The 54812-nt window shown below is 49.2% G+C and carries 67 protein-coding genes and 1 pseudogene (1 of these 68 running past the window's edge); 16 read left to right on the top strand and 52 right to left on the bottom strand.

From position 1 onward, the window contains the following. The 3 genes from NT073_RS04950 to NT073_RS04940 form a co-directional block, all read right to left on the bottom strand. Positions 1-143, bottom strand: partial view of a hypothetical protein gene (locus NT073_RS04950; protein ID WP_297369656.1) — the beginning only. 355 nt of this gene lie to the left of the window's left edge; 143 of the gene's 498 nt are visible here — the first part of the coding sequence; it begins with the start codon at positions 141-143; its stop codon lies beyond the left edge, outside the window. A 306-nt stretch (positions 144-449) separates the two neighbouring features. Then, positions 450-1151 carry a hypothetical protein gene (locus NT073_RS04945; protein WP_297369654.1) on the bottom strand — a complete coding sequence of 234 codons (702 nt, stop codon included), beginning with the start codon at positions 1149-1151 and terminating at the stop codon, positions 450-452. A 329-nt stretch (positions 1152-1480) separates the two neighbouring features. Then, on the bottom strand, positions 1481-1858 hold the full coding sequence (locus tag NT073_RS04940; protein ID WP_297369651.1) for a single-stranded DNA-binding protein: 378 nt from the start codon (positions 1856-1858) through the stop codon (positions 1481-1483). 383 nt (positions 1859-2241) lie between these two features. Here NT073_RS04940 and NT073_RS04935 point away from each other — a divergent pair, with 383 nt between their 5' ends. Then, positions 2242-3234 (top strand): pentapeptide repeat-containing protein, encoded by a 993-nt coding sequence (locus NT073_RS04935; RefSeq protein WP_297369647.1) that lies wholly within the window; start codon positions 2242-2244, stop codon positions 3232-3234. A gap of 114 nt (positions 3235-3348) precedes the next feature. Here NT073_RS04935 and NT073_RS04930 read toward each other — a convergent pair whose 3' ends face one another. The 23 genes from NT073_RS04930 to NT073_RS04820 form a co-directional block, all read right to left on the bottom strand. Further along, complete coding sequence (locus NT073_RS04930; protein ID WP_297369644.1) at positions 3349-3687, bottom strand: hypothetical protein; 339 nt, start codon at positions 3685-3687, stop codon at positions 3349-3351. A gap of 210 nt (positions 3688-3897) precedes the next feature. Continuing rightward, complete coding sequence (locus NT073_RS04925; RefSeq protein WP_297369641.1) at positions 3898-4398, bottom strand: hypothetical protein; 501 nt, start codon at positions 4396-4398, stop codon at positions 3898-3900. A gap of 193 nt (positions 4399-4591) precedes the next feature. Next, positions 4592-5479: a hypothetical protein gene (locus tag NT073_RS04920; RefSeq protein ID WP_297369638.1), complete on the bottom strand. Its 888-nt coding sequence runs from the start codon at positions 5477-5479 to the stop codon at positions 4592-4594. Positions 5480-5684: 205 nt separating this feature from the next. Then, on the bottom strand, positions 5685-6704 hold the full coding sequence (locus NT073_RS04915) for a zincin-like metallopeptidase domain-containing protein (RefSeq protein ID WP_297369635.1): 1020 nt from the start codon (positions 6702-6704) through the stop codon (positions 5685-5687). A gap of 253 nt (positions 6705-6957) precedes the next feature. Further along, positions 6958-8244, bottom strand: a complete 1287-nt coding sequence (locus NT073_RS04910; protein WP_297369632.1) for a hypothetical protein — start codon at positions 8242-8244, stop codon at positions 6958-6960. Positions 8245-8253: 9 nt separating this feature from the next. Continuing rightward, the gene (locus tag NT073_RS04905; RefSeq protein WP_297369629.1) at positions 8254-9042 is read right to left on the bottom strand and encodes a ParA family protein; all 789 of its coding nucleotides are present in this window, start codon (positions 9040-9042) and stop codon (positions 8254-8256) included. Between the two features lie 132 nt (positions 9043-9174). After that, on the bottom strand, positions 9175-9999 hold the full coding sequence (locus NT073_RS04900) for a hypothetical protein (RefSeq protein WP_297369626.1): 825 nt from the start codon (positions 9997-9999) through the stop codon (positions 9175-9177). Positions 10000-10794: 795 nt separating this feature from the next. Next, complete coding sequence (locus tag NT073_RS04895) at positions 10795-11049, bottom strand: hypothetical protein (protein ID WP_297369623.1); 255 nt, start codon at positions 11047-11049, stop codon at positions 10795-10797. A 35-nt stretch (positions 11050-11084) separates the two neighbouring features. Then, complete coding sequence (locus NT073_RS04890; RefSeq protein WP_297369620.1) at positions 11085-11426, bottom strand: hypothetical protein; 342 nt, start codon at positions 11424-11426, stop codon at positions 11085-11087. 255 nt (positions 11427-11681) lie between these two features. Further along, positions 11682-11918: a hypothetical protein gene (locus NT073_RS04885; protein WP_297369617.1), complete on the bottom strand. Its 237-nt coding sequence runs from the start codon at positions 11916-11918 to the stop codon at positions 11682-11684. Positions 11919-11999: 81 nt separating this feature from the next. After that, positions 12000-12302 carry a hypothetical protein gene (locus NT073_RS04880; RefSeq protein ID WP_297369614.1) on the bottom strand — a complete coding sequence of 101 codons (303 nt, stop codon included), beginning with the start codon at positions 12300-12302 and terminating at the stop codon, positions 12000-12002. Between the two features lie 154 nt (positions 12303-12456). Beyond that, a complete protein-coding gene (locus NT073_RS04875; protein ID WP_297369611.1) occupies positions 12457-13425 on the bottom strand; it encodes a hypothetical protein in 969 nt (322 codons plus the stop codon). Positions 13426-13604: 179 nt separating this feature from the next. Further along, positions 13605-14033 carry a hypothetical protein gene (locus tag NT073_RS04870; protein ID WP_297369607.1) on the bottom strand — a complete coding sequence of 143 codons (429 nt, stop codon included), beginning with the start codon at positions 14031-14033 and terminating at the stop codon, positions 13605-13607. A gap of 196 nt (positions 14034-14229) precedes the next feature. Next, the gene (locus tag NT073_RS04865; RefSeq protein ID WP_297369604.1) at positions 14230-15072 is read right to left on the bottom strand and encodes a PRTRC system ThiF family protein; all 843 of its coding nucleotides are present in this window, start codon (positions 15070-15072) and stop codon (positions 14230-14232) included. Continuing rightward, positions 15059-15793 carry a PRTRC system protein B gene (locus NT073_RS04860; RefSeq protein WP_297369602.1) on the bottom strand — a complete coding sequence of 245 codons (735 nt, stop codon included), beginning with the start codon at positions 15791-15793 and terminating at the stop codon, positions 15059-15061. Before NT073_RS04860 ends, NT073_RS04865 begins: the two co-directional genes overlap by 14 nt. Further along, entirely contained in the window at positions 15714-16892 is a 1179-nt protein-coding gene (locus NT073_RS04855) for a hypothetical protein (RefSeq protein WP_297369599.1), read from the bottom strand. Before NT073_RS04855 ends, NT073_RS04860 begins: the two co-directional genes overlap by 80 nt. Positions 16893-16954: 62 nt before the next feature. Beyond that, a complete protein-coding gene (locus NT073_RS04850) occupies positions 16955-17176 on the bottom strand; it encodes a PRTRC system protein C (RefSeq protein WP_100990059.1) in 222 nt (73 codons plus the stop codon). 9 nt (positions 17177-17185) lie between these two features. Beyond that, entirely contained in the window at positions 17186-17707 is a 522-nt protein-coding gene (locus NT073_RS04845) for a prtrc system protein e (protein WP_297369593.1), read from the bottom strand. Between the two features lie 332 nt (positions 17708-18039). Next, positions 18040-18423 carry a hypothetical protein gene (locus NT073_RS04840; RefSeq protein WP_297369590.1) on the bottom strand — a complete coding sequence of 128 codons (384 nt, stop codon included), beginning with the start codon at positions 18421-18423 and terminating at the stop codon, positions 18040-18042. A gap of 187 nt (positions 18424-18610) precedes the next feature. After that, the gene (locus NT073_RS04835) at positions 18611-19150 is read right to left on the bottom strand and encodes a hypothetical protein (RefSeq protein ID WP_297369587.1); all 540 of its coding nucleotides are present in this window, start codon (positions 19148-19150) and stop codon (positions 18611-18613) included. An 8-nt stretch (positions 19151-19158) separates the two neighbouring features. After that, positions 19159-19413 carry a hypothetical protein gene (locus NT073_RS04830; RefSeq protein ID WP_297369584.1) on the bottom strand — a complete coding sequence of 85 codons (255 nt, stop codon included), beginning with the start codon at positions 19411-19413 and terminating at the stop codon, positions 19159-19161. A gap of 210 nt (positions 19414-19623) precedes the next feature. Further along, positions 19624-20808, bottom strand: coding sequence for a phosphoadenosine phosphosulfate reductase family protein (locus NT073_RS04825; protein WP_297369581.1), 1185 nt, complete (start codon positions 20806-20808; stop codon positions 19624-19626). A 29-nt stretch (positions 20809-20837) separates the two neighbouring features. Then, complete coding sequence (locus NT073_RS04820) at positions 20838-21224, bottom strand: LytTR family transcriptional regulator DNA-binding domain-containing protein (RefSeq protein WP_297369578.1); 387 nt, start codon at positions 21222-21224, stop codon at positions 20838-20840. Between the two features lie 363 nt (positions 21225-21587). On the opposite strand from NT073_RS04820, the gene NT073_RS04815 reads away from it, so the two are divergent. Further along, complete coding sequence (locus tag NT073_RS04815; protein WP_297369575.1) at positions 21588-22205, top strand: hypothetical protein; 618 nt, start codon at positions 21588-21590, stop codon at positions 22203-22205. A gap of 23 nt (positions 22206-22228) precedes the next feature. Here the strand turns inward: NT073_RS04815 and NT073_RS04810 are convergent, their stop codons facing one another. From NT073_RS04810 to NT073_RS04795, 4 genes are all read right to left on the bottom strand, one after another. Next, complete coding sequence (locus tag NT073_RS04810) at positions 22229-22669, bottom strand: DUF4326 domain-containing protein (RefSeq protein WP_297369572.1); 441 nt, start codon at positions 22667-22669, stop codon at positions 22229-22231. Positions 22670-22733: 64 nt separating this feature from the next. After that, positions 22734-23360 carry a PD-(D/E)XK nuclease-like domain-containing protein gene (locus NT073_RS04805; protein WP_297369569.1) on the bottom strand — a complete coding sequence of 209 codons (627 nt, stop codon included), beginning with the start codon at positions 23358-23360 and terminating at the stop codon, positions 22734-22736. A 238-nt stretch (positions 23361-23598) separates the two neighbouring features. After that, entirely contained in the window at positions 23599-24684 is a 1086-nt protein-coding gene (gene dinB, locus NT073_RS04800) for a DNA polymerase IV (RefSeq protein WP_297369565.1), read from the bottom strand. Between the two features lie 365 nt (positions 24685-25049). Continuing rightward, complete coding sequence (locus NT073_RS04795; protein WP_297369563.1) at positions 25050-25310, bottom strand: hypothetical protein; 261 nt, start codon at positions 25308-25310, stop codon at positions 25050-25052. Between the two features lie 103 nt (positions 25311-25413). On the opposite strand from NT073_RS04795, the gene NT073_RS04790 reads away from it, so the two are divergent. From NT073_RS04790 to NT073_RS04765, 6 genes and pseudogenes are all read left to right on the top strand, one after another. Next, entirely contained in the window at positions 25414-25899 is a 486-nt protein-coding gene (locus NT073_RS04790; RefSeq protein WP_366107224.1) for a S24 family peptidase, read from the top strand. A gap of 11 nt (positions 25900-25910) precedes the next feature. Beyond that, on the top strand, positions 25911-26072 hold the full coding sequence (locus tag NT073_RS04785; RefSeq protein ID WP_297369557.1) for a hypothetical protein: 162 nt from the start codon (positions 25911-25913) through the stop codon (positions 26070-26072). Positions 26073-26415: 343 nt separating this feature from the next. Continuing rightward, positions 26416-26556, top strand: coding sequence for a hypothetical protein (locus NT073_RS04780; protein WP_297369554.1), 141 nt, complete (start codon positions 26416-26418; stop codon positions 26554-26556). Positions 26557-26582: 26 nt separating this feature from the next. Beyond that, a complete protein-coding gene (gene ltrA / locus NT073_RS04775) occupies positions 26583-28307 on the top strand; it encodes a group II intron reverse transcriptase/maturase (protein ID WP_297369551.1) in 1725 nt (574 codons plus the stop codon). Between the two features lie 109 nt (positions 28308-28416). Then, a pseudogene (locus tag NT073_RS04770) lies at positions 28417-28695 on the top strand (DNA polymerase V subunit UmuC); the annotation flags it as partial. 138 nt (positions 28696-28833) lie between these two features. Beyond that, entirely contained in the window at positions 28834-29523 is a 690-nt protein-coding gene (locus tag NT073_RS04765; RefSeq protein ID WP_297370126.1) for a DUF4113 domain-containing protein, read from the top strand. An 85-nt stretch (positions 29524-29608) separates the two neighbouring features. On the opposite strand, the gene NT073_RS04760 is transcribed toward NT073_RS04765, so the two are convergent. Next, on the bottom strand, positions 29609-30088 hold the full coding sequence (locus NT073_RS04760) for a hypothetical protein (RefSeq protein ID WP_297369548.1): 480 nt from the start codon (positions 30086-30088) through the stop codon (positions 29609-29611). Positions 30089-30383: 295 nt separating this feature from the next. Here NT073_RS04760 and NT073_RS04755 point away from each other — a divergent pair, with 295 nt between their 5' ends. Continuing rightward, positions 30384-30581 carry a hypothetical protein gene (locus NT073_RS04755; RefSeq protein ID WP_297369545.1) on the top strand — a complete coding sequence of 66 codons (198 nt, stop codon included), beginning with the start codon at positions 30384-30386 and terminating at the stop codon, positions 30579-30581. A gap of 163 nt (positions 30582-30744) precedes the next feature. After that, positions 30745-31008, top strand: a complete 264-nt coding sequence (locus tag NT073_RS04750) for a redox-active disulfide protein 2 (protein ID WP_297369542.1) — start codon at positions 30745-30747, stop codon at positions 31006-31008. A gap of 132 nt (positions 31009-31140) precedes the next feature. Here NT073_RS04750 and NT073_RS04745 read toward each other — a convergent pair whose 3' ends face one another. Together NT073_RS04745 and NT073_RS04740 are read right to left on the bottom strand one after the other, a co-directional pair. Further along, positions 31141-31725, bottom strand: coding sequence for a DUF1572 family protein (locus NT073_RS04745; RefSeq protein ID WP_297369539.1), 585 nt, complete (start codon positions 31723-31725; stop codon positions 31141-31143). A gap of 275 nt (positions 31726-32000) precedes the next feature. Further along, the gene (locus NT073_RS04740; protein WP_297369536.1) at positions 32001-33251 is read right to left on the bottom strand and encodes a hypothetical protein; all 1251 of its coding nucleotides are present in this window, start codon (positions 33249-33251) and stop codon (positions 32001-32003) included. Positions 33252-33444: 193 nt separating this feature from the next. Between NT073_RS04740 and NT073_RS04735 the strand changes: the two genes are divergently transcribed. Next, positions 33445-34074, top strand: a complete 630-nt coding sequence (locus NT073_RS04735) for a DUF305 domain-containing protein (RefSeq protein WP_293691132.1) — start codon at positions 33445-33447, stop codon at positions 34072-34074. 41 nt (positions 34075-34115) lie between these two features. Next, the gene (locus NT073_RS04730) at positions 34116-34694 is read left to right on the top strand and encodes a DUF305 domain-containing protein (RefSeq protein WP_293871684.1); all 579 of its coding nucleotides are present in this window, start codon (positions 34116-34118) and stop codon (positions 34692-34694) included. A gap of 161 nt (positions 34695-34855) precedes the next feature. Here the strand turns inward: NT073_RS04730 and NT073_RS04725 are convergent, their stop codons facing one another. The 6 genes from NT073_RS04725 to NT073_RS04700 form a co-directional block, all read right to left on the bottom strand. Beyond that, positions 34856-36184, bottom strand: a complete 1329-nt coding sequence (locus NT073_RS04725; RefSeq protein ID WP_297369529.1) for a multicopper oxidase domain-containing protein — start codon at positions 36182-36184, stop codon at positions 34856-34858. After that, a complete protein-coding gene (locus NT073_RS04720) occupies positions 36157-37695 on the bottom strand; it encodes a multicopper oxidase domain-containing protein (protein WP_297369525.1) in 1539 nt (512 codons plus the stop codon). The genes NT073_RS04725 and NT073_RS04720 overlap by 28 nt, the downstream gene beginning before the upstream one ends. Before the next feature lie 94 nt (positions 37696-37789). Next, a complete protein-coding gene (locus tag NT073_RS04715) occupies positions 37790-38302 on the bottom strand; it encodes a DUF305 domain-containing protein (RefSeq protein WP_293691126.1) in 513 nt (170 codons plus the stop codon). 99 nt (positions 38303-38401) lie between these two features. After that, the gene (locus NT073_RS04710) at positions 38402-38623 is read right to left on the bottom strand and encodes a heavy-metal-associated domain-containing protein (RefSeq protein ID WP_293691124.1); all 222 of its coding nucleotides are present in this window, start codon (positions 38621-38623) and stop codon (positions 38402-38404) included. A 51-nt stretch (positions 38624-38674) separates the two neighbouring features. Further along, positions 38675-40966, bottom strand: coding sequence for a heavy metal translocating P-type ATPase (locus NT073_RS04705; protein WP_297369522.1), 2292 nt, complete (start codon positions 40964-40966; stop codon positions 38675-38677). Positions 40967-41094: 128 nt separating this feature from the next. Continuing rightward, positions 41095-41691: a helix-turn-helix transcriptional regulator gene (locus NT073_RS04700; protein WP_293691168.1), complete on the bottom strand. Its 597-nt coding sequence runs from the start codon at positions 41689-41691 to the stop codon at positions 41095-41097. Positions 41692-42509: 818 nt separating this feature from the next. On the opposite strand from NT073_RS04700, the gene NT073_RS04695 reads away from it, so the two are divergent. Next, positions 42510-44498 (top strand): heavy metal translocating P-type ATPase, encoded by a 1989-nt coding sequence (locus NT073_RS04695; protein ID WP_297370123.1) that lies wholly within the window; start codon positions 42510-42512, stop codon positions 44496-44498. 130 nt (positions 44499-44628) lie between these two features. Here the strand turns inward: NT073_RS04695 and NT073_RS04690 are convergent, their stop codons facing one another. Next, positions 44629-45075 (bottom strand): 5-fold beta-flower protein, encoded by a 447-nt coding sequence (locus tag NT073_RS04690; protein WP_293691118.1) that lies wholly within the window; start codon positions 45073-45075, stop codon positions 44629-44631. Between the two features lie 378 nt (positions 45076-45453). Between NT073_RS04690 and NT073_RS04685 the strand changes: the two genes are divergently transcribed. Beyond that, entirely contained in the window at positions 45454-46977 is a 1524-nt protein-coding gene (locus tag NT073_RS04685) for an IS1182 family transposase (protein WP_297369519.1), read from the top strand. 221 nt (positions 46978-47198) lie between these two features. Continuing rightward, positions 47199-47846 carry a cation transporter gene (locus tag NT073_RS04680; RefSeq protein ID WP_293691116.1) on the top strand — a complete coding sequence of 216 codons (648 nt, stop codon included), beginning with the start codon at positions 47199-47201 and terminating at the stop codon, positions 47844-47846. Between the two features lie 7 nt (positions 47847-47853). Here NT073_RS04680 and NT073_RS04675 read toward each other — a convergent pair whose 3' ends face one another. Continuing rightward, positions 47854-48249 (bottom strand): MerR family transcriptional regulator, encoded by a 396-nt coding sequence (locus NT073_RS04675; protein ID WP_293691114.1) that lies wholly within the window; start codon positions 48247-48249, stop codon positions 47854-47856. A 64-nt stretch (positions 48250-48313) separates the two neighbouring features. Here NT073_RS04675 and NT073_RS04670 point away from each other — a divergent pair, with 64 nt between their 5' ends. Next, on the top strand, positions 48314-48748 hold the full coding sequence (locus NT073_RS04670; RefSeq protein ID WP_293691112.1) for a hypothetical protein: 435 nt from the start codon (positions 48314-48316) through the stop codon (positions 48746-48748). Between the two features lie 10 nt (positions 48749-48758). On the opposite strand, the gene NT073_RS04665 is transcribed toward NT073_RS04670, so the two are convergent. From NT073_RS04665 to NT073_RS04615, 11 genes are all read right to left on the bottom strand, one after another. Beyond that, positions 48759-49088 (bottom strand): YnfA family protein, encoded by a 330-nt coding sequence (locus tag NT073_RS04665; RefSeq protein WP_293691110.1) that lies wholly within the window; start codon positions 49086-49088, stop codon positions 48759-48761. Between the two features lies 1 nt (position 49089). Further along, positions 49090-49299 carry a GDCCVxC domain-containing (seleno)protein gene (locus NT073_RS04660; RefSeq protein WP_293691108.1) on the bottom strand — a complete coding sequence of 70 codons (210 nt, stop codon included), beginning with the start codon at positions 49297-49299 and terminating at the stop codon, positions 49090-49092. A 3-nt stretch (positions 49300-49302) separates the two neighbouring features. Further along, positions 49303-49893, bottom strand: a complete 591-nt coding sequence (gene merTP, locus NT073_RS04655) for a mercuric transport protein MerTP (RefSeq protein WP_293691106.1) — start codon at positions 49891-49893, stop codon at positions 49303-49305. Between the two features lie 34 nt (positions 49894-49927). Next, positions 49928-50302, bottom strand: a complete 375-nt coding sequence (locus tag NT073_RS04650) for a metalloregulator ArsR/SmtB family transcription factor (RefSeq protein ID WP_293691104.1) — start codon at positions 50300-50302, stop codon at positions 49928-49930. A gap of 166 nt (positions 50303-50468) precedes the next feature. Beyond that, complete coding sequence (locus tag NT073_RS04645) at positions 50469-50690, bottom strand: hypothetical protein (protein ID WP_293691102.1); 222 nt, start codon at positions 50688-50690, stop codon at positions 50469-50471. A 30-nt stretch (positions 50691-50720) separates the two neighbouring features. Next, complete coding sequence (locus NT073_RS04640; protein WP_293691100.1) at positions 50721-51113, bottom strand: metal-sensing transcriptional repressor; 393 nt, start codon at positions 51111-51113, stop codon at positions 50721-50723. Between the two features lie 88 nt (positions 51114-51201). Continuing rightward, positions 51202-51816 carry a hypothetical protein gene (locus tag NT073_RS04635; protein ID WP_297369512.1) on the bottom strand — a complete coding sequence of 205 codons (615 nt, stop codon included), beginning with the start codon at positions 51814-51816 and terminating at the stop codon, positions 51202-51204. A gap of 35 nt (positions 51817-51851) precedes the next feature. Beyond that, positions 51852-52655 (bottom strand): metallophosphoesterase family protein, encoded by an 804-nt coding sequence (locus NT073_RS04630; RefSeq protein ID WP_293691096.1) that lies wholly within the window; start codon positions 52653-52655, stop codon positions 51852-51854. Beyond that, positions 52652-53716 (bottom strand): ACR3 family arsenite efflux transporter, encoded by a 1065-nt coding sequence (gene arsB, locus NT073_RS04625; RefSeq protein WP_297369505.1) that lies wholly within the window; start codon positions 53714-53716, stop codon positions 52652-52654. The genes NT073_RS04630 and arsB overlap by 4 nt, the downstream gene beginning before the upstream one ends. Beyond that, positions 53713-54156, bottom strand: coding sequence for an arsenic resistance N-acetyltransferase ArsN2 (gene arsN2, locus NT073_RS04620; protein ID WP_297369502.1), 444 nt, complete (start codon positions 54154-54156; stop codon positions 53713-53715). Before arsN2 ends, arsB begins: the two co-directional genes overlap by 4 nt. A 9-nt stretch (positions 54157-54165) precedes the next feature. Continuing rightward, complete coding sequence (locus tag NT073_RS04615; protein WP_297369499.1) at positions 54166-54621, bottom strand: arsenate reductase ArsC; 456 nt, start codon at positions 54619-54621, stop codon at positions 54166-54168. Between the last annotated feature and the right edge of the window lie 191 nt (positions 54622-54812).

Here is a 54812-nt window from a genome sequence, read left to right as displayed (position 1 = left end):
TGTTCTAGTGTACAGGGCAGAATGTGCTTACCGACTTGCTGAGTAAGCATGTTGATGCGCTGAACCGTAATTCCTTCCGGACAGGGCCAATACGTTCCTTCGGGCAAAAAACCGGGTCGAATACCAATTGATGTCGTCTCCATAATTGACTAATGGGTTGTCGTGCTGACTTCATTTATCGGGTCAAACTTTAAGGCCAATACGCTTAGTAAGCCAGTGAGAACGATGACTATTTGTCGGATTCATTCGACTTAGAATACTAATAACTAATTGATTATTAACCCTGTACTAAGATACCCATTCCACTTTTCAATTAAGAAATAGGCCCGTATAGTTGCCGTATGTCCCGGTGACCTTCTCCCCGGTTATGGCCCCTGCGGGATGAAGTAGTAAAGTGAGGTGAAACCCAAATACCCAGACCGGCCTTTAGAGCGGGTTTGGGTATTGACTCAAAAAAAGTAGGTCGCTCCTATCCCGATCCCGCTCCCGCTCAACAGATTCACGGATACCCACACGTGCCGTAATTCGGCTGAGACCTGAACACCATACAGTAATACAGGCTTGAGTTTACCCGCTTGCAGAAGCTGCGCGTAGCGGGTTGGCTGGTTATCCGCAATGGTCACTTCCTGATAGAAGGAAGCTCCGGCCAGGCCACCGATGAAAATATGGGGTCGGGCGACAAATCCGATCCCGGCTAATAGAGAGGGGTTAGCTTTGTACTGGCCCTGCGCCCCTACGTACAGTTCGTTCTTTCGACGGCCAGCGAGCAGTGTTACATAGCCGCCCCATTTGGTTTTAGCGGTCGCATTAACGAACAGGGTACCATTCGTTTGCACAGCCAGTCCAAGACCAACTTTGCCAACTGCCTTTTCTGTGAGGCAGCTATCCGGCTTATTAATGCGCTCGACGGCATCGAAGAATGCTTTTAAACCCATTGACTGCGTATTCATGCCCAGCGCGTAGGGATTCAAGTAAGAACTCTTAAGCCCTGACGGCTTAGCCAGTGTGGTAGCCGGTGTGGCCTGCCCATAACAAGTAGGGCAAAACAGCAGGGTAGCAATCCAGTACAATAAGAATGTGGCAAATACCAGACCCATTCCTTTCAAAAAATTTACGACCTGCGAGCGTTGGGGTTCTACAAGTTTAAACATGGTTTTTGGGGCGGTACGCCGCCGCGTTTGTGCCTACCGGCGATGGATGATTTATTTTACTTAATTAAAGATACCACCCCCACCCCTTAAATTGCTGTTTAACAGATAGTTAGACCATAAGCTATCCGTCGCCCTTTTCCCTGTTATGATCCCCCCGTAGGGGGTTAGGGGGGCCACACTATCGAATCCAATACCACCGTAGGTGATGCGATGGTGAAGTGCTATGCAGTGGTCGTTAACCTTGTCTCCTACAACCTCCAGAATGTATATCCCAAAAAAAACGGTTCGTGTGTGGGACACGAACCGTTCAAACTTCATCAGCTTTTTGCTCAAGACGAATACTCGTCATCAACAAATTCTTCTTCAGACTCCTGGCTAACCGATTTTTTATCCAGCACCTTTACGCGTGCATTCTTAATTTTAATGCTGGCGGCTGGCTTACCGTCTTTATCGGTGTAGGCTTCCGCCGTTACTTTACCTTCCACCAGCATCAATCGCCCCTTGCTATAGGTTTCCGTGCGATCACCTTTGACTACGCATTCAACCCAGATGGTTTTAGATACTAGTTCCTGCGTATCTTTTGTCTTGTAGCTGTCATCCAACCCAATAGATATTGCCGTTAATGGCTGACTCAACGAGTCATTAAAAACCCTCGTTGATCCAACGTGACCAATTCCTACAAATTTGTTCAACCCGAACATAGACATGGCTTTACCGGTTTGTGCCTGATTAGGCGATGATTAATTGATTTAACACTATAAAGATAACCTCTATTTATTTTAGTCATTAACCTGAATGTCAGCAACTTAACTACAAACTAAACACTTTCTTCCCTGTTATGTGCCGCCCTTTACGGGGGTTCTAATTTTATTTATTGGTAAGCTGACGCGTTAATCTTTTTCCAGTAGCCCAGCCCTCAACGCTATAGGCTATATCACTGCGATATCCCCTTCATTTTCCGTCAGTTATTCTCTGACATAAAGTTAAATAATTCATCAGAAGATGCTTGAAAAGTTCTTTTTGTTTTTTTTTCGGTCAACTCAATTGATAGGATGTTATCTTGTCACTACTGCTACCAATCCTAGTTCAAATGACGCTTGTTAGCCAATTAGACTTGTTTGCACAACAGCCACAACTCATTCGATATGACTTGTCAGGCACGAATTATAGTCGGTTTACCGTCGATGATGCTGACCGGCCCGATCAAGAATCGGGTCAGATAGACTTACGAAATGACCGGGGTGAGGTATTGGTTTCTTTGCAAAGCCGGCGTAATCGATCTGTATCGGAACAGGCACGTCGTCGCTTACTACTGGAGACGGCTTTTTCTCAAGGCCGGGTGCTGGCAGGCCTGCAGCTGCCTGGGCTCAAACTTGTCCAAGTTCACCTGGTTGGCACCAGGCGTATGGATTTAACGGGTGCCAGCTTGACGAAGGCACTTGTCACGGCTGGTCGAATGTGGGCTGATCTACGGGGATCGACGCTGACGGATCTGGCAGCATCGGGGGTAGATTGGCACGGCAGCCAGCTGGCTGACTGTCAGTTAACGGGGGCCAGGGTTACGGGGTCTAATTTCCAATCCGTCAGCTTTTGTAGATCGAACCTGGAGAAAGCCCATTTTCTGGATTGTCAACTACAGATGAGCTACTTATCCTGGTGCCATTTACATCAGGCCAGTTTAAAAGGGTCTGATCTTTCGGGCTGTGACCTGCGGTATACTGATCTTACCGGTTGCGATGTCCGGGGGACATACCTGCGGGGAATTTCTATTTCGGTTGCTGCACTGGAAAAGGCAAATTTAAAACCGATACGTCAGCGGATACAGCACCTGGTTTTGGCTTATCCGCTGCTAAAACCCGTATGGGTTGCGGCTCTTGAGGCGGGTCACTGGCAGGCAGGATCGGCCGAAAGCTTAAGCGATTTCCTATCCCGGTGCCTTGGCTACCGGGTTGGTGCCGGCTGGCAAAATGTACCCGGAAGTACCGAATGGATTATCTGGCAATTTCTGCGCTCAATTCAAACCGGTGAGCGGCCCACTTCTCATTCCCTGGCTAACCTGCTCTATAAATGGGTCTCGCTTTAGTGATCGGCAGGTATGACCGAGGGACTTGGCTGTAAGGAGGTGAAGTAGTAAAGACCAACAAAACAGGGCAAACGCACTGCGATTGCCCTGATCTACCCCTTTACAACCATTCCTCTACAACCGAAGGTAAAACCCGGTTTCCCGTTCAATTACCCCTATTACATCCTCCCCATAAACCCGGTCCATCCGAACAGTTCTTGCCGAATCGCTATGTGATTTAATAAAGTCAAGCGTATAGAGATCCAATCCGGGTCGGTAAAACATATTTATGGCTACACACTTAGCCCCTGACCCCATTGACCAGGCTAATAGATACTGCTGATTACTGAATCGGATGTGGGTTGCCCCCATCATAATAAATCCCATTTTTGTAATCAGTGAATGCATCTCCATAATTTCAGGACTTGCTACTCTCAGATTTGCCGTTACATCAGTGGCTTGCGCAGTATGCATCGTTTTAAGCTCGTTTGCCGAATTAATCTTATATAAAAATACACCTTTGCGGCCACGTCTCTCCAGGTAATAACGAATTGATGAACGGCTGACGGCTGACTTTTCCCCTGTTATACTGAGCCAGCTTACGGCTCTGATTAAGTGAAGTGTTTAATCTGCCCATTGGGCGCATGTTGGCCCAATAGGGCGGTTTTAGTCTTCTGGCATTCGTTACGAAACCAGGTAAAAAATAGCCGTCATGGGGTTAATTATTAACCAGACATTTCCATTACAGGTACCCGGCCAGTACTGATGGACCCATCCCTTATAAAAGCCCTCCTGTTGCTTCAGGGTAATGGTATAGTCGTATTCTTTGGTTGACCAATCAATCGAGTGTTCAGCCTGAAGCTTGATAGCCCGTTTTAAGGTATCCAGATGAAAACTCCGCAGTTCAGGGGGCAATATGGATTCCAGTTCTAAAGTCTTAAAGTTTAATTCTGTCAGCAGATTTGGTTGACTAGCCAGTACGTCATAAACACCCCCAAACTGATGGCTTTTTTGCTCGAAACCCGCTTTAAGCATGGGTAAATTTGCTTCCTTATAGCCACGGTATAAGTTTACCCATAAATGAGGATGCCGTTGCTCAACGAAAGCCTGACGGTATAATAGAAATTGAAGAAAGTTATGATGCGCCTGGGTTGCGTTCGCAACGGGGGGGTGACCTGAATTCATAGTCGAGGGTGATTTATTGACGCACAAAAAGTAGTTAACTATCTGATTTACTGATAGTAATATAACTATTTTTTGCCGATTTGCCAATAGGGCTGGTTGGTGTCTCGCCTCTTTTTCTCCCCCGTTATTTATGTACACAAACAAAAAAGAGGGCAATGGCCCCCTTTTAGTGTTTATCCATATGTTTACATTGTTAGGTATGACTGGGTTCAGCCTGCGTGGTGGAAGTCGCTGACAAGTCCTCAGCAGATGATTCAACCGAATGGAGATGGGTGTAGGAATCATTGAGCAGGTCGTCCCTGCCATCGGGTTCGGTGCCTACTGGGTTGGGGTTGCGAGTTACCTCAGTCGATTCCAAAGTTGATTCCTGCTCATAAAATACGCTGGTGAGCTTGGTTGTTTTTTTCGATTGGGGCCGTATAACTAGCCAGTAGTACCCGCCAGCTCCAGCAAAAACTAACAGAATAAGTGAAGGTAACCAGGAGGAGCTGCTGGTAGGAGCGGGTTGTTCTTTTATAGAAGCAACCTTTGGCGTCTTGTCCGTGCTTTGCTGGATTTTCGAGCGTTGTTTGGCCAGCGCGGATTCAATCGTTAAGCTATCTTCTATGGCTTTGCGGGGAAAGATCTCATCCGTCAGAATATAAAGCTTACTGGCGTACAGACGAGCCTCCTGGGGCCTACCGTTTATCTGGAGAAGGCCAAAGCGAACAAAACGAACCTGGGTAAAAAAGTCCATCTTTGACACCACTTCGCTGAGTGAAGCGATGGGAAGATCCATGAGTCCCCGCATGGTTATCGAATCTTGTCGGGTGAGCTGAATCTGATCCGAAAACCGTAATACAGACGGTGAACTGATCATGGTCCGCCGGGCCGAGTCCGATAAATCAAAAGAGGCCGATGAGGCACCGATGGGCATCCGTAACTTGAGCTTTTGGGCATCCAGTTCACGCTGAACCAGATCGGGCGTCGTTGCTTGGACAGCGGGGGTGAGGCTTGGAATCGAGGGTGCGGCCGGGTGTGCTGGCTGCCAGGCCATCAGTGGGCTAGCCAACCCAATAAACAGGAATAAGTTTCTGGTCATGAGTTAAACGCAAGCTTTTAGTTGTTTTTTTTCGGTCATTACGCTTCACACAAAGTTAAACGAATATAGCAGACGGCCTAAGGAGCTCTTGGGTAGCGGTTTGGGATTTAGCAAACTATTTTTTTTTCGGTCACTCATTTTTTTAAACATACTACCAATGAAAAGGTGAAGTAAAAACCAGCCCGCTGACCGGCGGGCAGTCTCATTACTCGTCGTCATCGGGCAACGAGTGTTGATTAAGAATGTAGTCGGCTGCGGCCTGCGCTTTAGAAGCGGCCTTCACGATGATCGTTCGATCACTGGACAACAGCTTGCTGTAATAGTCAATGTAAGCCGCAGCATTTTCCAGCAAATCGTCGCGCTGACTAAAATCAACGCCCAAAGCATTCAATAAAAATGACGTACCCAACTCAGCAATCAGTTCTTCAAATGCGTAAGCCAATGGATTCGGCTCGCGGTTTGCCACATAAGCGGCAATAGACTCCCGGTTTAACCGCTTGGGGTGACCCGAAGCGTGAACAAGCTCATGGAACATCGTTTTGTAATAATTTTCGGGTGTCCTGAACTCGCTGATGGTTGGTATGATAATGGAATCTTTGCGGGGTAGATAACAAGGAGTACCGGGGCACGTATGTGAAATCTGAATACCGTCCTGGCTCATCCGGTCGACAATCTCCTGCAATTCATTGATTTGCAGTTGTCGGTTGGTTTCAACCAGCGCGTCCAAATCTGGCAGTTTGACATCAATCCCGTCTGTCTGGTCAATATTCCAGACGTAGTAAAATCGAAATAACGGCGCTGCGCTTCTTCCCTCTGCTAATAAGGCTGCTTTCTTGTCTTCGCTAGGGAATTTCCAGAACGTAACAATATGCCCTTTTTCGCCCTTTCTGACTCGTCCGCCCAGTTGGTTAATTTGCTTTAGGGTTAAGTAATAGGGTTTCTCGTACGGAAGCAGAGCCAGCAGCAACATATTGATGGATGTATAAGGCCGTTTCGAGCAGTAATTTTGCGGAAAACCATACCCATTCTTCTTGTACTGAGCTTTCCAGGGGATGACTCCCTTTTCTAATTGAGTAATTATTGTTTGGGTAATTTTATCATACAAAAAAGCCATCTTACCGCCCTTCATATCGTCCGGGGCGGTGGGTGAAGTAGGTGGGACATAATTTTGAGTACGTTTTCCTATGTTGGATTTTTTGGCCGTTTTTTTTGATAGCGTTGTCATGAAAAAAGGGGTTTTTTGCTGTTTGTTTGTAGCCTAAATTTACCCCCTAAATCCATCTAATAGTATGATAATGAACGGCTTATGGACATTCTGTGTGTTACCTTTTTCCCTGTTATAAAAAATGAATCGGGTGAGGTTTTTCTTAGTCTTGCCCGTATAATTTTCGTGTTGCTCAATTGGTAGCGCACGGGTGGATATAAAAAAAGCAGACACCGTAAGATGTCTGCCAGGATACTTGTCATGTATCGACTTACTACCTTTTCGCCCCGATCAAGTCCCAGAATTCCTGAATCGTCAGGGTGTCGGAATACTGTTCATCAATCGCCCGATCATCCCCCCGAAGCGTTTGCCAGCTTTCGGATAGACCTTCACGAATAAGAAAAGAACCCCGTAGGGTAATCATAATTTCACCAGGTAAGGCCTGAACGATTTTTTCACTCAACGCTTCACTAAGAGCCTGGCGCGAACCCACTGGTGCGACATCCATCACCGCATCGCCCGTTTTTTCCTCGCCCCCCTCAACTGATTCTTCCTCTCCTAAATCGCTGCCCCTCGCGGTTTTGGTTTCCTCTGCTAACCAAGTTGGATTGTTCATCGCCTGACGCGTATGCTCCAGGGCCGCATCGGAAAAATCGTCGTTGGCATCAGGATTATTTCCAACCGCATTTTTAGCGGGTGACCGGTCCCTGGGTGCCTTTTTGTTAAGTGGAACCCCTCCTTTCTCGGCCGTTTTTTTAATGCGGCTGGCCGTAATCGGCTTGCCGTCTTGCTGGCTCTCGGCTACGGTCTTCTTCCAAATAGTAGTTCGTTGATCTTCCGGCAGCTGAGCCAGCGCAGCCGCGTGAGATTCGGTATTGGGCAAGGGAATGGACGTGTTTTTCCCCTTTAATAGTTCACCTTCTCCTTGTTCACCTGTTTCTTCACCCTCTTCGGGTGCTGACCACACGTAGCTTGTGGGGCCCGAAGATTGCCCAGCCGTTTCGGTATCTGCTGGTTCGGCTAAATTTGTACCATCACCGGACTCTTCCGTATAGTCGACGTCCTCGGGTTGTTTCGCCGTTGAGGGTGAGGGCTTTGACCGACGTACTTTCCCGGTAGGAACGGCCTGGTAGCCTTCCGTCGACGAAGCATCCGTTGCTTCAACCGGATCGGATTTAATTTCTTCCGCAATCTGATTAACAACTTTAGCCGCTTCAATAAGTTGATAGCCTCGATTTCGGTTAAGACTGAACCGTTCCAGCATGTACTGCTCAATGGTCAGGTGGGTAGCCCGGTACAGTTTATTTTCCTGAATTTCAATCAATGCCCGGCCGACATCCAGAAAGGTATTCATGCCCCGGTCAATCGTTGCCTCCAATCGGGCCAGTTGAGCGGCTTCGGCCGTTGTTAATGGGGTGAGGGTTTTAACCGAGCTGGAACCAAACCGGCGCGTTGGCAGGGGTACATCATTCACCATCACCTCCGGTTCCGGTTCAGGCGTTAACGCGCTGCTTAGAATGCCACCTACCTGTTGCGAAAAATCTTTTGTTTTCTTAGCCATAATTGACACTTAGTTGGCGGTAGTAAGAATGGCTAGCAGCTCATCCACTAACTGATTAAAATCTTCAGCTCCGTTACTGCCCGGATCATACTCAAATATGGATTTATGCTCGGCTGCGCTTTCCATCAGGCCAATGCTCTGCCGGATGGCGGCGGTAAAGACGGGCAATTTACTTTCCACTAAAGCTTTCTTGATTTCAGAACCAAACTTTGTACGTTCCCCAAACCGATTTTTAAGAATGCCTGCCAGTTCAAGCGATCGGTTAAAATCTTTCTTGATGCGGGTCGCCTGCTTGATAATCTGGGCCAGTCCCTGGAAGGCAAAATTCTCACCCTGCAGCGGAACAATGTAGTAATGAGCAGCACATAAGGCATTCCGGGTAAGGATACCCAGGTTCGGCGGGCAATCGATCACCACGAAGTCATAAAATGCGTCCGGTGCTTTTTCAACCTCTTCTTCGATCAAATTGCGTAGGGCGAAAAATTCCGCGTCGTTACTTAAAATGGCGTCGGAACGCTGCAGATCCAAACTAGCGGGCAGAAAGCCAAAGGGATGCCCGTTAGTCTTAGTCATCTCGATTACGTCTTCCCACTGCGCATCCCCCGTCAGCAAATCACCGACATGCTTGGATTTAGCCGGCAAGCCTACGGCCATGGTCAGGTTATGCTGAGGGTCCAAATCTACCATAAGCACGGAGTGACCGCGCCGGTTTATACCGGCCGCCAGGTTAAAGGTTATCGTTGTTTTGCCCGTGCCGCCTTTGTTGTTGAATACGGCCAGAATAATTGGTTTTGACATGGTAATAAGTAACGGGGAAGAAATGCGTCAACAAAAAAACTAAGGAATATCTACATTCAGCGAAAATGGACCAACTTGTTTCAACCGCCCGGTAGATGCGGCCGGAACAACCGGGCGTAGTAGATCAAAATTTTATACGTGTCCAGCCTGCAAAGACACGACAGTTGGTTCATATACCTGGTCAGGCGGGCCTATCTCAAGTGGATTAAGTAAACTGGCTTGTGGTAAAGTTACCGGTTCCTTGGGGCGGTTCTGAGCAAATTGCCGGGCATGGTCAAGAGAAAAGTCGGGCAACAGATTAATGTAGGTGAACTGTTTGGCTTTATCGCTTGATTTACCACGTTTAATGCTGAGGACAAAGGGTACCATACACAAACTTCCCAGTAATTGCTTCCAGGTGTCTACCATTCTGGTAACCTGGGGAATGGTGGATTGTGCGCCATGCGTCATGATCTGCCAATACCCTACCAGGGGAAAGTCCCGAATCATAAAACGCAAAGATAAGGTTGGCTTCCAAACGATGTGCTTGGCCTTATCGGGCGCAAGTCCTTTTTGTAGGTGTGCTTCGGTCAGTAAGGCAATATCCGGAACCTGTTGCAACGTAACCAGTTTGGTATAGCCTGGACTTCCGTCTTTAGGTCGGAAATAAAACGTTTGGCCGTCCGAATAGGCGTATAAATCGCCCTTCCGATCCCGGATTTCCAGCCGTACATTACAGCTGGCTTCCTCCGCATCGTTGTAAAAACAAATTGGCAACTGGCGTGGCTCCGGTCCGTACAGTTGCGTGAATAAATCCTGAGCCCGGCCACGGGGCACAAAGTAATCCGTGGCGGTTGGGTATGCCTTCCCCCCTTCCGTGTGCACGAGTTTTCCCAGGCCAATTCGCCCTATTTCAGGAATAGCTTCCTGCGGAATGCCGCCAGTAGCCACGGGTTGCATTGACGTTATAATCCGCATAGTTCAATGAAAATAGATAAGTGTAACCATTTCATATTGGCCTAAATATAAAGCAATATGTGTTTTTTTTTCGGTCATTACAACTAAAAAGTCAGGATTTTCTCTTCACTTTTTGATTTAATGTTCTGAATGTCATGCGATAAGCTTCGCTTCTGCCTACGATCACAATAATACCTTTAGCCTTTCATTGTCAGCAACTACAGGCGTATTAGTAAGTCCCGCGTAAGGCGACAGGTACTTACCTCGCTAACCAGGCTATCGGGCTGTTCGTGCTGACAGCAGCCACAAACCAGGCAGAAAGAGGCGAGCTTCGAATGAACAAACCGCTCTGGACAAGCGCAGTTCCAGAAATGGGAATTGGTCAGTAGCGGTGATTCAGGAGCTACCGGGCGTAATCTTTCGGAGAGGAACTGGGATCGAAAAACAGGAGATGTAAGCATAATTTCTTCTTTTTTGATAGTCGTAAGATACGTTCTGACTAGCCGAAAATTTGATTAGTGGAGACTATAAATGAGCAACTTAGCTTAGATCCTTCCCCGTTATATCCCGGTTTTTAGCCGGATTAAGTGAATAAGTGCAGTGAAACGATGCCAGGTGAAGTAGTAGGTTTGGCGCTGGTCATTGGCTCAAGGGCTTTGCCCGATGTGGCCGGTGATGAGCGGTGAACCTACTTTACATGAAACGAGGCAGGGTAGCCCGGTCGATGGGAGAGTAGCGTAGCCCTCGACCGGGCTAAGGTGACTCGGTAAGTGAGGTAAATGCGCCAGACAGACATGCCGATGTTTCGGGCAGTGCTTATTCATCCAGGTTCCATTTGTAACGCAGATAGCGTACATAATGAATCGGACAGCAGTAGTCGATTCCTGCATAACCCACTGCATCGGCCGCATCGTCCTGGTGGGGCGGGGCCAATAAATCCGGCTGCCAGGCATTTATACAGGGGCCATAACGCCGGGTCCTGACGGGCTCGGACGAAAATAAGGTTAATTGGCTGGTCAGTTGCTGGTCAGGCATAGCTAGTAACTGACAGGCTTGAAGGGCATGCTCCATCCTTTTTTCTAGACACGTGACACAAAGCATTTCCTTTAACGTCCTTCGTAGCGGTCATGGAGTTTCAGAAACCCCTTAAAATGCGCAGCGAAATCGGGTTGATCGCTGTAAACCAAATCCCCACTAGCCATAAGTTGTTTTTTCTCATGACCAACTGGCCGCAGATGGGGGGCGTATTCTTCGCCTAACGCACTTGGCTCAAGGTAAACGGCGGGGCATCGCTCCGAGACAAACGCATTCCCGGTGATGCCTTCACCGACAATGACGACGCTATCGACGTGACCCAGCAAATGCTGCTCATTGGGTCCATAATTACGATAGATTTGAGCACGGATGCCGTTTTGTTTTTGGGGAGCGGGGGTAAGAACAGGCTGCATAGCGGAGTAGTGGCTGATTTTCTATACCCTAAAGATCGTCAGAACAGGCCGATGGCTGGGGGTTAAGGGAAACTCGTTAGTACCTGCACCACGTCCCCTTTCCCCTGTTATAATGGGCGTAGCCTTCTTACTCTTACCGATCATCACCACGGATGATTAGTCATGCCCTTTGTCCTTTGAGTAGGTGAAGTGAAGCAAGCATAACCGTTTGGAGCCGCTCATCAACTGAATAGCTAACCCGGAAACCCTTTACTGTTACTCCACAGATAAACCCACCGCGGCGGCCGGTCCGCCGGCGCGGGACCGCTCAAAGACGTCATTTTCCTGCGGATCATTCACCTCAATAGGAAACTTATCCAGTACCCCTTCTCCCAGGCCCGTTAAGGTTACGTCCTCATCCTGGTTAGGATTGTAATTGCCCGATAAGGTTTGGTCAATTTGATATAGTTCATTCAGAAACTGATAAACGGCTTGCTGGGTCAGGGCCTTCATCTCCCTAACAGGGCGTAAGGGTTTAGTGCTGAATCGGTACGGGCTTATAACTTTCTTTTAGGCACTATCCCTAAGTAGATATTACCTGAATAAGTGAGAAGGTAAGTTTTTAGGTGGTACCAGCTTTTTTCTATTCTTACGCCAGCGGGTGAAAAAAGCCGTATTATTTTTAAAAAACCAGAGCTGAATTTGAATAAACTCACAGGCAAACTTCCTCGACACTTTGTTATCCGACCGTAACTTTTTGTAAATCGGCTCATTCGCCTTGACCCGCTCGGCATTGGTGTTAATCTGGTGATTAATTAATAGACGGTACTTTTCTCGCAGTTGAAGTGGCTGTTTATAACGACCAAAGTGTAAGCCTTCAAACGGTATTTTGCTCATAACAATCAGGTGTTTACCTTCCTAAAAATACGATTTATCGTGGGGGCAGCTGATTACAATAGGGGGTAGCTGCGGCTGATAGTCAAGTTTTATTCCCCTGTTTTAGTATTGCCTGAATTCGTCAAGTGAGGTAGCTAAGTCTCTATGGGGTTAGTCAATACTTAGAGACAACACAATGACCATGAGAAAAACGGTATTCTCGCAACTGTTCGACACTCCAGTGACCATATTTCTCCAGTGCCTTCTTCAGGTACTGTGGTAGAGCGAGTTTCCCTTTTACGCCATGGTTTACTTTGGACTGAGCGAATTTAGCCAGCTTAGCTGCTTTGCGCTCTACCCACTGTTGCCAGCGATCCGGGTGGGTTCTGTACAAATAAACGATCTCGACTTCGTTTTGAAAGGGACAGAACATACAATTACTTGGGTAGGGTATGGGATATCCGTATACGGCAATGATGCGTTGGCAAGCGGCCCGGTCGTGGCCCAGTTCCAGGAGCGGATAGCGATGCTCAACGCACAGTTTCCGCCATTTGGGGATATAGGCGGGACCGGTGTCGCCCTCTTGAAACAGAACGTATTCATCCGGCTCGGCTGGCGTTTTGGGGCCTGGATGAGCGACCCGGCTTTCCTCCCCGGCTGCAAAACCGATCCAGCTGACCAGTTTACCGAAATAATGGCGGTACTGGTAAAAAACGGAAGGGTCATTGCCACGATAGCCGTAATGATCTCGTAGCCACTGCGCCAGAAATCGATAGCTGACTTTAATCTTCAGATTATCGGTGCAGGATTTAGCAAAGGTTACGCCCATAATGTTGTTATTGCGCTCCATCTGATCCGTAAGGCTCTGCCAGGTTGCCCCGTGAAAGCCCATGTCCGGCGTCACGAACGTAAAATCAATCCCGACCGTTGGACACCATTGTTTTAGCCACGAAACGTATTCTTCTGTTTCCTGATATTCAATGCCGGTGTCAGTCATTAAGGCACAGAAATTAGATTTACCCAAAAACGTTTCCCGAAAACCTATATCATGCTGGCATAACATCAGTAACGCTACGGAGTCCTGACCACCCCCTACAAAGAGGACACGAGTCGGTAGATGAGGGTCAAATAGTCCAGCCATCATACGTGTTTGGGGTTATATATGAGGAGCGTAAACGGTTTACCGGGTTTGTCAACATTCAGTAAGTGCCCTGCCCAAAGCAGCTATTTTCGCGGCTGTCATACGGATGGGCATAAGCGCTGGATTGGAGAAAGTGCAAAATTCAACTGGTCATCATTCAAGCGAACGGATAAGCTTATACGTCAAGAAAAAACAGACATCTGCTGCGCCGTTTGATCCGTGTCCGTCGCCGTCCTGAGGACCATGAATACGTAGGGATCGGGTTTATCAAATGCCAGGGTGCCTTTCACGGGCATAAGCTCCAACTCAACAAGGCCCGAAATTGATACCCGCCAGCCCTGCCGAGCACCCTGCTCCTGGTCATTGACTTTACCCTTATCTCCACCCTGCCGTAAATACTGACCCAGTGGGTTACTACCCACTTTCATCGGGCTACAACGCGGAAATTGACAGTTGATGTAGTTGATTCGATTGGTGAGCCGTTCAATGAACACGTTCGGCTCGTCGGTCAACTGATTACAATAGGCTGGCATGACATCCAAAATCGCCTTTTGGAGTTTATTGGCGGGACTGCCCGCGTGGGACTTACGAATAAAAAATTGAGTATCCATGACCGTAGGAGAGTTGCCGGGGCGGTGGCGTATGTTGGCTTACTTAAAAATACGGCTTTTATAGGACTCAACTCCCCATAAGGCTACTTTAATAGGCTATCAATCAGTCTACTGATACGCCTTTTCCCCTGTTATGGTCATTGAACATACTGGCTTGAGAAGGTGAAGTAAAGTAACCAGGGTAAAGCCATCCCGGTTAGGCGATGGGCAAAGGAGTGGTGCGACCCGTTTCCAGATTAAGGAAACACCCCCGGTGGGGTGTCATCGCTTTACGAAACAGGGTCCAAAGTAGGGAACAGCCATGATTGGCCAGTGTTGAATTAATAAATAACTCCTGCTTTTGCAACGCTTCGGCCAGTGAACAGCTGGGCGTATTATCGGACTGGTCAGCTTCGAAAAGTAACTGGTCAAATTCGTCCGTAATAAAGGGAAGCTGGCCAACAGCAACATATTCCTGCGTAGGGGGTTGTTCAATTTCGCCAACAGTCGATAAAATGACCTGACCGATTTGTTGACTGTTCCCGTAATCAAGCCAGTAATAGGGTCTGTCGCGGTCATGTTTGGCCTGTACCCTTAGTTCCTGTACTATCAGCGCGATTTCCCGCCGTGCCGATACGGTATCTACGCACGTAATGAACAGATTGGCCGATGCGTGCTGGCGCGAAGTTCCCCGAAGGCGGCTGATACAGTAGGGGGTTGGAACCGCTTTCCAGTTGGTGCCAAAAAAACCGTTGACCCGGTTAATTAAGGCAACTGCTTTGTTGAGTTTCAATTCAGAATGGGCAAATAACTGTCTACCCAGGTTCGCTTGGCTGACGGTATCACCGTCCCATAACCGAACCTGCAAACCGGGATGGCCTAATTCGGTGAAGGCGTGGTTCATTCTGGCCAGCAAGGTCAACACCTGCGAGCCGGTCCCCCCGGCCCCGATTAAATTAACCGTCAGCGGATTGGTCGGATTCAGCAGGTATGAAGCGGTAAAATGAACACTTGGTCGCACCTGATCGGGCGAATCCACGCGGGGTCTAGTTGTTTCCATCTGTATAACCAGTAAGCTGTTTTAACGTGAAGGGGCTGGTAACGAGTACGTCAAGGGGAAAATCTGTATGCTGATCAATCAGTCGTTGCCATAGTTGAATAATGTTACCCTGAACAGGCTGATGTTCATCGAACAGGTGTGAGAAGTACGAATTGAAAAAGCTTTCTTCCCATGCCGCCATAAATTCGTTGAGCGTGGACGACTGACGAATACCAACACTGACAGTTCCCATGCAGACCCCTCCCTGCTTGTTGGTATTGAAAAAGGGAGCATAATACAAGGGGGTATCTATCGTCGGTTTCTCGGCACTCAGCAGGGCAAACAGAAATAAATAATTCTTGGAAGCCAACCATACCAACGGGGGTAGAGGGGCCATCCCGTTCGGTATAGTTAATGACTCGATGAAATATAAGTTACGCTGTTGCGGGGGGGTGTACCACATTACCCGGCCCTGATCGACATCCAGATAAAGTACGTTTTCGGGCAATAGCCCGTTGAGTCGTAAAAAACCTTTTTTCTTTTCTTTTTCCACCGTCAGGATTTTGGCTAACTGCCTTGACTCTTGTTCGGTTAAGGGATGGAAATTAATGGGATGACCAGAAACCGGGTCAACGTCGAAGGCTTGCACATGCCCATGATGACTATTGCTCGCCTGTCGATAGACCAGCAGTCCCTGCGTCGGCAGATACGACTTCCCGTAATTTGCGGTTATGTTGTTCATCAGCAAGGTTTTTTAGTAGGTCGGCTAACTCATCAAGGCTGGTATAGAATACCTCCTCAAAGGCTAAACAAAGCGGTGGTTTGGCGCAAGGCCGGTCAAACAAATGATACGCCAATGGTTCTTCAACGTACCCGCCCCCGTTAAAATCGCAGTCCAACGATTCCAGTATGTTATCATGGACCCAATCCCCCCATTGCCATAAAAAACCAATTCGTTGGTCGGGGTCAATTGAATAATCATCGTCGGAATGGGCCAATCCCCGCTCATAGCTTCGGTAGTAGGCGCGGTCAGGGTACTGACGATATAAACTCAAAAATGAGCCGCTAATCCGGTGTAATGCTTCTTCCCATTCATCAGTAGGCCGGAAGGATTGGTGCCGCGTTTCAAACGCATCCAGATGCCGCTGGTTCCAACCTATGTACCGTTGTAGGATAGAGCCGCCCAGTCGGGTATTGGTTAACAGCGTCTCAAAATCAGCCAGCTGGTTTTCCTCGTCGTCCTCCCGCATGGATTCAGCCATCATATCACATTGGTAATAGACAAAGCTACTCTCGTCCGAAAAGAAGGCCACACCTGCCACCGTATGCAGATACGATACCAACGAACATAACAGGGCCGAAGCCGACAACCTGCTTTTTCCCTTGAGCGTCTGGTAAAAGGGTTCCAGCGGTATATAATACGAGCTAAAGCCCGTTTCATAGACCTTGTAAACGGCAAGGGTTGATCGGAGGGTATCATCGTCCTCGATGATGGCCAGCGATGCATTGGGGTCTGCCGCTTGCAGGGCAGCTTCGGCCTGTGAAAACGCAAGGAAAACATTATGCGGATAAACGCTGGTATTTTCCATTGCCGTTACGTCAAAACCAAACCCATACGCTTGAGATAAAAACAACAGTGATTGAAAGAACTCAGCTTCGATAATCGCCTGATCGTGGAGTTCGGCCAGTTCCTCAACAACTGGCTCGAAACGGTATCTTAAAAAACCATTGGTAGCTGACTCAGCGGTAAAGAGCGTCGTTTCTGAACGACGCTGTGAGCCGCGTCGGGGAGTGAGTTGAGGGTGAGCAGAAACGCGGCTATTGCCGAGGAGCGTTGCCATTGATTGGAATACTGATAGTCCGTTGAAATAACTCTGGCGGGTTTGCCCATCATCGCTACTGATTAACCTTTCGTACCCATAACGCTATCAAAACGGTACTCGATGCGGTCGTTTCTGACTTGCCCCTCACTTACTTTTGCAGTCGTTAACAGGGGATAACTGTTGGCATAAAAATTCAGTACGGCTTGGGGGCTTAAGGAACGTTCAGGGTCAGCCAGTTCAACAGGCTGGCCTTTGTCCTGAATAATAAATACCCGTTTATAGGTTGTGGCGATCAGGTTCATACGAGTTGTTTATGCATTAATTGATTCAAATAGGGTAGGGGCACTGAACTTCTGAACTAATTCTTCCCGCTTTTTGGTGATGGCTTCCTGTTGGTTGGGAAATAGGGTCAGGTCGGGCAGTTTTGCACACGCTTCGCGGTATTTTCCGGCTTCTTCCAGTTCAGCCACTTTGACCATGAGGCCATCATAGGTTTTTTTCTGTTCCTCAGCTTCTTTTCTCTGTTTGTTTTCAGCCGCTTTTGCCATTGCCGACTGCTCACTGGCCAGCGCAACACTTTTGAGATGGTCCTCCATACTGACCAGCAATTGGGAAGTCTGCTGATACGGCTCTGTAATCTTTCTGAAAAAAGCTTCATCAATGGCTTCTGGAAGTCCATTGAACAACAAGGGCTTTATTAGCTGTTGGGCTTTATCTCCGCATTGCTCGTTGGTCAGCAGAACGCTCACAATGAGTTTTTCACCTACGGTTTGACAGACGATTCTTAAATCGCCCTGTAAGCCAAGCTGGTGGACTTTTTGAAAAAACTCCATACGCTGTTCAGGAAATGAATTGTGTGTTGTTTACTGGTCTAAAGATAGCCATTCAGCCGGGTATGGGGTGGGGTAACGAGTATTGGTTATAGGGATGGGGAAAGCCCTTTTCCCTGTTATGTTTAGCTTATTACAGGTTAGCCTGCCTGGGTCCAGGAGTCGACCCCATCGCAGTCAACACAGATGAGTAGGTGAAGTAAAGTAGAGATAGCCGACTCGCCCGCTGTGTGCGCTGCGATCGGTATACGACCATCGAAGGAAGGCGCTTCGGTGGTTATAGCTGAAAAATCCGGATGCGCCGGATCGATCAGAAAATTGTCGTCCCGTAGGGCCTATTTCAGCCCTGAACCGCTGTTCCGGGAACCTCCGTTCCGGGTCAGGTCGTAAATAGAAACCGAGTAAAACGAATGTGACAGGCTACCCATTAAGCCAAACGAAACACGCACACCATCCACCGTTCCGGTAGAGTCAGAATAAAATATTGTAAACTCATTGAGCTTCACCGGCTGGCCTTCTACCCGTTGGTAGTGAATCAACCGGCACAGGGCGTTATTCATATCATTGGTTAAGCTACGCCCACCCTGATCCAAATCAATTAGAAAAAGCGTCTTGGCTTTAAGGTCGATTTGAAACTGCACGTCTGATTGCGGGTAGCCTAATATCTGGTATTTGGGGAGCGTGTGTTTGGGTAGCTGACCGTTATGACCATTTTCCATATCAGTAGACGTTTGCTGGTTTACGACTCAAAAATAGCGTTCGATACGGAAATAGACTGGCTTAGGACCCAAACCGTAGGGCAACATAAGCGCGCCTTCTCCCCTGTTATGGCCTGGCCTTAGGCGTAATAAAAAAGGGTGAAGTGACTCTTTTATTAGCGAACGCCTACCTATATACGTAGCCTCATCAGGTAACCAATCTGGCGTACTCAACCGCTAAATCGTCCATTAGCTGAGGGAGTCGTTTACCCAAATCCGGGTAATAGGGCCGTTGAAATACATCGTTGAAAAATTCTTCACACCCCTCCAGGGCTACCTCAGTCAGGCCCTTACTGATTAAACGTTGTTTAGCCTGCGCAAACAACGTTTCCATCCGCTGGCTATACAACCCATACAGAATGGAATGAAACAGGTTTTTTGCGTCCGTTAGGGCGGCATGCTCACGCCGGTAATGCTGGCGGGTGGCTGGGCTGGCGGTCGCATAATGGGTTCCATTTTGCTTGAACCATTCTTCTGCCTGCTTTCGGGGCTCCAGCAGTACTTGGACATATTCATCATACAGACAAGGCCACAGTTCCAGCACCTCACTTAGCGTCCGCTCCTGCCAGTTCTCATCACTGCCAATGCGTTCGATCAAGCTACCAACATCCGGCAAGGGCGTAACGCGCAGCGGTTGTAGAGCGACGTCTGCAGGAGAACTAAAGAGGTCCAGTTGCCTACTTGCCATGGCGGCGTTTATTTTAAGCTATAAAATTTCACCCGCTTATCGGCGTTTTGCTCGATCAGCCGCTGCTCAGTGGCTTTACGATCGCGTTTATCGCACCAAAGTTGCGCGTACGAAGTCCGGTCCACCTCGATGGGAATACGGTACTCTAAACGCCCCCCGGCCAGTTTGATCCGGCGAATATGGATGGTTGGGGGCCGCTTGCTTTTGCGGACGGGCGGCACCTGAATCTGGCGAAGGCGGGGAGCAGTTGAGGCGTTTTCCATGTACTAAAGATACGCCCGTCAGCCCTCGGTATGGTCGTTAGTTCATACGGCTTGCAAAGCTGTGTTGCCTTTTTTCCCCCGTTATCTTATATGAGAAGGTGAAGTGATACAGGCAGGGTGAATAGGTTCGTTAATGACGCCTGTGGAGCGTTTTACCCTTTTCCGGTTCCCAAAGACGTCCCAGTCTTAGGCTATTTTCACGGACATCGTTCAGGTTTTTTTGGCCGTGTCTTTTTTTTGTCTCCGGCTACGTCTGGCCTGACCCAAGTCCACAGCCACTGGCTTTTTCGTTTTTCGAAGCGATTTTTGACGTAATAATTCTGCGTACCGCAGTTGAATAGATTCCTCAGTCGTGTAGGGCATGTCGGCCCATCCATACAGCTGCGCGATGTGCTGTCGCACCACAGCCAGTACCTTTGCATCGTCCAGTCCGATCATCTCGGTTGGCCAGCCTTTGGTAAAGCGGATTCGTTTCGGCAACCTTTGTTGTAAGGCGGTCCTCTCCTGCGCTCGATACCTGGCTTGTTGGTGGCCCATTTGCTGTTCAGCTGATATAAGCTCTGGTGCCAGGCTTGCCAGCCAGGTAGAACCCTGAAAGGAGAAACCCGATGCATTTTCAAGATCGATCAGCTGACGGTACGCTGCGTGATTGTGGAGGGCCTTAAGCGCCCCGCGTAAATCGGACTGACTAGACATAATGCAAAAGGTACACGAAACCCGGCTGCAACCGAAGTGTCGATAGGCTTGGTGAATGGGCAAATTCCCTACCTTGTGCGCGTCCCAAACCTGAGCCAGCGTCCAGTCAACCAGGGGATTCCAGGTAATACCGCTTGTATTCTTTTTCTTACGCAACAGGGCCGGCTGGGGCTGCTGGACGGGAGTACGCTGCCGGTCCTTGCTTTCGGCCCGGCGAACGCCGGTTACCGAAATGATTACCTGATTGGGAAACAGTTCGGTTAGTCGCTGGCAGATAATGGCTGTTTTCAACTCGCTCGTGCAGAACCGCATTGATGGGGTCGACCAGGGCAGGATTAGCGACACGCAGGAGAGGTTTTTATAGCGTTCCACATTAGACTGCCAACGTTGTTGCCAACGCTCGATCATGCCTCCCTGCCGGCGTTGTAGGGTAATTAACGGAATGCCTAGCTGATGGGCAACCCGTTGACAAATACGGGCGGAGTCCTCCCATTCAATCTGTCCCAGGTCTGCATGAACCAGGACGCGCGGACCCCGGTGACCGATCCGGTTCAGGTAAGCCATTACTGCCCAGGCACAGGCCGATGAATCTTTTCCGCCACTAATGCCAATGGCAACCGGGGCCTGCTGAGCGAGTAGGCGATTGACTTCGTCATCAATGGCCAGGCCAAAACCCTCGTCCGTTGAAAGGACGGACATTTCAGGTGAAGCAAAAATAGAAAGCTGGCTCATATAAGGATTTGGTTTGCCTTCTTTGTTATCCGGCATGACCTACCGGAGGTCTGGGATTGATTCCGCTGCAGCATACTTTGTAACACGGGTAACAGCGTGTAAACCCGGCTTTGGGCAATGGGTAAACGCACGCCACCCACTAACTCAACGTCAAACAAAGGCCGTTTCTGAGAGCGGGTTTGCTGGTGTATCTGAAGCAGGTATTCCGGATTGATAACGTATTGTTTATGTATCCGCAGAAAGCTGGGATAATACTGAGCCACTAGGGCAAGCGGGCCCCGTCGAAGATCCCGGTATCCCGATAAAAGATGGGTCCAGGTATAATTCTGTTCGCCTGACAAATAACATACCTGTCGAGCCAATGAGAAGGGTCGATGATTCATGACGGGGAAGAATTAATAAACAGGTTAACGAGCCACCGCACGACTAAAGAGCGCTTAGGAGCAAGGCGTCCCTTAATAAGCTTGTCTGACGGCTCTTTCTAAAGTCCGCCAATCAACTTGGCTTTTTGAATTCAAGAATCAGTTCTCCATCCTGCCAGAGTTCGGTATTATTCATGTACACTTCTCTTGACCATTCCGCGAAATGTCTGGCGTCTGACTGGAATTTGAACTTAGCGAATGGCTCGGTTTGACCCTTGATGCGAACTTCACATCCAAAGGGATTTTCTTTTTGCTTGGCCATAGCATCCGGGGACAGTTCACTTGTTTCTTCTTTCCTAAAGATACAGCTCTTCAGGGGGAGCAATGACCAAAACGTACTTGCTGCGCGTATCGTCGGGGCCGCCCTTTCCCCTGTTATACCGGCGTTTACGCCGTCTTTTTTACAAGTCAACTTTTATCCTTTATTTTAATCAGTCAATCGCTTTTAGCGATCTGTATGGATCAGATTTTACGCTCATGACTCTTTTCTTCTGCTGCCTTGGTCTTATCGCACTGGTGTCAGTCCTTACGGTGCTAGCCTTAATTTTACTGAGTAGGTTACGCCGTGAGCAGCAGCGTCGTGTGCAGTTGCACCAGCAGGTATGCCGTCAACAACATCGGCTTCAGGTTGATCAGGATGTGATCCGGCAGTTGAATCACCGAAGTGGGGTTTCGCATGAGCAGGTGCAGCGGTGGATCGATGGCCTAATTGAAAGCGAGTTTTACGCCACCTTCTTGTGGGAAGATTTGGTTGATGAGTCAGGTGAAGTTATCGCCTTGTATGGCCAGGGAAATATCCCCTTACGCCGGCTGGATCGCAACCGGATGGCCAGTCAGCAAGGTATCGAACTGTTAAGTCATTCCTTTACTCGTCGGCAACGCATTTACTACCAAATGCGCCGGCATATCCTGTCCACTGACGAAGGCCCTTGGCTTAGCTAGTTCACACATTAATCGACACGGCATCATTCCAACTTAAGTCCAAGGTGAGGTAAACTTTCATCATTCGAATAAAGCAGAAGTGTATCAGCATGACAGGGGTTAGGCTTCCCTTCCTTTGATAAAAGGGCGCAAAAGCAGGCTAAATTTTTTCCTTTCAGTAATCCCAGGTTACCACGCATCCAAACAAACCGCTGGCGAATGGCTTCGCTAACAAAAGACTCATCGCTCGGTATACCATAGGGATCAGCCAGGAGCTGAGCGAACCGGTCAACGACCAGCTGCTGGGCTAGTTGGCGAATTTGTTCCGGGTCAACGATTCCTGCTTTAGCGCCTTGCTGCTCGGCTAGCTCATAAACGTCGGTTAGTCGGAACGGATTACCAAACCGGCCGGGCCGACAGACACTGATTGTGTTTGGTGGTAACCGGTATCCTTTCGTTCGTTTACGCTGTACACGGATAGGCATTTACGTTTGTCTGTTTATGCGTTTTTTTGAATTGGAATTTTGCTGGCGGCTTGAGCTGCTATTTTTACTCGATTTGCCAGGATGTTGGCTGATAAGGCTGCTGTTTCCAAGACCGCAATAATGACTGGTATTTACGGCGACCATAATTAATAAATGAATCGTCGATTACGTGTTCCAGCCTAAACAATTGATGGGGCTTCTGTTTTTGAACTCCCAGTATCTGATACTTGGTAACGCCTTGTCCACCCTGTTGGCAACCATCTAGATAGAAAGCGGCTTGGCGGTCGTAATCATACGTTTGACAAACGGTTAAAAATTCTGTGTAGCTTGTAGCCGACGTCGTTTTAACGTCAATGATCAGGCTTTCTGCCGGAACGCGTAAGTCAATTCGCGCTTTGCAGAGAAGTTTTGTTCGTTCATCCTCCCAAAAGTGCGCCTGCTCACAGATACCCTTTTTGAGCAGTTCAGAAAAATCAGTGTCGTTTCGCATCACCTCTAGCATCCGTTTTATAGCCGTAGCCCCCTTACCAGCGGGTTCGACATCAGGAGTTAGTAATAAGTGGTCATGAAAAAGTGTCCCGAATGCAAGTGCCTGGCTAAAGATTGGGATCGGCTTACGTCCGAATAGAAGTTTGTTTTTAAACTCGGTCAAGTCCGAGTTAGCAATTCGGGGAATGGCTCGGTAATTCATAATCGGCTGTCGTTGTAAATACCTACCAGATAAGCTTTTTACAACAACAAGATACACTACGTTGATGGGCCAATGTACTTAAAAGTAAACCAAGTAAACCTTTGTTTAACAGCTTTTTACCCTGTTATTAATAGCAATTGGGCTTACGCCGAATTAGTGAAGTTAGTACCTAAAACACCTGTCCCTGACATACCTCTTATGTGTGTTTATGGCGTCGTTTAACCAAAGTAATGTAGCGCTACAAATCTAACATTAATTGACCGCTGGGTAAGGCCTGAATCGTTTGAAAGCTGGACAGACTGATGCCCACCAGTCGTACCCCTTTTGTTAAGTCCTGGATTCCCGATAACAAGTCCATACTCAGTTGTTGTAGCTGGGATAAATTAGTTATGGCCGTGAGCTTTGTCCGACTTCGGGTAATCTGCTGAAAATCCGCGTACTTGACTTTTAACGTGACCGTTCTGCCTAACATACCCGTGCGTTCACAATAAGCCCACACTCGTATGACTAGTGGGCTTAACTGATCCGCTATAACTGCATAATCGGCCAAATCCTGCTCAAACGTTGTTTCTGCGCCCATTGACTTCCGTTCCCGATTGGGCGTAACCGGCCGCTGATCAATAGCACGCGCTATGGAATAAAAGTAAGCACCTGCTTTGCCAAAATGCTCGCTTAAGAATTTTTCGCTCTGCGCCCGTAAATCCATTCCCGTAAAGATGCCCAGCTGATTCATTTTTTCGGCCGTTACGCGGCCGATACCGTGAAACTGGCCAACCAGTAGTTTTTCGACAAATGCCAGGCCCTGGTGTGGTTTGATGACAAATAGTCCATCCGGTTTTCGATAGTCCGAGGCTAATTTAGCTAAGAACTTATTATAAGAAACCCCCGCTGATGCCGTTAACTGGGTTTGCGCTTTAATCTGCTCCTTGATGGTTTGCGCCAATTGTGTCGCCGTGCACCCATCGGGTAGGCTAGCCGTTACATCTAGATACGCTTCATCGAGTGAGAGCGGTTCAATCAAATCCGTATACTGAGCAAACACAGTCCGAATCTGAGCCGATACCGCTTTATATACCTCAAATCGCGGCTTGACAAATAGTAGGTCAGGGCACTTCCGGATTGCGATCGACGAGGCCATTGCCGAACGTACGCCATAGGTTCGGGCTTCATAGCTGGCTGCCGCGACAACACCCCGCTGACGGGAGCCGCCAACGGCCACAGGCTTTCCGCGTAAGTCAGGGTTGTCACGCTGCTCAACCGATGCGTAAAAGGCGTCCATATCGACGTGGATAATTTTACGAAATTGGGCCTGTTCCTGCGCCATAAATGAGTGCCAGGTGTAGTTTAATTAGAAGATCTATTTTTTACTGAGAAGCTATAAATGTCCAAAATTTTGGACATTACAATAGGTTACAGTGCTCTGGATGAACGTATTTAACCTATGTCTCATGATTGAAGGGATGACTCACATGAGGCGAACAGGTCCGCTTAAAGAGCTAGTTTGAGCGAATACTACCTGTTCAGCCGGTCTATACCAACGCCCGGTCATCCAGTATAAAGCTGCCTCAAATTCCCGTAATTGCCGATCCAGTTCGGGCTGAGCAGGTTTGAGCAATTTCTTTTTGGTCATTGAACACGTTATGGAAAACCGGCCGTAACCAACCCACCCCCGCACGACGGATGAAGGGATTACGAATTATTTGACATCGGGTAAAAATCTAAATCGATTTGCTCAAGATAGGGCTCTAAAGCAATGCTGCTGCGGAACGAACGGCAAGCTGTGATCTGATTGAGATCCTGACTATAGCGGATCTCAACGTAGAAAGTTTCCAGGGCATACAGACATAAATACGATATGCCGACTCGTCTGGTTACTAAAAAACTGCCGTCTTCGAAGGCACTTGCCAGCTGCTTTTCATGGGAAAGCAGATTGAACTCATAAAGGGTCATGACCGAATTTTGAGCTCTAATTTACGTAAAAACCTGAAAATATTAGGATTTATAATACAGTAAACATATAATAGCCCCCGAAATTATATTTTACTTGTATTAGATGCCTATGAAAACAAGGGTCCGAACCCGTTTTACAATTAGAAAAGCTGGCATAAAAAGTCGGTTGAGGGTACCGTTGTTTCTTTCACGCGTCCATTGTGGGTTTCCCTCCCCGGCGACCGATTATTTGGAAAACGTCTTGGATTTGAATGAGTTGTGTATCGTCCATCCCGACGATACCTATTTTGTTCGAGTCGAAGGAAACAGTATGGTCAATCCGCATGCTCGACTCAATTCCAGGATTGATGACGGCGATATTCTGGTGGTTGATTGTCTGATAGAGCCTGTCGATGGCCAGGTTATTGTGGCGTTTGTGAATGACGGATACGTTGTCAGGCGCATGAAGCGGGTAGGGGAGATGTTGCTTCTGAAAGCAGACAATCCAAGCTACGAGCCAATCTATATGCACCCAGGTGACCCAGGGGAGGACTCCTTTGTGTTTGGAACCGTTGTCTGGGTATTTTTTAAACCATCGATCCTGCCCTAACCTTTTCGAGTATGTACGCTCATTTTGACGCCTTGTCGTTTTACGCCAGTTGTCACATTTCTTTCCAGCACGCGCTCCGCCGACAGCCCGTTATTGTTTTATCGAACAACGACGGCAACGTGCGACTTGTTACCCGTGAACTCACTAAACGGGTGTCGTTTGGCTCCGGTTGAACGATAACTAATGGTCTGGTGTCGAGTGTGATTCTCGACCGCCTTGATGAGCGGGCGAAAACACTTCCCCCACTGCCTTGAACTGGCAAGCCAAGTCGGTGAAGCGGGGAAGAAAGCGGGTTCGCCGGAGTCTGGCCGGTCATCCCTGCAAGTGTGAAAGTAGGCGTAAGAAAACTGAATCCACCAATCATCGTTACGTTGAACAAGCCTACCCAGGATAATAGGCTTGCCCAAAAAAGGGATTGGTTGTCGGACGACGGCATTGTTTGACCGGCCCTCGTCGCTCATTCACAGGACAACCCGGTGAAACTAGTGGGACGCTACCCTTTCGTAAAACTGACCATTGGAACAAGGTAACCCCGATCTGGTTCTGCTTCGGCAGTGGGCAGCCAGCTATAAACCAAACCGGGGCAGGATGGAGCAAAAAGCAAAGGCCACCGGGAAAGCCGGTCGGATACGCCCACTTGCTCCCGTTATGTATTGATAGATGAGTTAGTCACAGTCAAGACGATGGACACGGTTCCAAAACCGATGGATGAATGGAAGAGCTTACCCTGGAAACGCATCCAGCGGATGGTCTTCAGACTGCAAAAGCGAATTTATCAGGCCACCTTGCGGGGAGACACCCGACAAGTACGCCAACTCCAAAAACTTCTTAGTAAGTCACGTTGCGCCCGCTTACTGGCGGTGCGAAAAGTCACCCAGGACAATCAAGGCAAACAAACCGCAGGCATAGATGGGGTGAAGTCACTAACCGCCAAACAACGCCTGCGTCTCAGTAAAGCACTTCATCTGAGCCAACGGGCCAAACCCCTTCGTCGGGTTTGGATACCCAAACCCGGTTCAACCGAGAAAAGACCGTTAGGGATACCTGTTATGCAGGATCGGGCTCTGCAAGCCCTCCTTAAGCTGGTACTGGAGCCTGAATGGGAAGCACGGTTCGAACCCAATAGCTACGGCTTCCGGCCTGGACGCTCGGCGCATGATGCGATTAGTGCCATCTACAATTGCATTAACCAACGGGCTAAATGGGTGTTGGATGCCGACATCGAGAAGTGTTTTGACCGGATTGACCACCAACGCTTACTGACCAAAGTGGATACGATTCCCGTGTTTCGACGAGTGCTGAAAGGCTGGTTGAAAGCGGGCGTGCTGGAAGGAGAGATTTTCTCGCCTACCCAAGCGGGTACTCCGCAGGGAGGTGTTATCTCTCCGCTGTTGGCCAACATTGCGCTGCATGGGATGGAGCAGTATGTGCAGCAGCAGTTTCGCCAACGCCGCATTAGTCCGTCTCGGCTCAGTCCTAAGATTACACTGATTCGGTACGCCGACGACTTCGTGGTTATCCATGAAGACAAGGTGGTACTCGACCAGTGTCAGTCCATGCTGACGGAGTGGTTATCCGGCTGGGGGCTAGCGATGAAGCCTAGTAAAACTCGGCTGGTTCATACGCTTCACTCAGGGGATCAACCCGATGCTGGCTTTGACTTCTTAGGTATGACCGTTCGGCAGTTCAAGGTGGGTCGTCTACACACGGGTAAGGATCAGCGGGGACATCCACTAGGCTTTAAGACGATCATCAAGCCCTCAAAAACGGCCCAGGCCCGTCATTGGCAACGCCTTCGGGAAGTGGTCCGTCGGCAGTGTTCCTCACCACAGGAAGCCCTGATTCGGGAACTGAATCCCATTATTCGAGGCTGGTGCGCGTACTATGCTGGGGTGGTGGCCAAAGATGCCTTTTCGCGGATGGACTTTTTGTTGTACAACAGTCTTCGTCGCTGGGCGTTACGTCGGCATGGAGACAAACACCGCCAACGTGTCGTACGCAAATACTGGCGGCTGGAACAGGGTAGCTGGAAGTTTGACACCCCACAAGGAGTTAAGCTACGTTACCACAGTTACACAGCGATTGTACGCCACGTAAAAGTCTTGGGCACTCGTAGTCCGTTCGATGGGGATTGGGTGTATTGGGGTAAACGGCTAAGTCATCACAGCGGTCTATCACGACGTCAATGTCTATTGCTAAAGAGGCAAAGGGGACGTTGTGGCCACTGTGGTCTGCCGTTTACGGTGACTGACTTATTGGAAGAAGACCACCAGCTACCTAAAGTACGGGGTGGGGGTAAAGAGTTGGCGAACTGTCAGTTGCTTCATCGTCATTGTCATCATCAGAAAACGGCGCGTGATGGTAGTATGGAGGCTCGCGGTAGCGGTACACAACGAGGAGCCGTGTGAGGTGAAAGTCTCATGCACGGTTCTGAACTGGCAGTCGGGGGAGCGATCCCCCGGCTGACCATAACGTGGTTGCGCAAAATGTGATTGCCAAACAGCTAGTGGAACTCCTTTCTTCAAGATTAAGGAGCTGGTTCGTCAGCAGGGTATCCACATCTTCTCAAGCACGTACCCGCTGTACGGAGATATGTCGAGACGAATTTTTGCCATCGTTGGCCGGTTCATCGAACGCGTGGAGGTGTATTCAATTGATGAGGGCTTCTTCGATCTGGCGGGTTATGAGGCTATCTATCCTGATTTAGGGGAACTAGCCCAGACGATCCAGTCCACGACGTACCGCAGCAGCCGCATACCCATAAATATCGGCATTACGCCCACCAAAACACTCTGCAAGGTAGCCACGTGGTTTGCCAAAAAACGTCCTGAACATAAGGGTATATGTGTGCTGGATACCCCGTCCAAGATCAGTGAGGCATTGAATGAGTTTGGGGTAGGAGACTTATGGGGCATTGGGGATCGATACGAACGGATGCTTTTAGCGAACGGTATCCAGACGGCGGCTCAGCTGCGCAACCTGCCGGACGACTGGATCAGGCAGTTTCTGACGGTGACCGGGCTTCGGCTGGTGTATGAATTACGGGGCCAGTCTTGTAAAGCGCTGGAGATAGAGCCCGCTAGAAAGAAATCTATTTGCACGGCTCCCAGCTTTGGCACGCCGGTGAGCGGCCTGGAGCCGCTTCGTGAGGCAGTTACTACGTATCTCTCCAGAGCGGCCGTTAAACTGCGAAACCAGTCATCGGCAGCCGGATACATTACCGTGTTTCTACACACAAATTATTTCCGTACCAATGACCGACAGTACTCCAACAGTCGCACGGTAAGGTTACCTCATCACAGTTGTAGCGACGCTGAACTGATCCGATACGGGCTGGCCGCTTTAGAGTCTATATACCGGGAGGGCTACACTTTCCAGAAAATGGGTATTATCCTGACGGATCTGGTGGATTGGGATCATCGGCAATTCAACGTCTTTGAGGTTGAATCCGATGAGCGCTGGAAACGGGTTTATTCAGCCGTTGACCGCATCAATCATCGGTATGGACGTGGGCGGGTCAGATTGGCCAGCCAGGGCTTTACGGAATCGGCTTGGCTTATGAAGCAAAACTTTCGTTCACCCTGCTACACTACCCGGTGGAAGGATATTCTCGTTGTAAAATAAGGTAAAAGGATTACTTTTTGGCTAATGATTCACGATCGTATTTCTCTTTTCGATCAAAATTAGGAAGCACTTCAATGAAATTTAGTTATTGACGCTGTAATGCCTTAAAAGCACTCCAGATATAGAACAATTTAGGAATTGGTTCGTGTAAACGTAATTCATACCCACCCATGCCATCTTCAAGCAAGAATGGTTCAATGGTAAACGTATACTTAGTGGTTGTGTACATAATCCCTTCCTCCAATAAGATCTTACCTAGTTCAATTGTATAGCCCTTTGCGGCCTGTATCACCGTAAACGCGTCAGCTATTGAACTTCCTGCCGGGACCAGGTAAAGCGTGTCAATTTTTTGTCGCTCTTCAGCGCTGACGCCAACTTTCATCCGAACGCTAAGCAGATTGACATCTAACTTTAATTGCTCGACGGATTTCCTGGGTAACACCAGTTTGCCGGTTCGTGATATATAACCGGCGATACAAACTGGCCTGCTTCCAGGTAAATTACGTTGGGTTAGTCTAATGTCATCTGGCGTATGAACAGTGGGGGCGTAACTAGTAGGTATCATGAGACTCTAAACTATGGCCTTAGGCCAATGGAAGCCTGAAATAAAATCATTCTATCTATAAATGATTACGAAACAATAATTATTTTTTTTCCGGCTCACTGCTACGAAAATAAATCTCATTTGGTTAGACTTATCTAAGTTCTCCTGGTAGATAGATGTCTATCTACTAACTTACTTATCAGAAAAAAGCTTTAGAATATCAGCTTTCTGAATCGTTTTTCCTTCAGGAATTTTTTTATTTTTTTCGGTCACAGTTTTGTAATATTGCCTATATTAATACTATATCAACAACGCCATGACAGTAGAGCAGATTCAACAGGCTATTGCCGCTTTATCAGCGGAGGAGTATAAACAGTTGTCCATCTGGTTAACGGAACATGACTTCAGTCGGTGGGATGATCAGATTGTAGCCGATCTTGAGGGGGGGCGGCTTGATGGGCTGATTGATGAAGCTAAACAGGAATATCAGGCGGGCTTGACGTCTCCTCTGTAAACTAGTTTACTGATAGAACCGACCACTCAGCAGACCCAAACTTTACGCCCGTAGACAACGCAAACACACCCCCTCGGGATAGTTTGGGTTTCCAAGTCCGGCTCCTGGGCCACCGAGTACCCGCCTTCAATAAGAAACTTTTTCTTAACTCAACCTTCGTCAGATGAAAAGCCAGAAAATTCAGGAGATGAGCCATGAGGCTTTGCTCAAACAAAAAAAAACAGTCTTGCTCGTAACGGGACTGTTGGCTGGGGCGCTTTTGACATTGCTCGTTATGGTCGTGCTTTTGGCCAGCAAAAAAGGACTTCAGGCCACGAGCATCAGTCTGGGCGTAATTCCTTTTGCCTTAATGCCGATCTTATTTTTAAACTGGAACAATTTAAAAGCAATCAAGAAAGAAATCAACTCCAGACAAAATGGGGGTTGAGCAGTACCTTGTTGATGCTGGCCTGGCTTAGCGTAGGCGTGTTGCGGGCGACAGGCGCACGTTAGGAAGTTAAGCCCGCAGCCCACCAAAAAGGTGTGCATAGGCGCAGGTACGTATTGCTGCCAATGAGATTTATCGGAGTAGTCCGTCGGTAAAGTGTTCCGTTCGTTTTGGCTGAGCAAACTTGTCCGCATTATACGCTTCTGAATTACCACGGGGTATGGATAAGCTCGTCCACTTCTCGTTGCAAACCATTTTGCCGATGAAGACAATCTGACCGACGTGATACGGATAATGAGCTAACTGACGATTGATCGCTTCAACAACCGAATGGCCCATGTTGCGAATGAAAATTTCTTTCTGAAAGTCTTCTTGTTGTAGCCCATCGAGCGTTGTGAGCAGACAGTCCCAACCCGCATGCCAACGAGCTATCAACTCCTCCCTAGTCTGCACATCATTCTCAAACTCGCTATCTCGATTGCGCCACTCCTTTTCACCGTCTGTCGTGAGAAAGTCGGTCCATCGGGACATCATGTTACCCCAGAGGTGTTTGACGATGAGGGCAATACTATTGCTTTCATAATTGTACTGCCAAAATAATGCTTCGTCCGATAGCTGACTCATTGTCTGTTCGCCAAGTAACTTGTAATAAGCAAACTGCTTTTTAGCACTGATCAGGTAGTCTATTGTCAGATCGTTATTTGGATAGTGCGTCATTGGCAGGGCTGGTTAACGTTGTTTGGAGTATTTTACGGTAGACAAAGTACGAAACTTGCGGCTAAACGCCGTTGCCTGCAACGCCCGTTCCTCGACGTAGATCATCATCTCATTTAGGAGCGTTTTTGTGAGACTGTTGGGTATAACCAAACAAAGAGGTGGCTAGACACTATCGGCAAATTTCCGACCACAGCGGTGGGCCGCATGTATCTAAAAGATAAATGATGTTATTTAACACAAGAAAGGTGTGCTGAAATAATCACTCAATTATCGATTTACACAGAGCGGGCAATCTTCTCCAACACCCGGTAGCTATCACCAAATTTGCATAGCGCATCACAATGGGTCCGAAGCTCAGACATGAGCATGTAGCGAATAGGGGTATTCGTTTGCTTAATTGATGGACGGGTTAACTGAATTTCAACTTCTTTCCGACGGCTGTCAGGGACAACTAAATAGAGCGTAGTGGCATGATCGGGTAGCGAGCAGACTAAATCCGTCAATCGTAAAATGCCAGAGTAAATAGAGGTACTTTTCTCTACTTCGAAGGCACAAATAATTCGACCGGTGCCTTTTTCTAACCAGACAATGTCAATTAGGCCGATCGTCTGGCTCGTTTCAGCCGAGACAGGTAGGGGAGGAAGAGCAGGTAAACTCAGGAAGGAAAACGAATGTCCGTTATAGTGACGGGACATGTCATTTCGGGCAGCGGCCACGTCGTACCCCAGAGCTCGACCAATGGTTAGCAGGTGATACTGCATCTCGCTATGCGTATGTTCTTCCTGTTGTTCATCTACCACACCTTTGTGGCGTTTTTCTATTTGTTTCTGAAGCTTTTCCCGATCAACGGCCGGTTGATCGGCCAGTCCCGGCACCAGCAGGTTACCCGCTCCCACCTCGAATAACAAACCCGCCAGGGCACCCAGGTCGTTTGACAGCACAGACCGGTACTCGTTGTTTACTGTCAGCATCTTTTCGCGGATGGCTAGGTATTCCGACCACGATCCTAGTTTCCGACGCTCATTAAAGAGTCGGTTATAGCCATTAATGATCGCCGTATTAAAAGGGGGGACCCAGGTTGGGTGCAAGAAATAAAGAATACTGGCTACGGCCGGCCCTAGGCCTTTGATCTTGTGCGCATCCAGTTTGTGAATTTCGTTGACGATGGTTTCGGGTTTGGTGGCTTTCAGGCAGCATTCCAGAAACTGGCCGAAGTATCGCTTGTGGTCCTGATTCTCATAAATATCTGGAATACGCAGCTTTGGTTTCCAATAGAAAGGATGCGACGCGCCTTCAAATACCTGTTTCTGCTCGGTGATGCAGGTAAGCACGAACTCAAGAGAACTGCCTTTGAAATCGTTGGGAAACGAACCGTCTTTAATGTCACTGATGACTTGTAAGACGCCACGCCGAATCGAGCGAAAGGCTTTCAGGCGGTCTTCATTGTGCAGAAACCAACTTTGGTAAATCAGATTCGGGTTTTGTCTGTAGTCGTCAATCAGGCGGGTAAAGGAGTCAGCAAGCATGATAGGGGGTAAAGCAACAAGTCAGGTGACTAAGTTGATGGATGAAAGGCAGATAAACAAGTGACTGCAACTAAATCGAATGACAATATGCTATTTGGATCCGTAAATTCTATAAGTCTAAAGGGGTAATCTTGTAAAAACTCAGGTCAATAACCACAAGTTATGTAGAGGAACAAACGCATATCTCAACGCAATGAAAAGTAACGTATTTAAACTAGCCGGCTTCTTCGTACTGATAGTGGGAGCTATGACCGCCTGTACTAAAAATAGTGAGGGTATAACACCACAGGAACATGATGCCAATGTTTATCAGCAGATCATGCATGCGAACATGACGCAGATGAATGCTATGAAAATGACAGGAGATGCCGATCATGACTTCGCGATGATGATGCAAATGCACCACCAGGGTGCCATTGACATGGCTAATCAGGAACTCAAGAGTGGTACTGATCAACCTATAAAAACGATGGCACAAAACATTGTTACTTCCCAGACGGCAGAAAAAGCCCAATTTGCCCAGTTTCTTAGCAGCCACCAGCCAATGGCATCAGCGGCTGGTCAGTCCTTCGATATGATGGCTATGCAGGATATGGATAAAATGATGAAAGCGCAGGATACCCGTATCCTGACGGGCCGGTCCGATGTAGACTTTGTTGCGCTCATGATCGATCACCATCAGAGTGCTCTCGATATGGCACAGACTGAATTAAACTACGGTACGGTTGAGAGCATGCGTCAGATGGCTCAGAAAATCATTGCTGAGCAAAAGGCCGAAATTAGTCAGTTTCAGGATTGGCTTATCACCAACAAGCCCTATTGAGGTGTTGTGATGTATCATTTATCTCTAACTAACGAAAACGGATGAAAACGAATAAATTCATTGCAGCGGGACTGGGTGTGGCACTCCTGCTCACTCAACCAACGCTGGCTCAGAATCCTGGCAATGCCATGATGAAGTCCATGCAATCGGGCATGAATCAGATGATGAGCATGAAAATGACCGGCGATCCCGATCATGACTTCGCCATGATGCTTAAGATGCATCATCAATCAGCCGTAGAAATGGCTGATTTAGAGATTAAGCAGGGTAAAAATGCTCAGGTAAGAAAAATGGCTACCCAGATTAAAGCAGCTAATCAAAAAGAGATAGGAGAATTGACGCAGTTTATGAGTAGCCACAAACCTCAATCATCTTCGTCCAAGTTAGGACAAGAAGGAATGAAAATGATGCATAGCGGCACCCACTCCATGAACGGCAATATTGACCACGACTTTGCCAGTATGATGGCCCAGCATCACCAGCAGGGCGTTGATATGGCCCGTGCATTTTTGAAGGAAGGAAAGACGGAGAGAATGAAGGCAATGGCCAATAACGTTATCAAGGTGCAGACTAAAGAGATTGGCGAATTAAAGCGGCTTGAAGCAAGTCTGAAGGGTTGATCAACGCGATTAAGCCACTACCAATAAATGTATAATAATAATTCTGATTATCAGTGTAATAACTGGTATTACGAACATGATTGGAGTTAGGTTAACCATTTCAGTAAGGGAGTTAATAGTGAAGTAAAAAGGGTTTGCCGACCGGCAAACCCTTTTTATAATCAGAAGTTATACCCCAGCCCGCCCCCAACAGTGCGGTAACGTGTGTCATAATCGGTGTGTAGAAAGAGGTTCTTGCTGACTGTGTATTGCAACTCAACGTGCGCGCGCAGGTAGCCTCCAATCAACCACTGAGTCTGATACTGGAAATCTAAGCGGGGAAACAACATCTGCTGCCCATTGAGTTGAAAACGGACGTTGCCACGTGTGTCGAGTTTAACCTCTGACTGAATCAAAAACGGCAACATATACCGAATACCCGCCACCGCCCGGATGATGCGTTGATCCCCAGTTGGCTGTCCTTCTTCGGGCCGTATCCGGCGCAGGAATTCCTCGTTACCTCCATCTATTCCAGCAAATACCCGAAACCAATCGCCGAGGTAGCGTTCATAATCCAAATCGAACTCGAACCGATTTGTGCGCCAGTCGTGGTCACCCCCGGCAACGATGGCGTTTTTGTTAGTAGAGACATTTAGATTAAAGTAGTTGATCGGATAACCAGGTTGCAGGAAGCCCCAGACAAACGGCTGATTGTCGCGCATGTCGCGCAGGTGAAGTTTTTGAATAGCAGCGATGGATGAGTCCGGTTTGTCGCCATAGCTAACCACGCGGGCCATTCCGCTGAGCATATGATACAGCAGATGACAGTGAAAAAACCAGTCTTTCTCGTCATCAGCCATAAACTCAATCGTGACGTTTTCCATGGGCGATACGTTCACCGTATGCTTCAGGGGTGAATACTGACCCTGCCCGTTCAGTACGCGGAAGTAATGACCATGCAGGTGAATCGGGTGCATCATCATGGTATTGTTCGTCATACGGACACGCACAATTTCGCCCCGACGGATTTGAATCATGTCGGCTCGCGAGAGTGGCTGTCCGTTAAAGCCCCAGATGTAGCGGAACATATTGCCCGACAGGGTGAGCGGTATTTCGCGGATAGGGCGATTCGCCGGAAAGACAATCGGTTCGGAAGACCTGAGAATGCTGTAGTCGATGGTATTCTGCTCGTCCATCATGTTCATCCCTTCCATACCCCCGCCCCCACTGCTCATTCCTTTCATCCCGGCCTTATCGCCAGTTTTATTGTCCATGTTCATTTTACTGTGATCCATGCCAACCATGTCATCCGGCTTTTTGCCGTCCGTTTTCGTAGTGGGCATCGAATCCATTTTCATGGCCATGTTACTATGGTCCATGCCCCGGTCCACCGACGCGGGCATGGAGGAGTGGCCCATCTGTCCATGGTCCATCCCCGTCATGTCCATCTTACCATCTTTGGCCGTTTTCATGCCACCCATGTTCATGGCACTATGATCCATCCCAGCCATTGATCCAACCGCTTTTGCTTTGAGGCTTTTTTTGCCGGAATCGCCTGCTTGGCAGACGGCTTATCACCCATATCCATCTGGCTGTGGTCCATCCCAGCCATCGGATCCTGCTTTTTCGGTTTGCCGGGTACGGCCTGTGCTGGCTTAGTCTGTCCCGTCTGCATCTGACTATGGTCCATGTTCCCCATGATTGGTTCTTTGGTGCCCGGTTTTGCTGGATTTACGGGTTGTTGGCTAGCCCCATGATTCATCCCGGCCATATCGTGCAGCATGGGGCCGTTCATGTCGGAGTTAGTCTGAGCAGTTGTGTCGGTTTTGCCCATGTTCATCGTACCCATGCCCATCCCCCCCATTCGACTCATGTTGGCGGTTAATTTATACAGATCGGGGCGGGGGACAGTGGGGGCGTACTTCGCCTTACCCTTTCCCAGCAAAGCCGTTGCGTAACCAGAACCGTCTTGTGCCGTCGCCCGTACTTCAAAAGCGCCACCGTTTGGGACAGTGACAATAAAGTCGTAGGTCTCAGCAATGGCAATTAGCCGCCTGTCAACGTCCACCGGTTGCACATCCAGACCATCGGCAGCGATCAACTTCATGGGACCACCGGCATAATTAACGTGAAAATAGGTGGACGCACTGGCGTTGATAACCCGAAGCCGAACGGTTTGACCTGCTTTGATTTCCGGGTATCGAACCGTGTCTTTTCCATTTACCAGGAACCGGTCGTAGTAAACGTCGGAAATATCCATCGGTGCCATTTTCATCATCGACTGCCGCAGGTACGCCCCCACGGCCTTGTGCTGAATAATGCGGTTGAGCGATTGGACATTGTTTTTTTTGATCGAGTACCATTCGTTGCGCCGTTTCAGGTTTTTCAGGATATGGGCCGGATTTTCATCCGTCCAATCCGACAGTAGTAACACCAAATCATGATCTACTTTGTGAGTGGGCTGCTGAGGTTGAATGGCAATCGAGCCGTATACGCCAATCTGCTCCTGATAGCGCGTGTGGGAGTGAAACCAGTACGTACCTGACTGAACGAGGGGGTACTCAAACGTGTAGGTGTCGCCCGCATGAATAGGGGGGGTATTCAAATACGAAACACCATCCTGTTTGTTGGGGAGCAGGATGCCGTGCCAGTGCAGCGAGGTTTCTGTTTTCAGTTTGTTATGAACCCGAATAACGGCTACATCACCTTCTGTAAACCGCATGGTGGGTCCGGGAATCCCACCGTTTATGGTCATGGCCTTTTTGGGTTTGCCCGTAATATTAACCATCTGCTCATCAATGACCAGATCATACGGTACCCGTTTCCCTGTCGGCTTTACGTTCGCCAACGCCTGTGGCCGCGACACGGGCAAACTTGTTTTGACAGCTGGGAAGTTAGACTTGTCAGGATTGTGAGGTTGCTCAGCCGACCGATTGGCATCGGGCATTGTGTGCTGTTGATGTTGTCCGTAGCTGGCCGTAAACACCAGAACAAGATAGGTGATGAGAAAAAAACGTTTCATAATCAGTGCTTTCGAATTATAACTTAATAAAACAAAAAGCTCTACCTTATAGCAGAGCCGTTTATAATTAACAGGCCTGTTCTCTCAATCCTCTTTACTTATCCAGTTCAGCGATTTTGTTCTTCATTTGCCTGATTTCTTTTTCCTGTGCTGAAATGATATCCTGCTGTAACTTTTGCAGTTCGGGATCGCTGAGTTTGGCCGCCCTAGCCATCAGAATGGCTGCGGCATGGTGCGGAATCATCGACTTGGCAAACTGCTTATCGCCAACCGCCGTTTGAACACGAATGAGAAAAAAAAAGCCGACCAATGCTAGGGTACTAATCGCGACGATTAGAACATTCCGCTGTTTATTTGTATACATGGACGACATCAATAGTACTTCGATAATAAGCATTGGCATTGTCATCAGGCCAGCCATGTACAACTGATTGACGTTCGGAATTACATTTTCAAAACGGTCCACCATCGAGTACATGAGGATGTACATGGAGAAAAAGGACAAGACTCCCATGATGGCTAATTTGCCGTAGTGGTTTTGCCCAGCCATCGTGTGGCCCTGCTGCATTGACCGAACCTGGTCGGTCTGTTGATTATGTGTTTCCATAAATAGATTTGTTGAGTATCAGTAAAACAAATAAGCTGCCCCACCGGATAGTGGACCAGCTTATAAGATTAAGACCATACCGTTACAAAATTTTAGAAATCAGGGCCGTGGTATTGGGTCTGCTTTATAGCCTGCCCGTTCAACCGCTTTTCGGACCTCCTCACCAATGCGGTTGTCCGTTGTCTGCACGGTTAGAATCTTATCCGGACTGGCGGTGTCTACATTCCAGCCATCGAGTTGTTCGATGTCATTGAGAAAAGGCGTTACGGTTGCCACGCAACCACTACACTTAATGTTTGTCTTGAAATTCAGCGTTTCCATGTTCGTTGTTATTACTTGGTTTATGTCTTGTTAAACTGTTCCCTTCATTCATCACAACTTAGTCGCCCGTAGCCGCAGGCTATTCGTAACCACTGACACGGAGCTAAGCGCCATCGCAGCCCCAGCAATCATCGGGTTCAACAAAAAGCCGTTCACGGGGTATAACAACCCGGCTGCAATGGGAATCCCAATCAGGTTATAGATGAAGGCCCAGAATAAATTTTGCCGGATGGTCTGCACGGTTTTACGGGATAGTTGCAAAGCCTTGGGTACACTATTCAGGTCGGAGGTGATAAGTGTCATTTTTGCTACATCCATCGCGATATCGGAGCCGCGTCCCATCGCGATGCTGACATCAGCCTGCGCCAGTGCCTGTGAATCGTTGATACCATCGCCGATCATGGCAACGACTTTGCCCTGTGCCTGTAGCTGTTTGACGAATTCCGCTTTATCGGCGGGTAGGGCCTCAGCTCGAAAGTCCTTTAGCCCAACCGCTTTGGCAACCGCCGCGGCCGTCTGGGCATTGTCGCCGGTCATCATGTAAACAGCAATGCCTTGCTCTTTGAGGGTATGAATCGCTTCGCAGGCGGTTTGTTTAACCGGATCGGCAATGGCTATCACGGCCAGAATGCGTTTTTGGTCAGCGAAATATACCACCGTCTTGGCCGCTTCCTGCCAGCTTTCGGCTACCTGTTTAATGGCGGGGCTAACCGTAACCGCCCGTTCTGCCAGCAATCGGGCGTTGCCAACCAGGTAGGTTATGGCTCCAACCCGGCCTACAACCCCCCTACCAGTCAAACTCTCGAATTCGTCCAGGGTTGTTCCGGTTACCTTTCTGCTACGCAACTGCTCAACGACGGCATCGGCCAGCGGGTGTTCAGATTGGGCTTCCAGGGCATAGAGGACCGGCATTACATGGGCCACCTCATCGTCGCTTACTTGCCAAGCCAGATCCGTTACGGTGGGTTTACCTTCGGTAATGGTGCCGGTTTTGTCCAGCACAACGGCATTGACTTTGTAGCCGAGTTCCAGGCTTTCCGCGTCTTTGATGAGGATGTTGTTATCGGCTCCTTTACCGACGCCGACCATGATGGCTGTAGGAGTAGCCAGCCCCAGCGCACAGGGACACGCAATGACCAGCACGGTCACAGAGGTTAACAGCGCGTGGGTGAACGGTCCGCCGTCGCGGGCGTTTTCACCACCGAAGAACATCCAGGCTCCGAACGTTAGTAGAGCGATGCCGATCACTACGGGTACGAAGATACCGGCAATCTTATCGACTAATTTCTGCACTGGGGCTTTGCTGCCCTGTGCTTCCTGCACCATGCGGATAATTTGCGCCAGCACAGTTTCACCACCCACCTTTTGGGCCCTGAAGCGGAACGACCCTTTTTGATTGATAGTCCCAGCAAAGACGGTTTCTCCGGTTCGTTTGACTACTGGAACCGCTTCGCCCGAAATCATACTTTCATCTACATACGATTCCCCGGATTCAACAACCCCATCAACTGGAATCCGCTCACCCGGTCGCACGACGATGAGCTGACCGACGCGCACTTGTGCGATGGGGATGTCGCGTTCGACCGAATGCGGCCCGGCTCCGTCCTCGACAATTCGTACGGTCTTTGGTTGCAAACCCATCAGCTTCTTGATAGCCGACGAGGTATTTGATTTGGCCCGTTCTTCGAGCAGCTTGCCCAGCGAGATGAATGCGATCACTACCGCAGCGGCTTCAAAATAAACGTGCGGGTGCAAACCCCGGCTATGCCAGAACTGAGGATTTAGTGTGTTGAAGGCACTAAACAGAAAGGCGATGCCTGTTGACAGCGCCACCAGCGTATCCATGTTTGTTTTGCCATACCGGGCCTGCTTCCAAGCATTCACAAAGTAGGGCCGACCCAGCCAGAACACGACCGGAGCCGACAGAGCCATCATAATCCAGTTGACGTACGGGAGGTCCATAAAGAACATACCCAGCACAACCACCGGAACGGATAGAATTCCGGCCCACAAGGTTCGTTTTCTCAATGATTCGTACTGTCGCTGTTGCGCTTCCTGTTGTACCTGCTGAGGATCGTCAACGTCGACCACTAAGTCGTAGCCAATGGATTGCAGTACCTGCTGCATCCCGGACGGGGTAATCAGTTTAGCATCATACTCGACCGAAGCCGACTGGTTGGCGTAGTTGACGGCCGCTTTCGCAATGCCGGGTGTATGGCTAAGCATGGACTCGACACTGACGGCACAAGCTGCGCAGGTCATCTCCAGTACTGGAAACGTTTGGCGGGTTAGCTCACCCGTAGTTGCGGATTTTGCAGGAGCAGTAATGGGTTGGGTCATCATGGTTTCGTCAATTTATAGGGCAAAGGTCGCCCCGCCTACCACCCATTTCGTTATACAATTACCCCGGCCGCTTGTGAGATTTTAGGGGATGCCCAAAGATGAACCACCACCGGCCTGTTGGTTGCTGCTTACAGAGTCCCCTGCTGCAATACTTGCTTCTGTTGACGTACCTGACGGAAATAGGAAGGAGTCAAGCCGGTCTGCTGCCGAAACCGGTTGGACAGGTGTTGCACACTGCTGTAACCCGTGCGGTGAGCAATCTCAGTGAGGGTCTCATCTGAGTACACCAGCCATTCTTTCACCTTGTCGATTCGCCGGAGGATAATATACCGTTCCAGCGTGATGCCCTCTGTTTTTGTAAACTGACTGCTGATGGTGTCATAATCTAGACCTAGCGCGTCCTGAATCTGGGTTGATAGTCGGCGGTTCTGCCGGTCGGAAGGCCGCACCCCCGCCGGTGCGGATCCGATGTTGCTTTCGCTAAGGTCAGTCGCCTGTGCGAAATAAGAATCAACAAAGGTTTTGGCTCGCTGGTGAACGGTCATTTTCTGTTGATCCTCCAGAAGACTAAATCCCTGCTTCGATAAAACAGTCTGGATGCGCTCAATGTCATTCGACGTTAAAGCGTCTCGAAGTGTGACCTTTCCTAACTGAACTGTAAGGACATCGAAACCAGCCTGAGTTAGTTCACGTTGAACGACGTCGATGCACCGGGCGCACACCATGCCCCGAATTCGTAGCAAACCTGCCTGGTGTTCCGCGTTACCGGCGTTCTGATCGTCCGGCTGAATCGCTTTCATTATTGTTGGCTCCATTTCTATTGGGCAATATCTCACGGGGTCGCCGGCCGGTTGAATGCCGACCTGACTACTTACCCCGTCACGCACTGGTGGAAGTAATTGCAGTGTACTCAATACGATAACAAACAAAGCTATGGGTATGAGTGATGCAGAGGCTTGCAAAATTCGGGCCTTGCCTTGCAGAATTTTTGTAGTATGGCCTTTTTTAACGTCCAGCGAGTTAAGTTGATGAGCTAGCGTGTTTTGCGCTTTCAGAATACACAACGAATGCTAACGGATCCAGGAATATGACGCATCAGCACCGGTATATGATACACGGCTTAACGACCACCGAGCAGGCCGAAGCCATCCAAAAGCGTTTGATTGGTCAGCCGGGCATCATCGACGCCCGGCTAACCGTTGACCCACCCGAAGCGTTGCTCACGGTTGAGCATCATCCTTCCGCTGCCGACATACAGCAACTGGTTTCGACGGTCGGATCGTTTCATGTGATGGAAGCCCGTGATGAGCCAGCCCCTATACATACTGACCATCAGGCAAGCGGGTTGCCTGCCAATCCCACCCATGACCACGAACCGGATGCAAACCGCGTAGGGTCTGCTGCCGAATCACCCGCTGAACAGAAAGCACTGCAACATATTGGGCACGATGGCCACAGTGGACCCGACAGTCCCCAGCAACATCAGGGCGGCATAGGGATGGAACATGAGTCGATGGATCACGCCCAGATGGATCATTCTAAGATGGGACATGGTAAGCAGGGGGGACACGGGGGGCATGATCATGGAGCCATGATCGCCGATTTTTTACGCCGGTTCTGGATTTGTCTCGCCCTGTCGGTGCCGGTTGTCCTGCTGTCAATGATGTTTCGCGACCTGACGGGCTACACCCTTGACTTCCCCTTTCGGAATGGGGTGGTGCTGGTGCTTGCGTCCATCATTTATGGCTACGGCGGCTGGCCATTCCTAACGGGTATGATCGGCGAACTGAGGAATCGGCAGTTGGGCATGATGACGCTCGTTGCCGTAGCCATCACCACCGCCTATGTCTATAGCGTCGTCGTATCGGTGGGGTGGTTGAGTGGTATGGATTTCTTCTTTGAGCTGGCCACGCTGATTGATATCATGCTGCTGGGCCATTATTTCGAGATGAAATCAGTAGCGGGAGCCTCACACTCATTGGAGTTGATCGTACAGATGTTGCCTTCTGATGCCCACAAGGTGAATGGAGATACCATCAGCGACGTAAACGTCACGTCACTGGCTATTGGCGACGTAGTGTTGGTTCGACCCGGAGAACGTATTCCGACGGATGGTGAGGTAGTTGAGGGGGATAGTGCGGTCAATGAGAGTATGTTAACGGGTGAAAGTGTGCCCGTACAGAAAGCGCTGCGCGATACGGTTATCGCCGGGGCGGTTAACGGAGAAGGGTCGCTCAAAATTAAGGTCACCCATCGGGGGGAAGACAGCTACCTCAACAAAGTGGTTAAACTGGTTGAGGAGGCTCAGAATGCCAAATCACAAACCCAGACACTGGCTGATCGCGCAGCGGGCTGGCTAACCATTGTATCCCTGTCGGTGGGGCTAATTACCCTTGTAACCTGGCTCTGGCTGGGTAAAGACGTCGCTTTTGCTGTCGAGCGGATGGTTACGGTAATGGTGACAGCCTGCCCCCACGCCTTGGGCGTTGCTATTCCGCTGGTAGTAGCCATCTCCACAGCCATTTCAGCCCAAAAGGGACTACTTATTCGCAACCGGACTGCCTTTGAGGAAGCCCGCAAAATTACCGCCATGGTTTTCGACAAAACCGGTACGCTGACCGAAGGCGAGTTTGGCGTTACACGCGTCAAGGTGTTGTCGGCAGACATGGACGAGACAACCTTGTTAGGTATGACAGCCGCTCTGGAACAACAGTCACAACACCCGATTGCCCAGGGCATTGTTCGTGAGGCTCAGAAAAGGAAACTGGATTTGCCATCCATCAGCAACTTTCAATCCATTACGGGTAAAGGCGTTACGGCTACCGTGAACGGAAAATCGGTTGTGGTTGTCAGCCCTGGCTATCTGAAAGAGAAAGAGATCAAACTGCCCCCGGATGCAACCGGCAGCGATGCCGAAACGGTAATCTTCGTTCTGATAAACGATCAACTTATGGGTTACGTAGCCTTAGCTGACCGTATACGCGATGATTCTAAAGAAGCCGTTCGACGCTTACAGGAGTCGGGTATAAAGGTGTATATGGCCACTGGTGATAACCAGAAAGTAGCCGATACCGTTGCTAAAGAACTGGGTTTGGACGGGGTATTCGCCGAGGTGCTGCCCGACGAGAAAGTAACGATCGTAAAGGATTTACAGGCAAAAGGCCAATTCGTAGCCATGACCGGCGACGGGGTTAATGATGCTCCCGCCTTAGCGCAGGCCAACGTAGGCATCGCCGTAGGTTCCGGCACCGATGTTGCCGCTGAGACTGCCGACATTATCTTAGTCAACAGCAAACCCACCGATATTACCAACCTGGTTGATTTTGGAAAGGCTACCTACCGCAAGATGATTCAGAACTTATTCTGGGCGACGGGTTACAATGTGATTGCCGTTCCGCTGGCGGCTGGGGTGCTGTATCCCAACTTTGTGCTTAGTCCGGCCTTGGGTGCCGTATTAATGAGTGCAAGTACAGTGATTGTAGCACTGAACGCGCAACTCCTAAAGCGGAGTCTTAACCCCAAACAGGAATAGCTATTACGCCTTTACGGTCAATTTTATCCCGTTCAATGAACTATTTTTCTTAAAGTTAGGCCCGGTCACCAAAGCAATAAAGGGCTTTAGCGACTGGGCCTTAACCTTGTAAAGTATAGAGTTCATACCGTTACTGCTTATTCATATGGGTATGCTGATTCTCAAAGCAGTGCAGTGCGCAGGCTGTTCCTTTGTAGCTTTCATGCACATTCCCGATTTTTTTGCCCTTAGCATCAAAAATGTCACAGGTTTTATCCGGATTATTTTTGATGGTGAACATCAGATCGCCACTGGCATCCATATAGGTTTTCCCATCTTTTCCCATATGCCCCATCTTTTTGTTCGTTTTGGCATCGACTAAGTTGCCCTGCCCGTCCACAAAGGCCATTTTGTGACCTTTCGCATCCTGTATCATCTTGTCTTTGGTGACGAGTCCAATCGTTGCTCCCGTAGCGTCTTTCACCTGCCCAGTGGCATTGATCGTCATCGGTTGTTTATAATTGGCACCTTGCGCATACGTATAAAAGGGGCTGGTAACCAGGCAGACAAAAAGAAAAACGAGTGCTAGTAATTTCATGATGGTATTGTTAAAAGTTGGTTATAGTTGCCCAAAGCGACTCGCTCGTTGTATCCGTGGGCTTCACCCATTTAGCGTACCAAGCAAGATCACTGGATTAGACAATGATCTGTATCAAAGGTCAGACGTGCGAGGATTCAATAAGATGACCTTAGTTATAGGATTTCCTGATCTTTCTCATATTCCTAAAACTGAAGCAGTTAGCTCTTCATTTGACAGTCTTAAATGAAAAAGGGGTGGGTAGTTCTGCGGAAAAGTAAATAATTCGTCGTTTAAGCCAGCAGTGTACAAAGTTGTCTCAAGAAAAGTAGCGTGGCTGTTGCACAACTCTGCCTATGCATAGAAGGCCGAATGGGTTGAGTTTTTGTATCTTCAACCATGCAAGGCAAAAAAGACGACCACGAAAAACTCGTCACCCATTTTCAACTTTCCAGCCGCATTCCGAAAGGCAATTTCTACCGTCGGCTGAAGGAAATGCTTGACCTTACTTTCTTATATGAGCACACCAAAGCTTGTTATGGCTCAACAGGCAATCCCTCGATTGACCCCGTGGTGTTCTTCAAATTCATGCTTATCGGGCATCTAGAGAATATCACTTCTGACAGAAAGCTGATCGAGCATTGCTCCATGCGCATGGATATGCTGTATTTCTTAGGCTACAACCTGGATGAGCCATTACCCTGGCACTCTACGCTGAGCCGTACCCGCCAACTTTACCCGGAAGTACTTTTTGAGTTACTATTTGATAAGGTATTTAGCCTCTGTGTAGCCAATAGTATGGTAGCTGGTCGGCGAGTAGCCATCGACTCAGCCCCCGTCAAAGCCAATGCGTCGATGGAACGACTGCTTGAGAAACAACCTAATCTACCTGGTCCCAGGTTGGTCCAGTCGGCTGAAGTTCAGCCGAAGACTTCCATAGTTACCCCCAGCCCCCGTCAAGCTGCGCCGGTGATTACCGCAGCTGATCATCAGCTAAGACAGTTAAAAAAGCGCCAGCAAAACCTGAAGCATGCACCAACAACGCTAGGAGCGGGCAACGAAAAGGCAAAGCTACTCAGCAACAAAACCCATTACAGTCCTGCCGACCCCGATGCCCGTATTTCGATTAAGCCGGGTAAAGCCCGCAAACTCAACTACCATTGTAGCCTGGCAGTGGATACCGCCGAAGGGATTATCAGTCATGTGCAGGCCGATTTTGCCGATGGTCGGGATAGCCAGAATCTACCTGATATTACGCTGAAGCTTCAACAGCGGCTAGCCAATAATGAATTGTGTTTAGAGGAGATACTGGCTGATTCTGGATATTCCAATGGTGCTAACTACGCTTTACTCGAGCAATGGAACATTACGGGTTGGATACCCGTCTTCGGCCAATACAAGCCCCAAATCGAAGGCTTTCCCTATGCCCCTGAAAGTGATCGCTTTATCTGTTCGCAGGGTAAGCATTTAATGTTTAAAACGTTTGACAAGACCGCGGACGGGGGTTGGCTGAAAGTCTACCGGGCGGATTATAAAGACTGCCAACAGTGCCCGCTCAAATCCACATGTGTTCCTAAGAGTCAATGCCGACAGATTATTCGGACGGCCTATGATCCCTTCTACCGACGAGCTTTGGAACGCCAGCAAAGTCGGCGGGGTAAGCGTATGGCACGGCTTCGCCACCAAACAGTGGAACCGGTCTTAGGCAGTTTAGTGGATTACTATGGCTTACGGAAGGTGAATGTACGAGGCAAAACCGGAGTTCATAAGGTGATGCTGATGGCGGCTGTAGGCTACAATCTGAAGAAGTATATGAAGTTCACTATCAAGTCTACTGTCAGCCAGGCCATAGCCCTAAAGGTAGAGTGGTCTTTGGCTTCTGGAGCTACTTTACTGAGCTTTCCCAGGCTTTTTCTCAACTGAGATGGGGCGACGAGGTCAGAAAGTCTGATCACTAACTTATACAGGATGAAAAGCCGATGTAAAAAGCAGAGTTGTGCAACAGCCACTAGCCTTTCTTGAGACAAGGTCAATGTCCTTTAAAAAGAAGTGTTCCTGTATAAACGCTCGTTTATATAGGAACAACGATCAAAGAAGGCGGATAAATTATTTCCCTGCCTTCCGGGTTACAAATACAAGAATCTATGGAAACGACACTTAATCCTCCCGTTGATAAACGGTGGAACATTGCCACGGGATTGGCCCTCTTTACCGTCGTGTACAATATCGGCGAAGGCTTGGTTTCATTGTATTTCGGCGCACAAGACGAAGCCTTGACCTTGGCAGGCTTTGGCGCGGATAGTTTTATCGAAGTCATTTCCGGCTTGGGTATCCTAGCCATGATCGCCCGTTTGCGTCGGTTCGGCAACAAAGATCGGGGCCGCTTTGAAAAGCTGGCTCTTCAAATCACGGGCGTCTGCTTGTATGTACTGGTGGCAGGTTTGATGATCGGCGCGGGCGTCAGTATTTGGGAGAATCAAAAGCCGGAAACGACCGTGGCCGGAATCGTGGTATCTCTGCTCTCCATTGCCATTATGCGAGTGCTTGCCAGGTGGAAGATTCGCACAGGCGAACAGCTCAGTTCAGCCTCTATTATTACTGATGGCAAATGCACAATGGTTTGTGTCTATATGTCGGTGGTGTTGTTGGCATCGAGTGTGCTGTATGAGTTGCTGCATCTACCCTACATTGATGCAGCTGGTATGCTGGGGCTAGCCTGGTTCTCCTTCAAAGAAGGGCAGGAGAGTTTCGAGAAATCGAACGATGTTGCGGCCTGCTGCGGTCATTGCTAGCGGCCTTCTATCGAACCATCAGAGTATCATCTAAAATGGCAGCAATTTTGCAATGGTCGGGGCAATCGGCAACCGCTTCCAACAATTGCAGTCTGAGGGTTTGCAATTGAACGATCTGTTCCTCAATCAGTCGCACTTTTTCCAGCACCTGGCCTTTGCCTGCGATGCAATCCATCCCGCCCGTTTCGTAGGAGGCGATGACCTGCTGAATTTCTGCCAGCGTGTAGCCGATTTTCTTTAATTCCTTGATTGCCCGAAGCCGCGATAAAATAGCCGGGGAATATTCCTTGTAGTTGTTTTCCCGCCTGGCTCGTTTGGGCAGTCGCAGCAGACCGATTTTTTCGTAATACCGGATCGTATCGCGGGAAAAGCCTGATTCCTGGGCAATGATGCCGATGAGCATAATTTTATCGGTGAAACGCTTGACAGTGGACTATACTCCACCGTTTAAATTTACCAGAAAAACCATGAAATCACTCATGCTTACCGGGTTGGCCTGGCTGCTCGTATTGTCCTGCCTGGCTCAGACAAAAACAACAAAGACGATGGAAACCCAAGCCGTTTTAAAGAAAAAAATCGCGCTCGCCTGCAAGCTTACAGACAAAGACCAGATCAAGCGCATGAATGAATTGCACCAGACGCTTTTTAAAAAGGTGTCACGCGCCGTTGAGCATCCGAATAGCTACGAGCTGGTGTTTGAAAAGTCCGATAATGCTATCATTGGCGACCTGGCTGAATTTATCAAATTCGAGCGGGTATGCTGCCCCTGGCTGGTGTTTCACCTGACCTTTCAGCCTGAAGAAGGCCCTATTTCCCTGGAAATGGGGGATTCCGCCGAAACAAAGGAAATGGTCTATCTGGTGATGGAACTCGACAAACTTGAACAGCCTGCCGTTCGGTAGGCTGTTTTGATTAATGTCGGGGTGCGTAGTAGATGACGCAAACCCCGATCAGCGCAATCAATGCGCCGATAATATCATATCTGTCTGGGCGGAATCCATCCACCTTCCATGCCCACAGCAGAGCCATGACAATAAAGAAACCGCCGTATGTGGCATACACGCGGCCAAATCCAGTGGGCTGAAACGTCGCCACGATGCCATAGCAGGCCAACATGATGCCGCCGATAACGCCATACCAGAGCGGTTTTCCCTCTTTCATCCAAAGCCAAACGAGGTATCCGCCCCCGATCTCACAGAATCCGGCCAAAATGAACACGAAAAGTGATTTGACAATAGCCATATCAGGCGCAGCAACTCTTTTGCTCTTGGGTCGGCGGGCACTTCGCCGACCCATAGGAACAGAAGACACAACAATCCCCCGCCAACGGCTTTAAAAGGGTCTGGCAGGAGGTGCATTCATAAAAATAGGTGCAAGCATCGGTCGGCATGATCTCCGCTGCTTGGTGGCCACAATTTGGGCATGTAATCACAGATCCGAGTGTGACAGTCATTCCTTAAAGCGTTTTTGTGCTGGTGACTTTGTATCCGGTGGCATCCACCGCTTTTTTGATGTCAGCCAGAGAGGTTTTTTTGCTATCGTATTTCACGGTAGCAGCCCCTTTTTGGTACGACACATCCACCGCCGATACGCCCTTGATCTTGGTGACTTCCTGCTTGATGTGATGTTCGCAGCCTTCACAGGACATGCCCTTGATAGTGACATAGGCCACTTGTTGCGTGCCTCCCTGCGCGGGTTGCAAGGTCGCTTGATTCTTTTCCTGGTACAGCCAGTTTGAGTAAGAAGGGAAAGCCAACAGCAGCAATGCAATTGCTGTTATTACGCCCAAAATTGGCTTCGTTTGCCAAAAGGATGTTTTCTTCGTTTCACAATTACATTCCATCGTTTTTTTGGGTTTTAATTGTTCGTACCAGGCCCAACCCAACGCGCCCACCGTGAGCGCGATACTGTAAGGCCGCAAAGGTTCCAGCCAAGCCCACCCACCAGCCGAGCCAGTGGCACCCACCAGCAATGTGAGCAAAGGGACTGTGCAACAGAGAGAAGAAACAAAGGCGGTCAGTAGCCCGGTCAATCCTGCGAGTTTCATAGCTTTGCGATCGTTATGGCCCCAAATTAAACAGTTAGCAAGGGGCGGTTTGCATCGTTTCAAGATGTTCTAACAGCGAATGTAAGATGCCGGTTGATTCTGTCCGCAATGAATAAAAAACAGTCTGGCCGACTTTCCGGGCTTGGATCAACTGCGCATCTTTGAGCTTACGCAAATGCTGAGAAACAGCGGGAATAGTCATGCCCAAAATGTCGCTCAAATCGCAAACGCACAAATTGCTTTCTTCCCGCAACAAATAAATAATTTTAAGCCGGTTGGCATTGCCTGCCAAATCCAACACCTGAGCCAATCGGTCAAAGACTGGCCCGGCATATTTTATTTTCTCGGTACATTGGCGAATCTGTTCTTGATCGGCAAAGACGCGAACACAGTTTGAGGAATTTTCCATTTCAGAACAAAGGTAAGTAATTTGCTTATTTAAGCAAATTCTTAAATACTTGGATCACATACAGCGGTTTCTTTTTGCAGGAAAAGCCATAAAGTTTATTTGCAAGCGACGTGTGCTTGTGAACAACGCAGAGAAGCAGAAAGCCCCTTTCGGGGCCTTCTACACGTTAGATGCCTTTCTTTGCCCGGCAGCATGGGGGTAATTCCGCATCGGCCACCGTTTTAGCGTGGGTCGATGCTACGGCCTGCGCCGACATTGCCTTCGGGCAAGCGGGCGTACCTTCCAGCGGACACGTTTCGCTCCGGCTGGTGAAGCTGCTTAGGCCATAGGCCATACCTCCAACCGCCAACATGGTGGCGACAGAAGCAAACACTGTGCGTTTAGACATAATGAATTGATTTTAAGTGAGCGCGAAAGTTCAGATGGAGGGATGGGGGTTCTCCAAACTTTTTTCTAATAAAATTTTCTTCATGAACTGTTCGACCGCTTCGGCTTCTTTCAACCGCTGGGGTACGTCCTCCAATGGTATATCGGGAAACATGCGCCGTAATCGTTCAATCAAATTTTCTTGTCCACAATCACCGGGGCAATGATGGTGCGCGAAAGCAATTTTCTCGGCCATTGCTTTTCGGTAAACATCATCCAGCAGCAGCAAAACGCTTTTCGATAAAAGTGCCTGAGCCGCTTTGAGTTGGATTAATTCCCGTTCGGGATCGCTGCTTTCTTTAACCGAATGCAATACCGCTTGAAGTTGGCCAATGGCCGTTGCCAAAGTGGGCTTAAAGTTTTCGAGAAGATCGGTTGAAATCATACCCATTTAACGGCTTGAGTATCACTTAGTTGTGAGACCCCAATTCTTCGTAAAAGTAATCCGCAATTATGTAAAACGCACAATTGCATCATGGTAATGCAACGATCATTCCTTTGTGCAAATATCCCTCGTGGGGGCCGCACCGCACCAGGCAGTAAGTTGGGCCATGCTTTAGAATCGTGACTTTCCCACTGGTAACGATATGCACCAGCTTAGAGCGGTGATCCTGCCTACGAAAGAGCAACGCATAAGGTAGCACGGCGGCTTGCTGACCTTCATCCTGTTTTGCAGCATCGGCGTCTATTGGGCGCGGGTCACGGTGCCTGTTGTCGATCAGGCTTTCTTTAATCGACTCCTCGAACTGCATCAGGCGCAGTAAAACGGAATGATACACCTCGGCGCGGCCATAATCGGGGGAGTCGTTTTCAAGCCGTTGCAAGTACCCGTGCAATTCGCCTTGGAGCTGCGAATAGACCGGGGCATCAACAACTGACAAATGATTGAGCTTCTTACCCAGCGCGGTTAACTGGTGCTGAATCACGCGCCCGTTGCTCTGGTAGGGTGTTTCCCTGACGCTAGTATATCGCCATGCGCCCTCCCGTGTGTACTCCACCAGGAAATTGCCCTGCGTCTGTGCATGGCCGGGAACTGCACTTAAACACAGCATCCCGGCACTGGCAAACCAACATAGAATCTTTCTCATACGCTGGGAAATTTAGGATCAGTCGAACAGGGCAATTATCGAGCGATGCGCAATGCTTGTGCATAGGCATCCGGCAATTCGCTTTGTTCTACGGCCTGGGCCGCTTTCTCCACGTCATAAGCGACGCGCACGAATTCAACGGAAACGCCGTCGCGTGAACCAGGGCGGGCGGTTTCATCAATGCTCAGCAGCACATAACCGGCCCTCGGATCGCCGTCCTTGGGCTTGCCGACCGAACCGATATTGATGGCATGACGGAAATAGCTGGCTTCTTCTTCCGGCTCCGCGCTGACCACTTTATTAAAGGGCTTGTGCGTATGGCCGAAGCATAGCACATCGGCCCCGGCCCCCTCGATCACGCGTCCCAAACTCCGGTCGCCCCGATCCTCGAACAAATATTCATTCACGCGCCGGGGGCTGCCATGCACCAGCAACAGCGTAAACGGCGTTTGTTGCTGCCAAAGATGTTCGGGGTCATTGCCTAGCTCGAATTCGACCCGAATATGGGTTGGCAGCGTGCGCAGATATTGCCGCTCGGTATCGCCCACGGCTTTGTTGGTATAGGCAATGGAGACTTTGCCATTGGCCTTCTCCTGCTCTTCTTTGTAAGCGCATCCGCAGTCGTCGGAGCTGCGACCGATGCCATAATCATAATTCCCGGCAATCGTCGGAATACCGCGTTTGCGGATCGTGGCAATCACCTCGTTTGGCCAAATATTGTAGCCAACCAGGTCGCCCAAACAATAGACCGCGTCAGGCTGGCGGCTGTCGATGTCGGCCAATACTGCTTCCAAAGCAGGCAAATTGGCGTGAATGTCGGAAAACAGGGCAATTTTCATGCGTGCTTTTGAAGCGTTTTTTTGTAGTGAAGGGCAAATTTGTCTTGTTGTTTCAGGGCAAAATTGACCATCAGGATCAGCACCGGCACTTCGATCAGCGGACCGACCACGGCCGCAAAGGCTGCACCCGAATTGATGCCGAAAACGGCAATGGCAACGGCGATGCCCAACTCGAAATTATTGCCCGCTGCGGTGAAGGCGAGCGAAGTGGATTTGGCATAATCGGCACCGGCCCGTTTCGAGAGGTAGAAGGCCGAAAAGAACATGATGGCAAAATAGATCGTCAGCGGAATGGCGATGCGCAGCACATCGAGCGGAATGGACACGATGAGCTGTCCTTTCAGGCTGAACATGACCACGATGGTAAACAGCAACGCGATGAGCGTAATGGGGCTGATGGCAGGCAAAAACGTCTGCTCGTACCATTGGCGGCTTTTCAAACGCGTCAGGATAATCCGCGAAAGCATGCCTGCCAGGAAGGGCACGCCCAAATAAATGAATACACTTTTGGCCACTTCGCCGATGGTGATATTCACCTCGTAACCATGCAGGCCAAACAGGGGCGGTAGCACAGTAATGAACAACCAGGCATAGACCGAATAGAACAGCACCTGGAAAATGCTGTTGAAGGCCACCAAACCGGCTGCATACAGTCGATCACCGCCCGCCAAATCATTCCAGACGATCACCATCGCAATGCAGCGGGCAATGCCGATCATAATAAGGCCGGTCATGTATTCGGGTTTGTCAGGCAGAAAAATGACCGCCAGACCGAACATGAGCAAAGGGCCGACGATCCAGTTTTGCACGAGTGAAAGCCCAAGAATTTTAGTATTGGCAAATACCTTGGGCAACTCGTCATACCGCACCTTTGCCAAAGGCGGATACATCATCAGCACCAGGCCAACGGCGAGCGGCACATTGGTCGAGCCGGAATTAAACCCATTGATGAAGTTCTGGGACTGCGGGAAAAAATACCCGATGCCCACGCCGATCAGCATGGCCAGGAAAATCCATAGGGTCAAAAAGCGGTCGAGAAACGAAAGACGGGGGGTACTCATAATTGATCCTGAATTAGCGCGCGTTTCATAACGATGGCCGATGACGGGCATAAATCGCTGAATTGCTGCGTCTGTTGGATGGCCGCAGGCACCTCCTGACGGTTGACGGTTTGGAAGCCATGCCGCTCGAAATATCGGTCGGCTGTATTGGTAATGAGATACACTTCTTGCAGGCTGGATGCCTGGGCGGCTTCCAGCAATCGGCCAACCAGTTGGGCGGCAATTTGCTTGCCCTGGTAGTGCGGATCGACGGCCACCGAACGCAGCAGGCCCACCGGGCCGAAGCGTTCCAAACCAGCCACCCCAACGGGGATTTCCTCGTATTTCGCAATGACAAAACCAGGAAGCCCGGTAGGCAAATCCTCAGTCAATAGGTGCCCTTGCTCTAGCAGGGCAATAACGGCCTCAGTATCGGCCAGTTGTGCGGGTTCGATCTGCATGGCCATCATTTATTGCGGGACAGCTTCACCCAAACGGCTGGCGATAAATTCCTGACTGTGGGTTTTGATCAGATCCCGCACCCGACGGAAGGAAGTCAATGCGTCTTCGCCTGGTCGGTCCGCCGATGCGGTGTGGCCAGGATCGGGAAAGCTCTGGTGAATGCGTTCGCCCACGGTGGGGAAAAACGGGCATTGCTCGCGGGCGTTGTCGCAAACGGTGATGACGTAATCGAAGGGAATATGCACGTATTCGTCGGCATGATTCGAGGTGTGATGCGAAATGTCGATGCCGTCTTCGGCCATCACTTGAATGGCCAGCGGATTCACCCCTTTGGGGTTCACTCCGGCACTGAGAACTTCCGCCTGAGCACCGTGGTCCGACATATCGGCAAAATATTGCAGGTAGCCTTGGGCCAATTGAGAGCGGGCGGAATTGCCCGTGCAAAGCACTAGGATTTTTTTCATGGCTGATTGATTGGATTAGTTGCAGCAACCGGGAGGGCAGCAAGCCGCTGTGGCCGCTTCTTCGGGCTTTTGAGCAAACACCGTGACGCTGTAGATACCTTTGTCCTGTTGGCGGTAATCGGCGATTTCGTCGGCCGACAGATAGTTTTTCAGCACATCATCCGGCAAGGCGATTTCCCGCTCTTTCTGCA

Source organism: Spirosoma sp. (assembly GCF_026391055.1).
Taxonomy (GTDB): domain Bacteria; phylum Bacteroidota; class Bacteroidia; order Cytophagales; family Spirosomataceae; genus Spirosoma.
This window is presented reverse-complemented; position numbering and strand designations above follow the sequence as displayed.

Excerpts from the sequence above, each read along its gene's own strand:
- NT073_RS04650 (WP_293691104.1), bottom strand. The coding sequence starts at position 50,302 with ATGGAAAATTCCTCAAACTGTGTTCGCGTCTTTGCCGATCAAGAACAG.
- NT073_RS04815 (WP_297369575.1), top strand. The coding sequence starts at position 21,588 with ATGACCAAAACGTACTTGCTGCGCGTATCGTCGGGGCCGCCCTTTCCC.
- NT073_RS04825 (WP_297369581.1), bottom strand. The coding sequence starts at position 20,808 with ATGTCCGTCCTTTCAACGGACGAGGGTTTTGGCCTGGCCATTGATGAC.
- NT073_RS04895 (WP_297369623.1), bottom strand. The coding sequence starts at position 11,049 with ATGGAGCATGCCCTTCAAGCCTGTCAGTTACTAGCTATGCCTGACCAG.
- NT073_RS04720 (WP_297369525.1), bottom strand. The coding sequence starts at position 37,695 with ATGAAACGTTTTTTTCTCATCACCTATCTTGTTCTGGTGTTTACGGCC.
- NT073_RS04710 (WP_293691124.1), bottom strand. The coding sequence starts at position 38,623 with ATGGAAACGCTGAATTTCAAGACAAACATTAAGTGTAGTGGTTGCGTG.
- NT073_RS04850 (WP_100990059.1), bottom strand. The coding sequence starts at position 17,176 with ATGAACCTGATCGCCACAACCTATAAACGGGTATTTATTATTCAGGAC.
- NT073_RS04685 (WP_297369519.1), top strand. The coding sequence starts at position 45,454 with ATGCAAGGCAAAAAAGACGACCACGAAAAACTCGTCACCCATTTTCAA.
- merTP (WP_293691106.1), bottom strand. The coding sequence starts at position 49,893 with ATGAAACTCGCAGGATTGACCGGGCTACTGACCGCCTTTGTTTCTTCT.
- NT073_RS04830 (WP_297369584.1), bottom strand. The coding sequence starts at position 19,413 with ATGGAAAACGCCTCAACTGCTCCCCGCCTTCGCCAGATTCAGGTGCCG.
- NT073_RS04755 (WP_297369545.1), top strand. The coding sequence starts at position 30,384 with ATGACAGTAGAGCAGATTCAACAGGCTATTGCCGCTTTATCAGCGGAG.
- NT073_RS04700 (WP_293691168.1), bottom strand. The coding sequence starts at position 41,691 with ATGGTGTGCGCCCGGTGCATCGACGTCGTTCAACGTGAACTAACTCAG.
- NT073_RS04805 (WP_297369569.1), bottom strand. The coding sequence starts at position 23,360 with ATGAATTACCGAGCCATTCCCCGAATTGCTAACTCGGACTTGACCGAG.
- NT073_RS04835 (WP_297369587.1), bottom strand. The coding sequence starts at position 19,150 with ATGGCAAGTAGGCAACTGGACCTCTTTAGTTCTCCTGCAGACGTCGCT.
- NT073_RS04910 (WP_297369632.1), bottom strand. The coding sequence starts at position 8,244 with ATGGCTAAGAAAACAAAAGATTTTTCGCAACAGGTAGGTGGCATTCTA.
- NT073_RS04925 (WP_297369641.1), bottom strand. The coding sequence starts at position 4,398 with ATGAATTCAGGTCACCCCCCCGTTGCGAACGCAACCCAGGCGCATCAT.
- NT073_RS04745 (WP_297369539.1), bottom strand. The coding sequence starts at position 31,725 with ATGACGCACTATCCAAATAACGATCTGACAATAGACTACCTGATCAGT.
- ltrA (WP_297369551.1), top strand. The coding sequence starts at position 26,583 with ATGGACACGGTTCCAAAACCGATGGATGAATGGAAGAGCTTACCCTGG.
- NT073_RS04820 (WP_297369578.1), bottom strand. The coding sequence starts at position 21,224 with ATGAATCATCGACCCTTCTCATTGGCTCGACAGGTATGTTATTTGTCA.
- arsN2 (WP_297369502.1), bottom strand. The coding sequence starts at position 54,156 with ATGCAGATCGAACCCGCACAACTGGCCGATACTGAGGCCGTTATTGCC.
- NT073_RS04730 (WP_293871684.1), top strand. The coding sequence starts at position 34,116 with ATGAAAACGAATAAATTCATTGCAGCGGGACTGGGTGTGGCACTCCTG.
- NT073_RS04860 (WP_297369602.1), bottom strand. The coding sequence starts at position 15,793 with ATGAACAACATAACCGCAAATTACGGGAAGTCGTATCTGCCGACGCAG.
- NT073_RS04865 (WP_297369604.1), bottom strand. The coding sequence starts at position 15,072 with ATGGAAACAACTAGACCCCGCGTGGATTCGCCCGATCAGGTGCGACCA.
- NT073_RS04880 (WP_297369614.1), bottom strand. The coding sequence starts at position 12,302 with ATGAGCAAAATACCGTTTGAAGGCTTACACTTTGGTCGTTATAAACAG.
- NT073_RS04765 (WP_297370126.1), top strand. The coding sequence starts at position 28,834 with ATGCTTTTAGCGAACGGTATCCAGACGGCGGCTCAGCTGCGCAACCTG.
- NT073_RS04725 (WP_297369529.1), bottom strand. The coding sequence starts at position 36,184 with ATGGCTGGGATGGATCATAGTGCCATGAACATGGGTGGCATGAAAACG.
- NT073_RS04635 (WP_297369512.1), bottom strand. The coding sequence starts at position 51,816 with ATGAGAAAGATTCTATGTTGGTTTGCCAGTGCCGGGATGCTGTGTTTA.
- NT073_RS04665 (WP_293691110.1), bottom strand. The coding sequence starts at position 49,088 with ATGGCTATTGTCAAATCACTTTTCGTGTTCATTTTGGCCGGATTCTGT.
- NT073_RS04615 (WP_297369499.1), bottom strand. The coding sequence starts at position 54,621 with ATGAAAAAAATCCTAGTGCTTTGCACGGGCAATTCCGCCCGCTCTCAA.
- arsB (WP_297369505.1), bottom strand. The coding sequence starts at position 53,716 with ATGAGTACCCCCCGTCTTTCGTTTCTCGACCGCTTTTTGACCCTATGG.
- NT073_RS04795 (WP_297369563.1), bottom strand. The coding sequence starts at position 25,310 with ATGACCCTTTATGAGTTCAATCTGCTTTCCCATGAAAAGCAGCTGGCA.
- NT073_RS04660 (WP_293691108.1), bottom strand. The coding sequence starts at position 49,299 with ATGACTGTCACACTCGGATCTGTGATTACATGCCCAAATTGTGGCCAC.
- NT073_RS04785 (WP_297369557.1), top strand. The coding sequence starts at position 25,911 with ATGTACGCTCATTTTGACGCCTTGTCGTTTTACGCCAGTTGTCACATT.
- NT073_RS04675 (WP_293691114.1), bottom strand. The coding sequence starts at position 48,249 with ATGCTCATCGGCATCATTGCCCAGGAATCAGGCTTTTCCCGCGATACG.
- NT073_RS04845 (WP_297369593.1), bottom strand. The coding sequence starts at position 17,707 with ATGGAGTTTTTTCAAAAAGTCCACCAGCTTGGCTTACAGGGCGATTTA.
- NT073_RS04930 (WP_297369644.1), bottom strand. The coding sequence starts at position 3,687 with ATGCATACTGCGCAAGCCACTGATGTAACGGCAAATCTGAGAGTAGCA.
- NT073_RS04640 (WP_293691100.1), bottom strand. The coding sequence starts at position 51,113 with ATGATTTCAACCGATCTTCTCGAAAACTTTAAGCCCACTTTGGCAACG.
- NT073_RS04670 (WP_293691112.1), top strand. The coding sequence starts at position 48,314 with ATGAAATCACTCATGCTTACCGGGTTGGCCTGGCTGCTCGTATTGTCC.
- NT073_RS04810 (WP_297369572.1), bottom strand. The coding sequence starts at position 22,669 with ATGCCTATCCGTGTACAGCGTAAACGAACGAAAGGATACCGGTTACCA.
- NT073_RS04715 (WP_293691126.1), bottom strand. The coding sequence starts at position 38,302 with ATGGAAACACATAATCAACAGACCGACCAGGTTCGGTCAATGCAGCAG.
- NT073_RS04915 (WP_297369635.1), bottom strand. The coding sequence starts at position 6,704 with ATGACAACGCTATCAAAAAAAACGGCCAAAAAATCCAACATAGGAAAA.
- NT073_RS04900 (WP_297369626.1), bottom strand. The coding sequence starts at position 9,999 with ATGCGGATTATAACGTCAATGCAACCCGTGGCTACTGGCGGCATTCCG.
- NT073_RS04680 (WP_293691116.1), top strand. The coding sequence starts at position 47,199 with ATGGAAACGACACTTAATCCTCCCGTTGATAAACGGTGGAACATTGCC.
- NT073_RS04645 (WP_293691102.1), bottom strand. The coding sequence starts at position 50,690 with ATGTCTAAACGCACAGTGTTTGCTTCTGTCGCCACCATGTTGGCGGTT.
- NT073_RS04935 (WP_297369647.1), top strand. The coding sequence starts at position 2,242 with ATGACGCTTGTTAGCCAATTAGACTTGTTTGCACAACAGCCACAACTC.
- NT073_RS04695 (WP_297370123.1), top strand. The coding sequence starts at position 42,510 with ATGGGACATGGTAAGCAGGGGGGACACGGGGGGCATGATCATGGAGCC.
- NT073_RS04630 (WP_293691096.1), bottom strand. The coding sequence starts at position 52,655 with ATGAAAATTGCCCTGTTTTCCGACATTCACGCCAATTTGCCTGCTTTG.
- NT073_RS04940 (WP_297369651.1), bottom strand. The coding sequence starts at position 1,858 with ATGTCTATGTTCGGGTTGAACAAATTTGTAGGAATTGGTCACGTTGGA.
- NT073_RS04705 (WP_297369522.1), bottom strand. The coding sequence starts at position 40,966 with ATGATGACCCAACCCATTACTGCTCCTGCAAAATCCGCAACTACGGGT.
- NT073_RS04855 (WP_297369599.1), bottom strand. The coding sequence starts at position 16,892 with ATGGCAACGCTCCTCGGCAATAGCCGCGTTTCTGCTCACCCTCAACTC.
- NT073_RS04920 (WP_297369638.1), bottom strand. The coding sequence starts at position 5,479 with ATGACCAGAAACTTATTCCTGTTTATTGGGTTGGCTAGCCCACTGATG.
- dinB (WP_297369565.1), bottom strand. The coding sequence starts at position 24,684 with ATGGCGCAGGAACAGGCCCAATTTCGTAAAATTATCCACGTCGATATG.
- NT073_RS04875 (WP_297369611.1), bottom strand. The coding sequence starts at position 13,425 with ATGATGGCTGGACTATTTGACCCTCATCTACCGACTCGTGTCCTCTTT.
- NT073_RS04740 (WP_297369536.1), bottom strand. The coding sequence starts at position 33,251 with ATGCTTGCTGACTCCTTTACCCGCCTGATTGACGACTACAGACAAAAC.
- NT073_RS04750 (WP_297369542.1), top strand. The coding sequence starts at position 30,745 with ATGAAAAGCCAGAAAATTCAGGAGATGAGCCATGAGGCTTTGCTCAAA.
- NT073_RS04735 (WP_293691132.1), top strand. The coding sequence starts at position 33,445 with ATGAAAAGTAACGTATTTAAACTAGCCGGCTTCTTCGTACTGATAGTG.
- NT073_RS04890 (WP_297369620.1), bottom strand. The coding sequence starts at position 11,426 with ATGCAGCCTGTTCTTACCCCCGCTCCCCAAAAACAAAACGGCATCCGT.
- NT073_RS04905 (WP_297369629.1), bottom strand. The coding sequence starts at position 9,042 with ATGTCAAAACCAATTATTCTGGCCGTATTCAACAACAAAGGCGGCACG.
- NT073_RS04840 (WP_297369590.1), bottom strand. The coding sequence starts at position 18,423 with ATGGAAAATGGTCATAACGGTCAGCTACCCAAACACACGCTCCCCAAA.
- NT073_RS04885 (WP_297369617.1), bottom strand. The coding sequence starts at position 11,918 with ATGAAGGCCCTGACCCAGCAAGCCGTTTATCAGTTTCTGAATGAACTA.
- NT073_RS04945 (WP_297369654.1), bottom strand. The coding sequence starts at position 1,151 with ATGTTTAAACTTGTAGAACCCCAACGCTCGCAGGTCGTAAATTTTTTG.
- NT073_RS04690 (WP_293691118.1), bottom strand. The coding sequence starts at position 45,075 with ATGAAATTACTAGCACTCGTTTTTCTTTTTGTCTGCCTGGTTACCAGC.
- NT073_RS04870 (WP_297369607.1), bottom strand. The coding sequence starts at position 14,033 with ATGGATACTCAATTTTTTATTCGTAAGTCCCACGCGGGCAGTCCCGCC.
- NT073_RS04790 (WP_366107224.1), top strand. The coding sequence starts at position 25,414 with ATGCCTATGAAAACAAGGGTCCGAACCCGTTTTACAATTAGAAAAGCT.
- NT073_RS04760 (WP_297369548.1), bottom strand. The coding sequence starts at position 30,088 with ATGATACCTACTAGTTACGCCCCCACTGTTCATACGCCAGATGACATT.